Source organism: Iodobacter sp. BJB302, from assembly GCF_002735645.1.
GTDB lineage: Bacteria > Pseudomonadota > Gammaproteobacteria > Burkholderiales > Chitinibacteraceae > Iodobacter.
This window is the reverse complement of the sequence record NZ_PDZG01000003.1, coordinates 57672-115342: the sequence shown is the minus strand read 5'-3', so window position 1 is coordinate 115342 and position 57671 is coordinate 57672. Positions and strand designations below refer to the sequence as shown.

At 44.9% G+C, this 57671-nt stretch carries 49 protein-coding genes and 1 riboswitch (2 of these 50 cut by a window edge); of the genes, 19 read left to right on the top strand and 30 right to left on the bottom strand.

The features are described from left to right. The 4 genes from purL to CSQ88_RS01930 all read left to right on the top strand — a co-directional run. Nucleotides 1-1874: the 3' portion of a phosphoribosylformylglycinamidine synthase gene (gene purL, locus CSQ88_RS01945; protein WP_099396437.1), read on the top strand. The gene continues 2077 nt to the left of window position 1, outside the view; the window shows 1874 of its 3951 coding nt (coding positions 2078-3951); its start codon lies beyond the left edge, outside the window; it ends in the stop codon at nucleotides 1872-1874. Between the two features lie 129 nt (nucleotides 1875-2003). Then, nucleotides 2004-2558, top strand: coding sequence for a GNAT family N-acetyltransferase (locus tag CSQ88_RS01940; RefSeq protein WP_099396436.1), 555 nt, complete (start codon nucleotides 2004-2006; stop codon nucleotides 2556-2558). Beyond that, nucleotides 2548-3309, top strand: coding sequence for a YdcF family protein (locus CSQ88_RS01935; protein ID WP_099396435.1), 762 nt, complete (start codon nucleotides 2548-2550; stop codon nucleotides 3307-3309). The genes CSQ88_RS01940 and CSQ88_RS01935 overlap by 11 nt, the downstream gene beginning before the upstream one ends. A 169-nt stretch (nucleotides 3310-3478) precedes the next feature. Further along, complete coding sequence (locus CSQ88_RS01930; RefSeq protein WP_099396434.1) at nucleotides 3479-4750, top strand: O-acetylhomoserine aminocarboxypropyltransferase/cysteine synthase family protein; 1272 nt, start codon at nucleotides 3479-3481, stop codon at nucleotides 4748-4750. 81 nt (nucleotides 4751-4831) lie between these two features. Here the strand turns inward: CSQ88_RS01930 and CSQ88_RS01925 are convergent, their stop codons facing one another. The 3 genes from CSQ88_RS01925 to CSQ88_RS01915 all read right to left on the bottom strand — a co-directional run bounded on the left by CSQ88_RS01925 (nucleotide 4832) and on the right by CSQ88_RS01915 (nucleotide 9653). Then, nucleotides 4832-6007, bottom strand: a complete 1176-nt coding sequence (locus CSQ88_RS01925; protein WP_143449383.1) for a hypothetical protein — start codon at nucleotides 6005-6007, stop codon at nucleotides 4832-4834. A gap of 137 nt (nucleotides 6008-6144) precedes the next feature. Beyond that, nucleotides 6145-8022, bottom strand: a complete 1878-nt coding sequence (locus CSQ88_RS01920; protein ID WP_099396432.1) for a CHASE2 domain-containing protein — start codon at nucleotides 8020-8022, stop codon at nucleotides 6145-6147. A gap of 197 nt (nucleotides 8023-8219) precedes the next feature. Further along, entirely contained in the window at nucleotides 8220-9653 is a 1434-nt protein-coding gene (locus CSQ88_RS01915) for a FecR domain-containing protein (RefSeq protein ID WP_099396431.1), read from the bottom strand. A gap of 40 nt (nucleotides 9654-9693) precedes the next feature. Here CSQ88_RS01915 and CSQ88_RS01910 point away from each other — a divergent pair, with 40 nt between their 5' ends. The 8 genes from CSQ88_RS01910 to CSQ88_RS01870 all read left to right on the top strand — a co-directional run bounded on the left by CSQ88_RS01910 (nucleotide 9694) and on the right by CSQ88_RS01870 (nucleotide 20503). Further along, complete coding sequence (locus CSQ88_RS01910) at nucleotides 9694-10377, top strand: Crp/Fnr family transcriptional regulator (RefSeq protein WP_180273495.1); 684 nt, start codon at nucleotides 9694-9696, stop codon at nucleotides 10375-10377. A 344-nt stretch (nucleotides 10378-10721) separates the two neighbouring features. Then, nucleotides 10722-11948 carry a glycosyltransferase gene (locus CSQ88_RS01905; protein WP_099396429.1) on the top strand — a complete coding sequence of 409 codons (1227 nt, stop codon included), beginning with the start codon at nucleotides 10722-10724 and terminating at the stop codon, nucleotides 11946-11948. 46 nt (nucleotides 11949-11994) lie between these two features. Continuing rightward, nucleotides 11995-13128 carry a glycosyltransferase family 1 protein gene (locus tag CSQ88_RS01900; protein WP_099396428.1) on the top strand — a complete coding sequence of 378 codons (1134 nt, stop codon included), beginning with the start codon at nucleotides 11995-11997 and terminating at the stop codon, nucleotides 13126-13128. A gap of 348 nt (nucleotides 13129-13476) precedes the next feature. Next, nucleotides 13477-14217, top strand: a complete 741-nt coding sequence (locus CSQ88_RS01890; RefSeq protein WP_257212414.1) for an ABC transporter permease — start codon at nucleotides 13477-13479, stop codon at nucleotides 14215-14217. A 2-nt stretch (nucleotides 14218-14219) separates the two neighbouring features. Beyond that, nucleotides 14220-15407, top strand: a complete 1188-nt coding sequence (locus CSQ88_RS01885; RefSeq protein ID WP_099396425.1) for an ABC transporter ATP-binding protein — start codon at nucleotides 14220-14222, stop codon at nucleotides 15405-15407. Beyond that, nucleotides 15404-17005, top strand: a complete 1602-nt coding sequence (locus tag CSQ88_RS01880) for a methyltransferase domain-containing protein (RefSeq protein WP_099396424.1) — start codon at nucleotides 15404-15406, stop codon at nucleotides 17003-17005. The genes CSQ88_RS01885 and CSQ88_RS01880 overlap by 4 nt, the downstream gene beginning before the upstream one ends. Nucleotides 17006-17053: 48 nt before the next feature. After that, nucleotides 17054-18076 (top strand): glycosyltransferase family 4 protein, encoded by a 1023-nt coding sequence (locus CSQ88_RS01875; protein WP_099396423.1) that lies wholly within the window; start codon nucleotides 17054-17056, stop codon nucleotides 18074-18076. Beyond that, nucleotides 18077-20503 (top strand): glycosyltransferase family 4 protein, encoded by a 2427-nt coding sequence (locus tag CSQ88_RS01870; protein ID WP_099396422.1) that lies wholly within the window; start codon nucleotides 18077-18079, stop codon nucleotides 20501-20503. It abuts the gene before it with no gap. On the opposite strand, the gene CSQ88_RS01865 is transcribed toward CSQ88_RS01870, so the two are convergent. The 23 genes from CSQ88_RS01865 to CSQ88_RS01755 all read right to left on the bottom strand — a co-directional run bounded on the left by CSQ88_RS01865 (nucleotide 20500) and on the right by CSQ88_RS01755 (nucleotide 44467). Further along, nucleotides 20500-21597: a glycosyltransferase gene (locus tag CSQ88_RS01865; RefSeq protein ID WP_099396421.1), complete on the bottom strand. Its 1098-nt coding sequence runs from the start codon at nucleotides 21595-21597 to the stop codon at nucleotides 20500-20502. The genes CSQ88_RS01870 and CSQ88_RS01865 overlap by 4 nt on opposite strands. A gap of 33 nt (nucleotides 21598-21630) precedes the next feature. Next, the gene (locus CSQ88_RS01860; protein ID WP_099396420.1) at nucleotides 21631-22743 is read right to left on the bottom strand and encodes a glycosyltransferase; all 1113 of its coding nucleotides are present in this window, start codon (nucleotides 22741-22743) and stop codon (nucleotides 21631-21633) included. Between the two features lie 62 nt (nucleotides 22744-22805). Next, nucleotides 22806-23717 (bottom strand): glycosyltransferase family 2 protein, encoded by a 912-nt coding sequence (locus CSQ88_RS01855; RefSeq protein ID WP_099396419.1) that lies wholly within the window; start codon nucleotides 23715-23717, stop codon nucleotides 22806-22808. Then, the gene (locus CSQ88_RS01850; protein ID WP_099396418.1) at nucleotides 23714-24865 is read right to left on the bottom strand and encodes a hypothetical protein; all 1152 of its coding nucleotides are present in this window, start codon (nucleotides 24863-24865) and stop codon (nucleotides 23714-23716) included. Before CSQ88_RS01850 ends, CSQ88_RS01855 begins: the two co-directional genes overlap by 4 nt. A gap of 78 nt (nucleotides 24866-24943) precedes the next feature. Continuing rightward, nucleotides 24944-25882, bottom strand: coding sequence for a glycosyltransferase (locus CSQ88_RS01845; RefSeq protein ID WP_099396417.1), 939 nt, complete (start codon nucleotides 25880-25882; stop codon nucleotides 24944-24946). A 15-nt stretch (nucleotides 25883-25897) separates the two neighbouring features. After that, nucleotides 25898-27082, bottom strand: a complete 1185-nt coding sequence (locus CSQ88_RS01840; protein WP_099396416.1) for a TDP-N-acetylfucosamine:lipid II N-acetylfucosaminyltransferase — start codon at nucleotides 27080-27082, stop codon at nucleotides 25898-25900. Continuing rightward, nucleotides 27072-28568 carry an oligosaccharide flippase family protein gene (locus CSQ88_RS22665; protein ID WP_143449382.1) on the bottom strand — a complete coding sequence of 499 codons (1497 nt, stop codon included), beginning with the start codon at nucleotides 28566-28568 and terminating at the stop codon, nucleotides 27072-27074. The genes CSQ88_RS01840 and CSQ88_RS22665 overlap by 11 nt, the downstream gene beginning before the upstream one ends. A 143-nt stretch (nucleotides 28569-28711) precedes the next feature. After that, nucleotides 28712-29377, bottom strand: coding sequence for an acetyltransferase (locus tag CSQ88_RS01830; protein ID WP_099396414.1), 666 nt, complete (start codon nucleotides 29375-29377; stop codon nucleotides 28712-28714). Nucleotides 29378-29407: 30 nt separating this feature from the next. Continuing rightward, nucleotides 29408-30619 carry an acyl-CoA reductase gene (locus CSQ88_RS01825; RefSeq protein WP_180273494.1) on the bottom strand — a complete coding sequence of 404 codons (1212 nt, stop codon included), beginning with the start codon at nucleotides 30617-30619 and terminating at the stop codon, nucleotides 29408-29410. Between the two features lie 13 nt (nucleotides 30620-30632). Then, nucleotides 30633-31718, bottom strand: coding sequence for an acyl-protein synthetase (locus CSQ88_RS01820; RefSeq protein WP_099396412.1), 1086 nt, complete (start codon nucleotides 31716-31718; stop codon nucleotides 30633-30635). 8 nt (nucleotides 31719-31726) lie between these two features. Continuing rightward, a complete protein-coding gene (locus CSQ88_RS01815; RefSeq protein WP_099396411.1) occupies nucleotides 31727-33103 on the bottom strand; it encodes an AMP-binding protein in 1377 nt (458 codons plus the stop codon). After that, complete coding sequence (locus tag CSQ88_RS01810; RefSeq protein ID WP_099396410.1) at nucleotides 33100-33846, bottom strand: SDR family NAD(P)-dependent oxidoreductase; 747 nt, start codon at nucleotides 33844-33846, stop codon at nucleotides 33100-33102. The genes CSQ88_RS01815 and CSQ88_RS01810 overlap by 4 nt, the downstream gene beginning before the upstream one ends. A gap of 2 nt (nucleotides 33847-33848) precedes the next feature. Then, a complete protein-coding gene (locus CSQ88_RS01805; protein ID WP_099396409.1) occupies nucleotides 33849-34091 on the bottom strand; it encodes an acyl carrier protein in 243 nt (80 codons plus the stop codon). A 23-nt stretch (nucleotides 34092-34114) separates the two neighbouring features. Further along, a complete protein-coding gene (locus CSQ88_RS01800; RefSeq protein ID WP_099396408.1) occupies nucleotides 34115-35218 on the bottom strand; it encodes a DegT/DnrJ/EryC1/StrS aminotransferase family protein in 1104 nt (367 codons plus the stop codon). Nucleotides 35219-35220: 2 nt separating this feature from the next. Beyond that, nucleotides 35221-35769, bottom strand: a complete 549-nt coding sequence (gene rfbC / locus CSQ88_RS01795; RefSeq protein ID WP_099396407.1) for a dTDP-4-dehydrorhamnose 3,5-epimerase — start codon at nucleotides 35767-35769, stop codon at nucleotides 35221-35223. Nucleotides 35770-35903: 134 nt separating this feature from the next. Then, nucleotides 35904-36809 (bottom strand): glucose-1-phosphate thymidylyltransferase RfbA, encoded by a 906-nt coding sequence (rfbA, locus tag CSQ88_RS01790; RefSeq protein ID WP_099396406.1) that lies wholly within the window; start codon nucleotides 36807-36809, stop codon nucleotides 35904-35906. 97 nt (nucleotides 36810-36906) lie between these two features. Further along, nucleotides 36907-37842 carry a dTDP-4-dehydrorhamnose reductase gene (rfbD, locus tag CSQ88_RS01785; protein ID WP_099396405.1) on the bottom strand — a complete coding sequence of 312 codons (936 nt, stop codon included), beginning with the start codon at nucleotides 37840-37842 and terminating at the stop codon, nucleotides 36907-36909. Between the two features lie 60 nt (nucleotides 37843-37902). Further along, complete coding sequence (locus tag CSQ88_RS01780; RefSeq protein ID WP_099396404.1) at nucleotides 37903-38271, bottom strand: four helix bundle protein; 369 nt, start codon at nucleotides 38269-38271, stop codon at nucleotides 37903-37905. 133 nt (nucleotides 38272-38404) lie between these two features. Next, nucleotides 38405-39460: a dTDP-glucose 4,6-dehydratase gene (gene rfbB, locus CSQ88_RS01775; RefSeq protein ID WP_099396403.1), complete on the bottom strand. Its 1056-nt coding sequence runs from the start codon at nucleotides 39458-39460 to the stop codon at nucleotides 38405-38407. Beyond that, entirely contained in the window at nucleotides 39457-40656 is a 1200-nt protein-coding gene (locus CSQ88_RS01770) for a Wzz/FepE/Etk N-terminal domain-containing protein (protein WP_099396402.1), read from the bottom strand. Before CSQ88_RS01770 ends, rfbB begins: the two co-directional genes overlap by 4 nt. Nucleotides 40657-40726: 70 nt before the next feature. After that, nucleotides 40727-43135 (bottom strand): SLBB domain-containing protein, encoded by a 2409-nt coding sequence (locus tag CSQ88_RS01765; RefSeq protein WP_099396401.1) that lies wholly within the window; start codon nucleotides 43133-43135, stop codon nucleotides 40727-40729. 165 nt (nucleotides 43136-43300) lie between these two features. Continuing rightward, nucleotides 43301-43624, bottom strand: a complete 324-nt coding sequence (locus tag CSQ88_RS01760) for a rhodanese-like domain-containing protein (protein ID WP_099396400.1) — start codon at nucleotides 43622-43624, stop codon at nucleotides 43301-43303. Between the two features lie 189 nt (nucleotides 43625-43813). Then, the gene (locus CSQ88_RS01755) at nucleotides 43814-44467 is read right to left on the bottom strand and encodes a protein-L-isoaspartate O-methyltransferase (protein ID WP_099396399.1); all 654 of its coding nucleotides are present in this window, start codon (nucleotides 44465-44467) and stop codon (nucleotides 43814-43816) included. A 226-nt stretch (nucleotides 44468-44693) separates the two neighbouring features. Next, nucleotides 44694-44791, top strand: a riboswitch (TPP riboswitch). Between the two features lie 34 nt (nucleotides 44792-44825). Between CSQ88_RS01755 and thiC the strand changes: the two genes are divergently transcribed. The 3 genes from thiC (at nucleotide 44826) to CSQ88_RS01740 (ending at nucleotide 47814) form a co-directional block, all read left to right on the top strand. Beyond that, entirely contained in the window at nucleotides 44826-46751 is a 1926-nt protein-coding gene (gene thiC, locus CSQ88_RS01750) for a phosphomethylpyrimidine synthase ThiC (protein WP_099396398.1), read from the top strand. A gap of 153 nt (nucleotides 46752-46904) precedes the next feature. Then, nucleotides 46905-47372, top strand: coding sequence for a DMT family transporter (locus CSQ88_RS01745; protein ID WP_099396397.1), 468 nt, complete (start codon nucleotides 46905-46907; stop codon nucleotides 47370-47372). A 94-nt stretch (nucleotides 47373-47466) separates the two neighbouring features. Further along, complete coding sequence (locus CSQ88_RS01740) at nucleotides 47467-47814, top strand: DUF4870 domain-containing protein (RefSeq protein ID WP_099396396.1); 348 nt, start codon at nucleotides 47467-47469, stop codon at nucleotides 47812-47814. A gap of 195 nt (nucleotides 47815-48009) precedes the next feature. Here CSQ88_RS01740 and dnaJ read toward each other — a convergent pair whose 3' ends face one another. Next, nucleotides 48010-49137, bottom strand: a complete 1128-nt coding sequence (gene dnaJ / locus CSQ88_RS01735; protein WP_099396449.1) for a molecular chaperone DnaJ — start codon at nucleotides 49135-49137, stop codon at nucleotides 48010-48012. A gap of 177 nt (nucleotides 49138-49314) precedes the next feature. Here dnaJ and CSQ88_RS01730 point away from each other — a divergent pair, with 177 nt between their 5' ends. Further along, a complete protein-coding gene (locus CSQ88_RS01730) occupies nucleotides 49315-50946 on the top strand; it encodes a methyl-accepting chemotaxis protein (protein ID WP_099396395.1) in 1632 nt (543 codons plus the stop codon). A gap of 96 nt (nucleotides 50947-51042) precedes the next feature. On the opposite strand, the gene dnaK is transcribed toward CSQ88_RS01730, so the two are convergent. The 3 genes from dnaK to grpE (CSQ88_RS01715) form a co-directional block, all read right to left on the bottom strand. Next, the gene (gene dnaK, locus CSQ88_RS01725; RefSeq protein ID WP_099396394.1) at nucleotides 51043-52974 is read right to left on the bottom strand and encodes a molecular chaperone DnaK; all 1932 of its coding nucleotides are present in this window, start codon (nucleotides 52972-52974) and stop codon (nucleotides 51043-51045) included. Nucleotides 52975-53106: 132 nt separating this feature from the next. Further along, nucleotides 53107-53223, bottom strand: coding sequence for a nucleotide exchange factor GrpE (grpE, locus tag CSQ88_RS01720; protein ID WP_099396393.1), 117 nt, complete (start codon nucleotides 53221-53223; stop codon nucleotides 53107-53109). Beyond that, nucleotides 53223-53759 (bottom strand): nucleotide exchange factor GrpE, encoded by a 537-nt coding sequence (grpE, locus tag CSQ88_RS01715; protein WP_099396392.1) that lies wholly within the window; start codon nucleotides 53757-53759, stop codon nucleotides 53223-53225. Before grpE (CSQ88_RS01715) ends, grpE (CSQ88_RS01720) begins: the two co-directional genes overlap by 1 nt. Before the next feature lie 550 nt (nucleotides 53760-54309). On the opposite strand from grpE (CSQ88_RS01715), the gene aceA reads away from it, so the two are divergent. The 3 genes from aceA to CSQ88_RS01700 form a co-directional block, all read left to right on the top strand. After that, complete coding sequence (gene aceA, locus CSQ88_RS01710) at nucleotides 54310-55590, top strand: isocitrate lyase (RefSeq protein ID WP_099396391.1); 1281 nt, start codon at nucleotides 54310-54312, stop codon at nucleotides 55588-55590. 154 nt (nucleotides 55591-55744) lie between these two features. Then, nucleotides 55745-57331 (top strand): malate synthase A, encoded by a 1587-nt coding sequence (gene aceB / locus CSQ88_RS01705; RefSeq protein ID WP_099396390.1) that lies wholly within the window; start codon nucleotides 55745-55747, stop codon nucleotides 57329-57331. 296 nt (nucleotides 57332-57627) lie between these two features. Beyond that, nucleotides 57628-57671 carry the beginning of an adenosine deaminase gene (locus tag CSQ88_RS01700; protein WP_180273493.1) on the top strand. Its footprint extends 1414 nt past the window's final position, so the window shows 44 of its 1458 coding nt (coding positions 1-44); the start codon lies at nucleotides 57628-57630; its stop codon lies off the right edge, out of view.

The window sequence follows — 57671 nt, the reverse complement described above, 5'->3', positions numbered from 1 at the left end:
GCGAAGCCATGGCGATGGGTGAGCGCACCCCGCTGGCGCTGATTTCTGGCCCGGCTTCCGGCCGCATGGCCGTCGGTGAAGCGCTGACCAATATTGCGGCTGCACCGATTCGTCAGCTGTCTGATGTAAAACTGTCTGCAAACTGGATGGCACCTGCAGGCCATGCAGGTGAAGACGCTAATCTTTATGACACCGTGCAAGCTGTCGGCTTGGAGCTGTGCCGGGAGCTGGGCGTATCGATTCCGGTGGGTAAAGATTCATTATCAATGAAGACCGTCTGGGATGAGGCAGGCAAGGCAAAGCAAGTTGTGGCTCCGCTTTCCCTGGTGATTTCTGCCTTTGCACCGGTGACCGATGTACGCAAGACGCTGACCCCTGAGCTACAGACTGGTGTTGATTCCGATCTGATTCTGATCGACTTGGGCGATGGTAAATGCCGCCTTGGTGGCTCTGCACTGGCACAGGTTTATAAGCAGATTGGTAATAGCGCGCCGGACATCGTGAATGTGCCACACCTTAAATCCTTCTTTACTACGGTTCAGCAGCTCAATGAAGAAGGCAAATTGCTGGCCTACCACGACCGCTCTGATGGCGGCCTGTTTGCCACGATTGCTGAAATGATGTTTGCCAGCCATGTGGGCGTGACCTTGGAAGTAGACGAGCTGTGTATCGAGCGTCGTCGCCGTCAGCGTCAGCAAGATGAAATTACCGCTGAAGACGTAGTTCGTGATGCCAATGCCCGCGTGATGGGGGTGCTGTTTAACGAAGAGCTGGGTGCAGTCTTACAAGTGAAACGTACCGATACAGCCGCCGTGATTGCCGCATTTGCTAATGTGGATATTCGCTCTGAGCTGCATGTGATCGGTAGTACCAACCACGACGACAAGCTCAAAATCAAGGCGCGTAATCGCCTGGTTCTGGAAGAATCGCGTGTTGATCTGCATAAAGCATGGTCGGAAACCAGCTGGCGTATTCAGCGCCTGCGGGATAATCCGGCCGGTGCCGATGCAGAATACGCACGCCTTAGCGATAAGCAGGAAAAAGGCTTATTCGCCAAGCTGAGCTTTGATCAGAACGAAGATATTGCAGCGCCATTTATTGCCAGCGGCATTCGCCCCAAGATCGCCGTACTGCGTGAGCAAGGCGTGAACGGCCATGTAGAAATGGCCGCCGCATTTACCCGTGCAGGCTTTACGGCTGTAGACGTACACATGAGCGATGTGATTTCTGGCCGTGTGCAACTGGCAGGCTTCCAGGGCTTAGCCGCTTGCGGTGGCTTCAGCTACGGCGATGTACTGGGTGCGGGCGAAGGCTGGGCAAAATCGATTTTGTTTAATGCTGCAGCCCGCGCACAATTTGAAGCCTTCTTTGGCCGCTCAGATACCTTTGGTTTAGGGGTGTGTAACGGCTGCCAGATGATGGCGAATCTCTCCGGCATTATCCCCGGCGCTGCGCACTGGCCTAAATTCACCCGTAATCAGAGCGAGCAGTTTGAAGCACGCCTGGTGATGGCTGAGCTAACAAAATCCCCATCGCTGTTCTTCAGCGAAATGGCCGGCAGCCGTATGCCTGTGGTGGTATCGCATGGCGAAGGCTTTGCCAACTTCAGCCAGCAGGGCGATATCAGCAAGGCACTGGTGGCCATGCGTTATGTGGACAGCCATGGTAAAACCACCGAAGCCTACCCGGCTAATCCAAACGGCAGCCCGCAGGGGATTGCTGGTGTCACCACCGCTGATGGCCGCTTCAGCATCATGATGCCGCACCCGGAACGCGTATTCCGCACCGTGCAAAACTCATGGCACCCAAGCGATTGGGCGGAAGACGGCGCATGGATGCGCATGTTCCGTAATGCTCGTCAATTTGTTGGCTGATCGCTGCACAGCCCAAGTAAAAACCGGCCTGTGAAGGCCGGTTTTTTTATGGAAAAATAAGGGCTGACAAAACGCTATGCAACGCTTACGGCGTTTCACGCCCTACAAAACTCATTTCAAAAAGTGCCCATGCCCAAAATCATCGAACTCTCCACCGAGCGCCTGCGCTTACGCCAATGGCGGGCGTCGGATACTGAAACTTTTGCTCAAATGAGCAGCGACCCACGGGTGATGGAATATCTGCTGGGCCCTGTCGATGCAGCGGCCAGCCTAGTGCTGCAAAAGCGGATTGCAGATCTCATTACAGAAAGGGGATGGGGGTTTTGGGCGCTGGAGCTGAAAGAAACGCAGCAATTTATTGGCTTTACCGGCCTGCATATTCCGATTCCTGAGCTGCCGTTTTCACCCTGTGTAGAAATAGGCTGGCGGCTGGCTTTTGATTATTGGGGCAAGGGTTATGCTGGTGAGGCGGCAAGGGCCGCTTTAGACTTTGGCTTTAATGCTCTGCAACTGGATGAGATTGTGTCCTTCACCGCCCTGCCTAATCTGCGCTCACAGAGCCTGATGCAAAAGCTGGGTATGCAGCGAGATCCCCAAACCTTTATGCACCCCAAAGTGGCAGAGGGCCATCCTTTGCAAGAACACTGTCTTTATCGCTTGAGTAAGCCTCAAAATGCAAAATAAATGGCTGGCACGATTACAAATACTCACCGGCAGCATTTTACTGATCGATGCTCTGATTCTGTTTGGCACGGCTAAATTTAATGTTGGCACGGTTCTGCCTGCCATCCTGGGCCTTGGTTTATTAAGCTACAGCCTGAAGCACACCAGCTGGCAGCGCTGGCTGGCCGCTAAGCGCTACCGGCTGCGGTTATGGCCCTGGTTTAAATTATTGGCAGCGCTATGGCTGATCTCTTTACTGGCTTTTTTCTGCACACTGGCCATACCAGACCGCATCCAAAACCCGCCCTCAACACTGATTGTGCTGGGCTCTGGCCTCGATGGAACCCAACCCAGCCCCATGCTGCGTGCCCGCCTGGATACCGCCCTGATTTATGCGGCGCAATATCCCAAGGCTCAGATTGTGGTTTCTGGCGGCCAGGGTTTCAGCGAGGAAATCAGTGAAGCCGATGCCATGCAGCGCTATCTGCTGGCCCACGGCATTGCTCAGCAGCGCATCATGCAGGAAAACCAGAGCACCAGCACAGAAGAAAACCTGCTGTTCAGCTATCGCCTGCTCAAAGAAAAAGCAGCCGGGCCAGTGCTCATTATCACCAATGATTTTCACACTTTACGCGCATCCAAAATTGCCAGAAAACAAGGGTTTCCCATTGTAGATTTTGCATCGGCCCCCACCCCGCTGGCCATCCGCTATAACGCATGGCTGCGCGAGTACTTTGCTTTTGCAAGCTCCTGGTTGTTGGGTGAGCTTTAAAATTAATTACAAATAATCCATGAAAAATTGACAGCAACGTTAATATTTAAAGCGTAAGCTCGCTATCTATAGCTTAATTTAGTCTAAAGAAAATAATAAAAATTGATTTTTGGTCTAAATAAAAATGCTACAGTTTCCAAGGCACTTTCCACCCCCTCGGAGGCTTTGCATGAAATTTGATACGCTTGCTCTACACGCTGGTTATGAAATTGATCCCACCACCAAGTCGATGGCGGTGCCTATTTATCAAACCACCAGCTACGCTTTTGACGATACCCAGCATGGTGCGGATCTATTTGATTTAAAAGTTAAAGGCAATATCTATACACGGATCATGAACCCGACATCCGATGTATTAGAGCAACGTATCGCAGCACTGGAAGGCGGCGTTGGCGCGCTGGCGCTGGCCTCAGGCTTGGCCGCTATTACATACGCCATCATGACCATTGCCGAGGCGGGCGACAATATTATCGCCACCACCGCCCTCTATGGCGGCACTTACAATCTACTCGCCCATACCTTGCCGCAATATGGCATTAGTGTGCAGTTTGTTGACGCCAATGATCCGCAAGCGGCCGCCGCGCTGATTAATGAGCGCACCAAGGCCATCTATTGCGAATCCATTGGTAACCCGCTGGGTAATGTGGTGGATTTCGCCGCTTTTGCCGCAGTGGCCCATGCAGGCGGCGTGCCGCTGATTGTGGATAACACCGTACCCACGCCATATCTCACCCGCCCCTTTGAGCATGGCGCAGATATTGTGGTGCATTCGCTGACCAAATATATCGGCGGCCACGGCAACAGCATTGGCGGCATGATTGTGGATAGTGGTAAATTTCCTTGGGCGGATCACAAACAACGCTTTAACCGCCTGAATGAGCCAGAAGTCAGCTATCACGGCGTGATTTACACCGAAGCATTCGGCCCCGCCGCCTTTATCGGCCGCGCCCGTACCGTGCCACTCAGGAATATGGGCGCGGCGATTTCGCCCTTTAATAGCTTTTTGATTCTGCAAGGCTTAGAAACACTGGCGCTGCGCATGGACAGGCATGTAGAAAACGCCCTGAAAGTGGCGCAATTCCTGCGGGGTCATAGCAAGGTGCAGTGGGTTAATTACACAGGCCTGCCCGATCATCCATCACATGCTTTGGTGCAAAAATACTTTGGCGGCAAGGCATCGGGCCTCTTGACCTTTGGCGTCAAAGGCGGTGCAGCGGCCGGAGCGCGCTTCCAGGATGCGCTGAAACTGATTACCCGCCTCGTGAATATCGGCGACGCCAAATCTCTGGCTTGCCACCCAGCCAGTACCACTCACCGCCAGCTGACGCCTGATGAATTAGCAAAAGCCGGGGTGAGCGAAGATATGGTGAGATTGTCGATTGGCATCGAGCATATCGACGATATTCTGGATGACCTGGAGCAGGCGCTGGCGGCGGCATAGCAGGAACGGGTCTCAGCCCATCTGCAGAAGCGAGTGAAACCCTGAAATAATGTTAAATAAATTAAAGGGTTTCACCCGCTTTTAAAAATCCTGCTTATAAGACAAAGAAATCATTTTCTTTTGCCATGAAAACAGCGGCAATCTGTCGTTTTGCTCCTGATACTGGTATTCCAGCCGCCATTTGCCCAGCCACAGGCTCTGCCACTGATAGGCAAAAGCCGCCTGGCTTTGCACACTTTGCCTTGCCTGGTTGTATTCCAGCAGCGGGCTGTAGCCATCCTGATCATGGGCTATTCTGGCGCGCAGCTGCAGCTCTAAGCTATGCGGGCCAAAGGGATAAACCAGCCTGCTGCTCAGCTCGCCGCTGTATTGATTTCCCCCCGGGCGCTGCGGAGAAAACTCAAACCCCAGCTGGGCACGATTATCCAGCCAGAGCCACCGCCACTGGCTGATATGCTGACCGCGCCATTCACTATGCAGGCTTTGATAGCGCGGATCGATATCCACAAATTGCGCACGTAAACGTAATAGAGACTCAAGGCGGCCAAGCGATGGCAGGCCACGGTATTCAAGCAAAATGCTGCTCTGATAAGGCTCGCTCTGCAGCCAGAATTGCTGCACGCCCACCCCCCAGTCACTGCGGGCCTGCGGCTGCCAGAATCCGCCAAACCAGCGCATGCTCTGACCGCTTTGCGGCCAGCTTTGCACGCCTCCGGCATGCAATGCCCATTGGCTCCCTCCGGGCGGAGTAGCCATGGCCTGTGCTTCAATCCCGGCCAGCCAGCCAGATCTGGGCAGGCTGCTTTGATCCACTTCCAGATTAAAAACCCCATCTGGCAATGTCACTTCCAGCCAACGCTTGGAGCTGCCCTGGTCTAAATTGCTGTCACTGGCGATCCAGCTTTGCAGCTGCCCCTGCCACTGTGTTTTTTCAGTGCAACCTTGTTCTGTTTTTTGCCTGATCAGATCACTGATGGCCTGCGGCAATACCGGCAAAGCGCGTAATTGCTGCTGTAAAGCCCCTGCCCGGCTAAAGTCTTCCAGCTGACAATAGGCCAGCATTAAATCAACTTTCGCCCCCTGATGATTGGGGTTGAGCTGCAGCACTTCTTCCAACAGCCAGCTCGCTTCCTGCCACTGCAGCTGTGCAATATCATCAATAGCCTGCTGGTACAGCTCATCACCCGCCTGGGCATGGGCCACTGGCAGATAAGCCGCTTGCAAAAAGGCAATCAACACACAGGGAAAGAGTCGCATACCTTGATTGTATATGCTCAGAATCACAAATCTAGAAATTTGCTTGCTTGATTCCGCTTATAGCAACAAGATGATTTGTAAGTAAATGATTACATATATGAAACAGCAAGTTAGTCTGCTGTAGGCTGCATGAAAAACTAAGGCAGGCGATAAACCTGCTGCACACCCCTGCGCCCTTTTAGCGATACCGAGCCGTAGAGCTGCAAGGGTGAATACAGCAGCTGCCGCTCGGTATCCTCCCCTACCAGTATTTTTTCATTATGCAGACTGGCCAGATTTTGCAAACGGGCACTTACATTCACGGCGTCGCCAATCGCGGTATAAGTGCTGCGAAACGGTGTGCCCATATCGCCCACCACCACAAGGCCTGTCTGAATCCCAATATGCACTTTAATCTGCTTATCCGGTGCTGCACTTTGATTATGCTTATCCACCGCCTGCTGCATCGCCATTGCGGCATTCAGCGCCCGGCTCGCATGGTCTTCCTGCACAACAGGGGCGCCCCAGAATGCAAACAAGGCGTCCCCCATATATTTATCCAAAGTGCCCTGCTGATCTAATACGGCCTGAGTCAGCAGCATCAGGGCATGGCGGGTGTAATGTGCCAGCTCTTCAGGCGGCAGCCTTTCGGCAATCCCCGTATAGCCTTGCAGATCAGCAAAGAGGCAGGTGATTTCAGCCCGGTGGGGCAACATAATCGCCTGACTGTTATTGCCAATCAGCTGATCAATAATTGCGGGGGGCACATACTGATGAAAAGCCAGATAAAGCTGGCGTCTGCCCAGCTGGGCATACCACCACTCCAGACCCCCTTCTAAAATCAGGAGCACCACGCCCCCCAGCAGTGGCGCCAGAGTGTTAGCCCCCACCTCCTGCCGGGTATTGCCCAGCCACAGCAACCAGGCCATCAGTACAAAAAATCCCCATGCAAGGCGTAAAGCATTATTTCGCCTGTGCAGCAAAACAACGCCCAGTAATAACACAGCCCAAACCGCCATAATGGCCACAAAACCAATCGCCACGACGGGCTTATTCTGCTCCAGCTGATCCAGCGCCTTGGACAACCATTGCGCATGCAGCAACATACCCGGTGTGCGCCCCCCCAGGATTGTCGCCACATAATCCCCAAGGCCCAAAGCACTTGACCCCACAATCACCAGCCTGTTCTGCAGCAGCGCCACATCGGCCTTTCCTGCCAGAATATCGCTGGCAGGTATCGCAATATAAGCCTCTGTACGGCGCAGAAAAGGAATCGCCGCCATTCCATCCTCAGCCACAATTTGCTGGCCCGATAAGCCTTCCAGCCATTCAATTTTGCCTTTGCTGGCCTGCAGTGGCCCCTGTTGCCCCAGCCAGCAACGCAATAAAACGGGTGCAAATGCTGGATAAAGCTTTGCCTGATACTTCACCAGCATGCTCTGATGCCGCACCACACCATCCGGATCTGCAGTAATCGCAATATGCCCGACACAAGGCGCTTGCGCGGCAAGCTTAGGATGATTCGCCAAAAAACCAAAAGCCTGGGTGGCAGGAATATCAGCCCATGGCATAGCCGCACTCAGCTGCCCAACCTGCATACTCTGGCTGCGATCAAACCCAAAAGTCTGCGCTAAAGTCAGCTGGCCTGAAGCCGCCAATTGTGCGATTTGCTGATCGCCAAATAAATCACTGCTTTCAGGGAAAATCATATCAAGGCCAATATGTGCCACCTTGTAATGCTGATCTAATTGCTGCAGTAATTGCGCCATTTGCTGCCTGGACCATGGCCAGCGCCCATATTGAGCAAGCGAAGCCTCATCAATATCCACCAGCACAATTCGCTTTTCCGGATAAGCAGTTAATCTTTGTTTTATTAGCTGATCGTGCAGACGATCTAAAAGATCAAAGGGAAAAGGATAAGCATGGCCGCGCGGCATCGCCACCCAAATAACCAGAAAAGTGCTGAGCAAAAAAAATAAAACCCGGCCCAGCCAGATTAAATGAATCTTTTGCCAAATCGATTTGAGAATGATCATGCAGCGCCGATAAAACAGTCGTTAAAATACGGACGGGGCAATGTATAAAAGGAGTAAAACAAGAAACCACGTTTAAGCGGCTAATACCCAATTCTTATTATTAATTGAAAAAACAACATGAACACAATGAAAAAAGCATGGACAGGCTGAAAAAAACAGCCTGTCATTTCATAAAAAACAGATCAAATTTGAATCATTTACTTTTTACGCAGCCAATAAGTCCCGCCGCTCAATACTTCATTATTACCTGTGGGAAGATAATAAACATAAGCAGCCTCTGCCGCATCTTTACCAGAAACAATACCACGCAGCTGCGCCTCGCTCACCGCACCATTAATAAAAAGCCCATTAGACTCAATAGCTCCTTTTACATTAAGTGGTATATCTCTGCCGGCGGCACTTAACAATAAATGAGTATTAAAACTTTGCGCTGCAAAATTGATTTGTAATGAAGACTCTTTTGCCGTAGTAGCAGAAACAGCATTGCTAAGCGTATTTACAATAATGCCATCATGTTTTGCCATTTGAAAATTAACGGCGCCCAGCTCAGGCCCATAACGGACATCACTTTTATCACGGGACATCACATAGTAAATCCCAGCGCTGACAACTTCCTGCCCTTCTTTATACACATCACTGAAATTAGCCGTGGCCGGAAGGCTGGCCAGTGCCTGCCAGCGCCCCCAGTGAATTGTGGGCACGATCACGGCGGGCGGTAAAGGCTCTGTAGGAACCACAACCACTGGTGGAACAACAGGCACCTCAGGCAAAGGGGCAGGCGTGGGTGAAGGCGGTGTTTCAACAGGCTTGATCACGCCAGGTTTGGTGGCTAAAGAGCCATCAATAACGCTATTACTATTGGCAACCACCCTGGCATTACTTAAATCAGCCGTATTTATCTGAGTTTGCTCGGCACCCAGCCCGGCCACTTTAGGCGCATCTTTGGGCGCTTCTTTTGATACGTCCTTAGGTAATTCATTCAGTAACTCTTTTTGCAGCACGGGAGATGAGTCTTTTTGCACCGGCACCGCTTGGCCACGAATCACTTCCAGCATATGGGCTGTTGAGGCAAATAACTCACGAGAATTCGCCCCCTGGCATGGCCCGCCCATTTCTACGCTGCAAACTGTAGAAAAAGGCTCAATCACCACACCACCTTTTTGCACCGCCACCTGCGTGGCATGGTCATCCGTAAACACCACAAAATCTGTACCACGTAAGCCAATGGCCGCAACAGGTGTATTTAAGCGATATTTACCTTTATCTTTTTGTACTTCCTGCCCGGTAACAGAGCGCATCAGCCCTGATTTAAGCTGCAGCTTAAACTGAGATCCTTGGCTGCCCGCATGGTATTTCTCGATAAACAAAACACTATTGGGCCGAACAGCAATAAAACCTTTATCAAAGGTGCGTAAATACACGCTGGTTTGCTCTGCGGTATGCAGCTCGTCACCTTCGCGCAGCGCATCGCCCTTAGCAATCACGCTCACCTGGCCATCACGGTGCAGAAGCGGTTGTCCAATAATTGCAACAACTGTCCCCATATTTGCCGATTCTTGTGCTAGAACACTATGCGGTGCCAGCAAAAAAGCAGCCAAAACAAAAATATATTGATCGATTCGCTTCAGCATGATTTTCCCTCCTCAGGCCAATCATCATCGGGAAATGCTTATGACACGTCATCCCATTTATTCTTTAGAGTTTTTCTCTGGAATTCCGGAAAGTATTTTAGCGTCCATCGCATCCGACTCTCAGCTTAGGACAGCAGTACGCAACCAGCAAGTGATAACCAAAGGCTCGCTGGGTGATGAACTGTTCTTTTTGATCAAAGGCCGGCTGCAAGTTATTGATGTAACCGAAGATGGCAGAGAGCTGTGCATCTATATCATTAACGAAGGCGAATACTTTGGTGAGCTTGCCGTGATTGATGGTGGCTCGCGCTCTACCAGCGTGGTCTCTATTGGCGATGCCGAGCTGATGGTAATGAGCCGTCATACTGCACTGCAGCTGATCTATTCCCACCCCATTCTGGCCGAACGTTTAATGAAAAAACTGGCCTATCTTGTCCGGCTTTCATCGCAAAACCGCGCCATGCTCAGCATTCAAAATCCCTATCAGCGGATTTGTACGGTGCTCACCACACTGATACGCACACTGCCGGGCAATTTAAAAATTATTGAGCTTCCGCCTCAGCAATCACTTGCCGGCATGACCAATTGCAGCAGGGAAACCGTTTCCAGAGCAATTGGCCAGCTGCTGAATGCCGGTATTGCAGAAAAAGACAGAAAAACGCTGATTGTGCGTGAGCCAGAGCGCTTACAACACATTGTGCAGGGCAAAATCACCACAGAATAATCCGGCAAGCCCGGCCAATAAGCGCCAAATGCTGATTATTAACTATCCGCCATAAAAACCTTATAAAACAAATACTAAGCAAAATAAAAATTTAAGAAAAATAAACAAAGACGCAGAAAAAAACAGAAAACGCAGAAAGCAACTGCGGAAATTTTCTTGTAATTATTAAATTCAATTACTAGTATAAAAAAACAAAATATTCTGCCACGCCAACAAGCGGCCAACACAACAAGACCCAGCCATGAGCCATCATTTGTAAGAAACCACCCCTTCTGCATGCCCATTCAAAAAAAGAATACAAATAGCAGCTTTAATAAAATAACAACCTTATAAGAGCTATATTTATGAAGATAATTCATCTTGGAAAATTCTACCCCCCTGAGTACGGCGGAATAGAAACTGTTACCTTTGACTTAGTTGAAGGCTTGAACAACCAAGGTGTTAAAACAGATGTACTGTGTAGCAATAAGGGAACAGAAACAAAAGTTGATTTAATTAACTCTGGCTATCAGGTGATCAGAGCAGGTACATTGGCGGTTATTAATTCAACATCCATCTCGCTAAAGCTGATCAGCGAGTTAAATAAATGCATCCATCAATACGATGCAATACATATCCATTTACCCAATCCGATGGCTAACCTAGCTATTTGGCTGATCAGGCCGGATTGTAAGGTTTACCTGCATTGGCATAGCGATATTGTTAAACAAAAACATATGCTAAAGCTTTATGCACCATGGCTACGCTGGCTGATAAAACGCGCAGATGGCATTGTTGCAACATCACAACAATATGCTGATTCATCTAAATGGCTTTCCCCCAATATGGAAAAAGTATCCATTATCCCGATTGGCGTTGCAGACAGAATTAAAAATATATCCTCCGCTTTAGTGCATAAAATACGGTCAGAGCATAAAAACAAAAAAATCGTTTTATCTATTGGCCGCTCTGCAGCATACAAAGGAATAAGCTATCTAATAGAAGCATGTAAATATACCAACGATGATATTGTGGTTTTAATTGGCGGTCCAGGCGTAGAGACATTCAGTGATCTGATTAAAAAACTGGGCTTAGAATATAAAATAAAAATATTAGGCACAATCGCCGATCAACAATTAGCTTCATATTATGCAGCTTGCGATATATTCTGCCTGCCCTCTGTTTACCGCTCCGAAGCCTATGGCATCGTGCAGGTTGAAGCAATGAGCTTTTCTAAGCCCGTTGTTTCCTGCGACATTTCAGGTTCAGGCGTTTCATGGGTCAATGAGCACGAAAAATCAGGCCTGCTTGTACCCCCGTCAGACCCGGTGGCACTAGCAAATGCAATTAATAAATTATGTGGAGACGATGTACTGAGAAACAAAATGGCACTTTATGCACGGCATCGGTTTGAACAAGAGCTTACGGCTGAAAAAATGGTAAAAAAAACAATCCGTATGTATACAGAAAAAATGCCTGTATTCGAAAAAAATAAACCGGCTATATTTGGAGCAGAACGGATTGAAGCCCTGTTTAATAATGAACCCGCGCTGAGCGCCAGGCAAATACAGCAAAAAGAAAGCGCAAATTAAATCATTATCCATCTGAATCGAACATCATCTATATATAAAGATAAAAATGGACAAGATGAATATCCTGTTTTCCGCACAAGGAATGATTCCCCCGTTAACGGGGATAGGCCGCTATGCAACCAGTTTATCCAGAGCAATGCAGCAGTTTGACACAGATATTGATCTTGATTATTACCAGTTTGGCCGTGTAAGTAAGAAAACCAACAATGAATTTTTGCTTTCAAAAATAAGAAATATGGTTAATCGCTTCCCCGCGCTTAAATCTTATCTTAGAAAAAAATATCACGCCAATCGCGGCGCGCACACCATTAAAGCAAAAAACTATATTTATCATGAGCCCAATTATATTCCCACCGTGCTGCAATACCCCTATCTGGTTACGGTGCATGATTTATCCCATATTATTAACCCGGAATGGCATCCCATTGAAAGAGTCCGCTTTTTAAGCGAGCATTTACCGCTCACTTTAGAAAAAGCAGATGCTATTTTTGTTGTTTCAAAATCAGTAAAAAAAGAGCTGATACAATGGATGCCGGAAGTCAGTCATAAATTGCATATTACCTATAACGGCGTAGACCACAGCAAATTTTCTACTGAATCATATAATAAAAGCATTCTGGATAAATATCATTTACCCAGTAAAGATTATTTTTTATTTTTGGGCACAATCGAGCCAAGAAAGAAAATAGAAGATTTACTTTCCGCATATCAAATGCTGGTACAAAATAAAAAAACATCGCTCCCGTTAATTATTGTCGGAGGCGTAGGCTGGAAATGTGAAGAAATCTTAGACCGGATAAAACACAGCAAAAATGTACGCTGGCTGCAATATGTCCCGGAAAAAGATCTGCCTGCTCTATTGGCAGGGGCACGGTGTATGGTTTATCCATCTGCTTATGAAGGATTTGGTTTACCCGTATTAGAAGCCATGAGTACAGGCACACCCGTCATTACAACGGCAGGAGGTGCTATTGGTGAAATTGGTGGCTCAGCCCCTTTCTATTTTAATAATGGCGATATAGAGGGTCTCGCCGAGCATATGACCAACCTTGCCTTATCACCCGAATGCGCCTGTGATCATATTACTGAAGGATTAATCCGATCAAATTACTTTACATGGGACAGATGTGCATCCAGAACATTAAGCACTTACAGGGATGTATGGGCCAGTCATTATTAATCTCTTTGCTAATTGCAAGTACTGTTCTGCTTATTATTGCAGGGTCTTTTTATAACCTCCAGAAATACATTCCCATACAGAATGATAAAGTTATTCACTTTCTTGCCTATTTTATTCTTAGCTCTTTATTAACCCCCTATATCAGCAACATGAATATATTTATTTTATTATTTTTTATGGGAGGGAGTATCGAAGTCATTCAGCCATTAGCAGGCAGAAAATGTTGCGTTTATGATCAATTAGCCAATACCTCAGGGATTATTTCTTCCATCCTGTTAATCCATCTTTGGGGAGTTTTTTTTGGAAATTATTAGAAGGATTTTTGCAGGCCGCTGGCTTTTGCATGCCATGGTCAGCCGCGAAATTAAATCAAGATACAGTGGATCTGTACTTGGTATATTTTGGCTATTTTTTGCCCCCATTTTAATGATCCTTACCTACAGTCTGGTTTTCGCAGATTTAATGAAATCAAGATTGCCGGGTGTTAATAGTCATTACGCTTATACCATGTACCTGACCAGCGGCATGCTGGTGTGGCAATACTTTGCAGAAATCGTGGGCAGAGGCAAATTATTTCTTGTAGAAAATGCGGGTTTACTCAGAAAAAACAATATATCAAAAATTATTCCACTTATTTCAGTCGTCACGATTGCGTTGGTCAATAGCCTGGTTTTAGCGGGTTTTTATTTTATATTTCTAATCACTTTAAACTTATTTAGCTTTCAAATATTGGTCGTATATTTATTACAAATATTGGTTATTACTCTGTTTTCATTCAGTATTGCTGGCTTACTGGCGCTTGCCCATGCTTATGTCAGAGATGTTGGGCAATTTGTAGATGCCTTTATGCAGATTTTATTTTGGGCAACACCCATTGTTTACGCGCCACAGATATTGCCCCAGTGGGCGGCTCAATATATTTACCTGAACCCCGTTTATTGGGTATCCCAGCTGGGCCAGCAAGTTGTGCTGGATTGGCCGCTTGCCTGGAATTGGTTACTCAATGCCCTGCTTTTATCTATTGCGCTATTTTTAATTTTTTATATTTTTTATGCTAAAAATATTCAAAAAATAATGGATGACCTGTAATCATGGCGCTGATTAAAGTAGAAAATCTGTCCAAGTGTTTTCGAATTTACTCTTCGCGCAGTCAAAAGCTGGCTGCTTTATTTGGTATGGATAGCCATTGCCTGCAGAAATGGGCGCTGAATAACATCTCTTTTTCAATTGAACCCGGCGAGTCTGTCGCCATTGTTGGCCGAAATGGCTCAGGAAAAAGCACGCTATTAAAGCTGATCTGCCAGACATTGCGCCCGACCGAAGGTGAGATAACAGTTAATGGCCGGATTGGTGCACTTTTAGAGCTTGGCATTGGCTTTCATGAAGAATTAAGCGGCAGAGAAAACGTTTATATTTCAGGCCAATTACTTGGCATGAGCCGGCATGAAATAGATGACAGGATTGAAGAAATTATTAATTTCTCTGAGCTGAGAGAATATATCGACGTGCAATTAAAAAAGTATTCCAGCGGAATGCAAATGCGGCTGGCCTTTAGCGTGGCAACGGCCATCAGGCCAGAAATATTAATTGTAGATGAAGCCCTGTCAGTAGGAGACGCCTATTTTCAGCATAAATGCTTTGACAGAATAAAAGACTTTCAAGCACAGGGCACATCATTACTTTTTGTTTCCCATGATCCGCTTGCCGTTAAAACATTATGCGACAGAGCTATCTTAATTGATCAGGGCATCATGCTTTCGGATGATCACCCCGCTGCTATTCTGGATTACTATAATGCGCTGATTGCTAATACCGCTAATAATAAAATAAGCCTGCATGAAGGCGTGCGCTCTGGCAGTGGCGAAGCCAAATTAATAGCCGTTGAAGTATTTAATCAAAATGAACCCGCCCAGGTTGTACTGTCTGGCAGCCCGGTAAAAATCATTGTCAGCTATAAAGTATTAGAAAAAATAAACGATCTGACCATTGGCTTTTTAATTAAAGACCGGGTCGGGAATGAAGTATTCGGATCAAACACCTATTTATTACAAAAAACCCCGCCATTTGTACAGGGCGGCCAATATCAGGTAGTCTTTGAATTGCCAGATTTCAGGCTTGCTGCGGGCAGCTATAATATTAGTGTGGCATTGCACTCCTCTTACCATCATTTATCTGATAACTATGATTGGTGGGATCATGCTGCCACAATTACAGTCATTTCTGAGCATGTATTTGCAGGTGTTGTCCGGCTTGATACCCAATACTGTGAGTTAATATGAAAACATTAGACGATATTATTGCCTGTGTTCAATCTTATGCTCTGAATCAGGCCGCAGCACCTGTTGTTTATAAAATAGAGCCCACAGCAGCATCCAGTCAGCTGCTCTGGCTTCCGCAGTCATTCAGAGAGCTTATCTCTATTCGTAATCCCAATTTATTTATTTTTTTCTCGTATCAGGCTATTTTAGGCCGGGCCCCTGATCAGGATGGCGCAGGTCATTATCATGAATTACTTTCATCAGGCCGCTTAAGCCTTAGAAAATTTGCTTTGCAAATGTTATCCAGCACCGAATCAGTACATTCAAATTCTTCAATTAAAATAAATAAAATAGACCGCTACTTTATTGCATTAGAAAATAAAATATTATCCATATGGAGTGGCAGGCGAGGTGCAGGTTTAATTGGCCGTATTCATGATACGTTTATTAGATTAAGCAGCATAAATTCAAAGCACATTCAACAAAACGCATTTCTTGCAAAACAAAGCTATGATTTTGAAACGCGGCAGGAAGTTATTTTATCCACATTAAAAACCCAGCAGATTAACCTGAGCCAGCAACTGGCAATAAGCAGCGATGATATCAGGGCCCATAGCAGCCAACAGCTTGAGCAGCGATTTGCTCATTATTCAGATTTTATTAATCAGCAGCTTTTCACAATCAGCCATGAACTGGCAGAAAAAATTGATTATATTCATCAGCAGCAGGAAAAAAACACATATCTCATTCAAGAAGCATTGGACCGAAATACTGAACTTGCCCAAAAATCATTAGCTGATAGTGCTGAAAAAATTGCAATCATAGCCAATACAAACAGCAGCAATAGCCAGGCCATGCTTTATATACAAGAAAAAATGCTGCAGCATTTAAAAAGCAGTAATGCAGCAGATATACCTGCCACAGCTCAAATGATTAGCCCCCACACACTGGCAGCAGACCCCGCCATTGATGCATATTATCTGGCATTTGAATCAAAATTCAGAGGACCAGAAGATGAAATTAAAGTAAAGCTGGAAAAATATATTCCCTATGTAGAGCCTTTTCTTAAAGCCAGCCAGGCCCCCCTATTAGATATTGGTATGGGCAGAGGGGAGTGGATTAATCTGATCAGTCATAAAGGCTTAAAAGCACAGGGAGTGGATCAGAGCGACGAAATGATACGCCATTGCCGGGATATGGGGCTGAGCGTAGTTCATGCTGATGCACTGGATTATTTATGCAGCCTGCCGGAGCAATCATTAGGGGCAATTAGTTCATTTCATGTGGTTGAACATCTGCCTTTTGATATTTTATTTAAGCTGATAAAAGAGTCATATCGTGCACTGCTGCCCGGTGGTCTTTTGATTTTAGAAACACCTAACCCAGAAAATGTATTGGTAGGCAGCCATACCTTCTACCATGACTTCAGCCATAAAAACCCTGTTACCCCTACCAGCCTGCAATTTCTGGCTGAATATCATGGTTTTAAAGATTGTGAAATTTTAAGATTAAACCCTTATCCTGAATCGGCCAAAGTACCTGGCCATGATTTATTAACAGAACGTGTTAACGGGCATCTTTGTGGCCCCCAGGATTACGCTCTGATTGCAAAACGATAAGCAAGTGACAGAGTGCCAACACATTAAACCAGCCGCAAGGAGTATTCAATGCGCGTAATGCTTGCTGCAAATATAACCCCGTTTTTGCATGGCGGTGCTGATTACCATATCCAAGGCACAGCAAATGCATTAGCTGCAGCAGGCTGCCATGTAGAAATACTCAGGCTGCCTTTTACCTTTACACCAGAACAATCCATTCTGGATTTAATGCAATGGTGCAAAAAATTAGATTTAAATCAGCCCAATGGCTATCGGATTGACCGGCTGATCAGCCTGCAATTTCCATGTTATGGCATACAGCATAATAAGCACACCGCCTGGATTATGCATCAGCACAGGGCCGTGTATGAGTTATATGAAGAAAACAAAACCGCTTCAGCGCATTTTAAATATGCAGTCGGGCAGTTTGATCAGGAATCATTAAAACAATGCCATCAGCTTTTTGCTAATTCCAAACGCGTGGCAGAGCGGCTTTATCAATATAATGATTTAAATGCCAGCGCACTTTACCATCCGCCTCCTGCATATCAGGCTTTTCATCCAGCTGAAAATCTGGGCTATATTTTTTGCCCCAGCCGGATTGAAACACTAAAGCGCCAAGATTTATTAATCAAAGCACTTGCACTGGCTCCCAAATCTTTACCCATTGTAATTGCAGGTGCTGGCGGGCAATCAGAATCGTTAAAACAATTAATTAATCAGCTGGGTTTAAATGAAAAAGTGAGAATGCTGGGGGCAATCAGTGAAGCACAAAAAATAGCCTATTACGCCCACTGTAGCGCTGTTTTCTTTGCACCATTTGATGAAGACTATGGCTATATCACCCACGAGGCCATGCTCTCCGGCAAGCCGGTTATCAGCTGCACAGATTCAGGCGGCCCTTTAGAATTTATTGAGCATGAGCATACAGGCTGGATTATTCCGCCCTCGCCAGAAAGCATTGCCACAGTATTAAACTGGATCAGCCAATATCCCAATAAAGCAGAAGCAATGGGCAAGGCAGCAAAAGCAGCATGGCCCAAATTTGGAATAAGCTGGGATAAGGTAGTCAGCCAATTATTGGAGACCTAATTGAAAGTTGCGATTATTGCACCCAGCGGAGTACCCTTTATTTGGGGCGGCGCAGAAAACATCTGGAAAGGCCTGTGGCTAACATTAAATCAGCAGGAAAACATGACGGCAGAGCTGATTAAATTGCCCAGCCCGGAGCATGATTTTTGGGCCATTATTCAAAGTTATCAGAACTTTGCTGAGCTGGATCTCAATCATTTTGATTTAGTCATCAGCACTAAATACCCGGCATGGATGGTTTCCCATCCCCGGCATATTCTGTTTATGCAGCATACACTGCGCGGCTTATACGATACTTATCCCACACATTTAACAAAAAATATTGACCATTTAGCACAAAAATTGCCTGCCCTATACCGCCTGCTAAGTATAAAAAAACCAGGCAGAACCCATCTTGCCGAATGCTTTGCAGAATTAAAACGTATTAAAGAATTGCAAATACTAAGCCAGCAAGATATTGCTCTGCCCGGCCCGCTATTACGTGCGATTATTCATTTTTTTGATGCTGTCGCCTTAGCTCCAGAGCAAATTCTTCGTTATACAGCGATTGCCCATGAAGTTGCTAATCGCAAAGAATATTTTCCTGAAGGCATTAAACCTGATGTACTTTACCATCCAAGCTCATTGCCCCAGGCTGGCGTTATAGGCAATGTACACATCCCTCCGGCCATTTTTACCGCCAGCCGCCTTGATGCACCCAAGCGAATTGATCTGCTGATTAAAGCCTATTGCAAATCAGGAGTTAAAACGCCTTTAAGAATTGCAGGCACAGGCCCACAAAGCAATGAATTACAAAAACTGATTCCCCCCGATGCTGCAATAACCCTGCTTGGGCATATATCCGAGCAGCAATTAGCACAAGAATATGCCAATGCACTTTTTGTGCCTTTTATTCCCGAGCACGAAGACTTTGGCCTGATTAGCTATGAGGCCATGATTGCAGGCAAAGCGGTATTAAGCTGCACAGATAGCGGAGGCGCAACAGAATTAATCAGGCATATGGAAAACGGCCTGATTATAAAACCAGATTGTGATGAGATAGCAAAAGCAATTAAACAACTCTGCGATAATCCATCACTTAGCTATCAGCTTGGCCAGCAAGCATATAACACGGTAAAAGATATAAACTGGCCTGCATTAGTAAAAGAGCTTCTAAATAAAAACGCACAATATCTGCCCAGAATACTGGTGCTGAATACCTACCCCATCTACCCCGTTGTCAGTGGCGGGCAGGCACGGCTTTATCATCTGTATTCAGAGCTATCAATGCTTGGCTATTCGGTAGAAATACTTAACTTAGACTTCAATACCAAAGTCATTAAAAATAGAAACTTAAATGAGAACTTTGTTGAAGTCTTAATACCGGTAGGCGATGAATTTAGAAAAAAATTAAGCACAGAAGAAAAAAGATTAAATATATCCTGCGTTGATTGGCTGGCAGCCGCACATCCTGAGTTATTACCAGAATGGCAAGCCGAGATTAAACGCCGCGCCCCATGGGCCAGCCTGGTGATCTGCAGCCATCCTTATGCATATCCGGCAATGATACAGGCTGGCGTGAAGCAATGGCTCTATGAAGCACATAATGTAGAAGCCGACCTTAAAGCGCAAATATATCAGCAGCACCCTAATGAAGCGCAAAAAATCAAAGAATTAGAATCCCAATGCGCCATGGGCGCACAGCATATTATTTGCTGCAGCAATGAAGACAGCCTGCGTATGCAAGCCCTGTATCAAATCCCTGATCATCAGTTCAGCATCATTGCCAATGGCGCTGACACCCAAAATATTAAGTACCTGGATCAGGCTGGCCGCAAAGAAATACGCATACAAATGGGGCTGGAACCCACAAATAATATATCGCTCTTTATGGGCAGCAATCACGGCCCCAATATAGAAGCAGCAGAACAAATCCTGATCGCAGCAGAGCAAAATTTATCACTGCAATATATTATTCTGGGCAGCGTAGCAGATGCTTTTAAGAAAAAAAACATCCCGGAAAATGTACGATTTTTAGGTGTAGTCAGCCAGGCAGAAAAACAACTCTGGCTTAAAATTGCCTCGATTGCATTAAACCCAATGCTAAATGGATCCGGATCAAACTTAAAACTAATTGAATATGCAGCAGCCGGCCTGCCAATTATCAGTACAGAATTTGGCGTGAGGGGAACGAGATTTGAGGCGGGGGTGCATTATTTTAATGCAAAAAATCTTACTGGCACAATAAAAAACACGCTAAAACTATCAGAGAGCCAATTAGATCAAATAACAAGAAAAACTGCAGGATATATAAAAAATGAACTATGCTGGCAAAGTTTGGCAGAAAAATACCACAAAGAAATTAAAAATGGCATGCACAAGGTAAAAAACAAAGAGGAAAGCATCTTGCCTTCCTCCCCTCTTCCAATATCAAGCTTGCTATACTAGCTGTCTTTGTTAATGACCATCCATTGTGGAATTTTAAAATTAACAATCATTTTATACAGCAAAATATAACTGGCAATAAACAACAAAACAAAACCTAATAATATATATGGGCTTTCCCAAAAAACAACGGCTGGAATAGCTGCAAAAGATGATAACGCCCATAAATAAGGTGCAGTTAACGCATTGCGCTGAACTTTATAACGCGCCACATCTTCACCTAATTGCAAACGCACTACGCGCCTGTAAATCAGCGTATGCAAATGAATGCCATCCGGCAGGCCAGGTGAAACACCCTTCACAAATTTACGACGATAAATAGTAAATAGCGTTTCAAATACCGGATAAATACAGAGCAAAAATGGAAACCAGATAGAAACATTAGGATGCCGCGCCATTAACAAGACCGACAACTCTGCAATCATAAAGCCTACAAAATAAGCCCCGCCATCCCCCAAAAAGATTAAACCCCGTGGGTAATTCCAGAGCAAAAACCCCAAACAAGCACCAATCATGCCCATATTGGCAATCACTAAAAACCAGTCATTTAAAGCAAAAGAAACATAGCCCAGACCAGCAAAAATCATCATCGCCACAACTGCAGATAAGCCATTAAAACCATCAATAATATTAAAAGCATTTGCCACGCCCGCCACTGCAAACATGGTAAAAAACAATGAAACAACAGTAAACTGCATAATCAGATCAATATAAGGCACATCTAAACGAACAATTCCCGCGCCCAATAGAAAATACCCTAATAATGCCGCCTGCATGGTTAAGCCCAGCCGCATTAACACCCCTACCTTTTTAGTCAAATCCTCAATTAATCCACCTAAAAAAGCAGGTAAACTAGCCACAATCAACAAAGCAAAAGAATTAAACCACTGCGTCTCTTTAATCGCCCCCGCCAATAAAACCGCCAGCATCCCCATCATGATAGAAAGCCCACCAATCCGCGGCACAGAATGCGCATGAAACTTCTGCACCCCGCCTAAATCATGATCACCGGAGATATGGCTGTGCAAGTGATCAAAACGGATCACAAGCATGGTGACAATGACAGAGGCGAGGAATGCCAATACAAGATAAAGCATACATTTGCCTATAAATTAACTTTGATAGAAAAATCAAACAATTTCATTGTAAAGTTCAATTGTTAAGTCGACCATTTTGTCAGATGTAAAATTTTCCAAATAACGATTTCGAGCATTAAGAGATAAGTTTTTTATCAAAGACTTATCACTTACTATTTTAATGATAGCAGTCGCTAATGCTTCAGGGTCCATAATGGCGACGTTAAATCCAGTTTCACCATCAACATTTACCCATGGTGCGCCTGACCCTTCAATATTAGTAGTAATACATGGAAGTGAAAATGCCATAGCTTCAAGTAATACAACACCAAAAGATTCCGCTTTAGTAATTGAGCTCAAACAAAAAACATCTGCAATTTGAAAATAGAAACTCAAATCAGTACTAAAGTGGGGAATTTCACCTAATAGTACAACCTTCTCAGTCAATTTATTATCAGTAATAATTTTACTTAAATCGTCATACAGAGGCCCAATACCACCAATCAAAATCACAAAATCATTTGGTAAATATTTAGCAGCTTCAACAAGATATTTAAATCCCTTTTGAAAGGTTAGTCGCCCAAGTCCAAAAACTATTTTTTTTCCCTCATATGGATTGGGCTTGATAATAGTAGTAGCAGGCAATGGGTCAGAGATCCCAATTGGAATAACATGTGTTTTATTTAGATATGGAGCTAGCCATACAGATGAGTTCATATAAACTGGTGATGTTGCAATAATTGCGTCAGCACGTCCCAATAACCAATTTTGCAAAGGTAAATACAATTTCAGTAATTTTTTTTGCTTAACAATATCATTGTGCCAGTGAATAACTATTTTACACTTTGGGCGAACGAACCAAATAGCTAAACTAGCCATAGGATCAGGTAAATGGACGTGCAATATATCATACTGAGAAATAGACTTTGCCAGCATCGAAATCATAGAAGGTGATATAGATGTTGAAAACAACTTTCCCCAAGAACTAGATCTTGATATCTGATAACCAAGAGTAGCAGTAAGAGAAGTAGATTTTCTAATAGTATTAGAACATAAGACATCTGTTTTAATACCGTGAATATTCAAGCCTTCAGTAATATTAAACATAACCGATTCGATACCTCCAACAACTGGAGGGTAAAATTTTCCAAATTGTAAAACTTTCACGCTGCATCACCCCTAGGTAAATAATCCACAAAATATAATAAGATACATTTTTTAATAAATGATCACTTATTAAAAGGACCAAACCTACCTAATATTCCATCAACTAAACCTTTATACCAGTATTGTATAAAAGTCATTTTTTCAGACGTTTGTAATAATCCGATAAAAAAACGAATAAAATTAAATATAAGCTCCCTAATTTTGTATCCCAATGGTACATAATTTTTCCTTAACATCATGAAACTATTTCTAATCAAATAATATCGACGTATAGAACTATGAACCGATATTGTACGACCCAATACTGAAATTCGCTTATCTCCAACGGTATGAGCCATTCTCGCATTTTTTGTAATAAAAACTGATAAACCCATTGATTTAGCGCGTAAACACCATTCAACATCAATGTAATCAACAAATAGTTCTTCACACATTAAACCAATTTTGTCTAGAACATCCATCCGAATCATGCAGCCAGAGGCAATAATAAAAGTAGCCTCTAGATAATCTTCTTTTTCAAAACTAACACGTTTAATGAAAGGGCCTCGGTAAACCGTGGCAGGATAATCAATGCCTGTTGTCGGGTCATAAAAAGAGGGACCAATGGCCGCAACAGCAACTCCTTGTGCCAATAGCGTTTTCTCACATTCAAGCAGGCCATTAATAAAATTATTTTCAAGCAGACTATCTTGATCAAACAAAACAATGTGCGATGCATGTTTTTCTTTAGCTTTATTTATCCCAATATTTTGAGCAGCAGCAAGCCCAACATTCTGGGTTAATTTTATAAATTCAATTTTATTTAAAGAATCAAATCTATTTATCGAACTTCCAATTAAATGTGAGTTACTTGAACCATTATCAATGATGAATATATAGTCTAATTGAAAAATAGATGATTCTAGTTGCTGCATGAGAAGATCAACATCAGGGTTGTATGTTATTACAACGCCATAAACAAAATTATTTTTCATTCGCAACCTTTAGGCAATTTTGTTAGTCCAAGAATAATTGCCGCACAAGAAAAAGCAATCCACATATCAACCCCCATAAGGTATTGCTCAGCAAAAATTATGAATATAAGAGGGTAATATGAAAAAACCCTTAAAAATAAAAAACCATTTCCTGTAAATGCATTAATAATTCCATGAGTAACACCAACTACCGCCCCAAATACAACAACACCATAAGTATTATTCCACATATGCCAAGTAGCCAAACCCGTATAGACATTACCTAGCCACTCACCTGTTTTGACCCAACCATCAGCAAGGGTAACATCTGCTGCCATTAGCTTACTACTTGCAAGAACATTAAATTTATTCAATGTAATAGCGACAACATCACCTCTCAGTATAAAATCACCATCCAATATGCTTTGAAAGGCTGCAAGACCACCAAGAGTATATCCAAGTAGGGTAAAACACAACGATCCAAACAATGACCTATCAGAGCCACCAGCAATTTTGCCTTGCAACAAATGAACAATTGAGAACAATAAAAAACCAGCAGATACAAAAATAAATACTTTTTTATAATTCAATCTAAAATCTTTTTTATAAAATCCAGAAACATACAACATACTAAGTACTATAAAAATTTTTGATGTAGAAACCACTGCCAGCAACCATAATATGGTTGCAAAGTATTTAGATTTTTTTTTATCATAAAAAGACGCATATAAATATGCCGCTGCACACAAAGGAAATGAAATACCAACCCGTAAAGAAAGCCCATCTTCTAACAATGCAGCTCTAAAAATTTTCATGCTTCCAACATCATACAAATAAGTAAAAAACAAAAATAAACTATAAAATGATGTAATAAAACATAATGAATATAAAACATTAACAGAAAAATATTTTTTAAACGTAAAAATATCAAAAATACAAAAAACTTTAAAAGTCGCTAAATATGTAATCACAAGCGTGATGAAAAACAAAATAAAAATATAATCAAACCTAGGGGAGAAACTAACAAAAACACTGTCATTAACCCAGTAAAGCAAAAGAACTAAAAACCATTGCAGTGAAATTAACTTCAAAAAGGATGTGTTAACTTTACTATGAAAGTAAATACCATATAGTAGCAAACACACTGATAATGATGGAATAGCTTGCATTATACCGCCCTAAGGTAACTCAGCATAATATCTACTGGAAAGCACCTTATTTTCAATAAATTTTATCGACATAAAAAATTACCGCCCACGGGAATATAGAAAAATTAATTCTTTCTTAAGAAAGAATTTATTCATTATCAATTTAGCCCCTTTTTTTGCCGCGATAAAGAACGACACCACCAGCATAAAATAATTAAGATGGCTTCTAAATTTTGAATACCACTCTTGAACAATACTAATTTTATGACACTTAATAGAACTAAGAATTACCTCTGAAAGAATAGAAGCTAAAATTCTATTTTTGCCCTTAACATTTCCCACAGATAAAATTGAGTCAGTATATAAAATTCTAATTTTATTCGGAACAGTTCTAACTAAAGAATATAATGACCCCAACCTATAGCAAGAATTTACTTCATTCACAAAACCAATATCACCTAGCATGGCAAAGCCAAGATGTATTCGATAGTCAATATATTCTGAAGGCATATCCAAAACGACCTTCGCATCATTCAATCGATATAATAAAGTACTATGGTGCAAGAAATTACCACACTCCAGCAAATAATTTAAATCAAAAATCTCAGGTATTTTATTATTGAAAAAACCAAAATGAGCTTTCTTCTCTGTTACTACTAAAGAATTATTGAATACTGCCTTAATAGTCTCTTTGCATTTTAAAACTTTAATTTGTGCTGACAGCTTCCCAGGAAGCCAATAATCATCACCATCTAAATGAGCAACAAACTCACCGCTTGCTTGCTGAACCAAGAATTTTATATTATTCCCTGAGCCAATATTTTTTTCATGCCTGAAGTAAGTAATCCGCCCTGGATACTTAAGAAGTATCCCTCTAATAACTTGTTCAGTAGCATCAGTAGAGCAGTCATCGCCCACAAGAATTTCAATATCACCATCAATATCTTGCGACAGCACACTCATTAAACAGTCTGAAATATAATTTTCATGGTTATAAACAAAAATGCATACACTAACTTTGTATTGATAATTATTCATTTTATTCCATGATATTTAAATTGTACTTAATGTTGTCTTTTCTAGTAACTCAACCAAGCTGCTTACATTTTCTTTTACTTTTTCTTCGCCCCAAAAACTTTTTAAAACAGTTCTGTTTTGCTCAATTTCTCTGAAAGTCAACCGTGAAAACATGCATGCAGACAACTCTCGATTTAAGTCAAAAACATGTGCACTTTTTTGTTTAAAAAACTTATACACCACATTGTTACTCTGAAGAAAAACTTTAGCTCCTGAATATAACGCAGTACCAATATTGCCCAATGCCTGCTGGTTTCTTTGATTCATAATTACGACAGAACACGTAGCAATAATTTTATTGTATTCTGACAGAGGTATAAAATCGAGCAAGGGAACAAAGTTATTTCCAAAATACTTCATACCAAGTTTTACTACCTCATCCCTATAATTAAAATCACCATAGCTAAGAGGCACAATTATTTTTCTATCACCCAAATCCAAACTACTTAGCAAGCGAAACACTTCTGCATGATTATTACTGACCATAGCAGAATTACCAACAAGAATATTATCTTCTAAGATTGCAGCAGGCCCTGTAGCAAAAGCTTGCTCATAGCTTCCATAATTCAATTGTACATACTTTGCTTTAAATCTGTCCCGTCCCAGAGCTAACACAAGTAAGTCATATTCTTGTGGAATTGGAGCAGAAAAGTAATTAATTCTTGGTAAAATTTTATCCAGTGTATTATCTGGTACAAACCTATTTTTGAGTTTTCTATAAAACAATCCCGGTTGTAACATTAATGAGAAAATAAATTTAACTCTCATTAATTTATTTTTCCTTAGCAATTTATTCGTTTCTTGCGTGATGAAATATCTGTCATCACCAACTAAAAACCTAACATAATCCCCGCCCCAACCACTCCAAACTATCACAGTATTAGCTGCAGCATTCTGCACGAGTTTAGCCCCGAGTGGAGTCATATTGTGAATAATTATACATGTACACCATGCCATATCCTCAATAAACTCAAGCGAATGAACATAACTATCATCAATAATACGATCAGCTTTAATCAAACCATCCGAACTAGCCCCGCCTAAACCGTCTTTAATCATGATGTATTTATTTGTACATTTTTCATTACGATTAAAAACATCCATAATAAAAGGCACGAATACCCGATTATCATGGATCAAATGTAGAATTTTAACGGCCATATTTATTTCTCAGTAAATTTACAATTTTCCAACTAATTTTTGGTGTCACAAGAATGCATGCAAATGTTGTGGCCATTGAAACAAATACCAGCCAAGAAAAAAGCACATATCTATTATCAGATATCAAATTAATACTTGATAATCCATATAATGTAATTGCTCCTGCAGCCCAAATTTTAAGTATATTCAGAGGCCAGGACCATACCAAAGAAGTTGCATATTTTTTATGAACGAAAGGAATCCATACAAACATAAAGACTAAATTGCAAATAAGCCACGCCAAACCCGTACCTACCGCCCCATACGTTGGGGCAACAAAATACAATAGAGGCAACCATACAATGGTTAGTAAAATATTACCTTTAATATGTAAACTTAAGTTTCCAAGCGCAAACTGAAAAAGAAATGGAAGCGCAGCCATTCCCATTACACCACTACTTAGCGCATACCATAACAATATTGGAGCAACATTTTGTGCGGTATTGGAATTACCAGTCCAAGCAAATATAAGAGTTTCTGAAAAAATGGCAATTGTCCCTGCAATTGCGCACATTAAAATTGCTGATAACTGAGACATTAATATATAGAATTTTTTAAATTCATCTTTTGATTTTTTTTCAATGAGAATAATAAATCTAGGCTGAATAGCCTGCTGTAAAGGTGCGCTAACCATACTAATAGCACCTGTTACTGTTAGTGCAAGTGTAAGATATCCAAAATCCTGTAAATTAATATAATGAGAAAGTAACAATCTATCTGTCTGTGATAACACGACCCAAAGTACAGCAACAAATGCCAATGAACCAGCATTCGAAGAAATACTTTTTAGAGATTCCCACTGTGGAAGAAGTTTTATTGGACTTGAAGGTATTGCTTTGTATAAAAAAAACCGAAACAATATACATTCAAAAACAGAAACTATTAGCTGGTAAATAAAAAAAGCATAGGGAGTCGGAGAGATGTAATGCAAGACAAAAAACACCCCTATAGACCTTGCAGTTGCTGCAATAGCTGTTAAATTATTCAATAAAATTTGATTTTCTAACCCCATCAGCCCACCTCGATATAAAGTAATAAACCATCGAGTTCCGGCAATCATCCCCATTATAATAATACAGGATACAACTTGATTAACACTTATCGTATGCACATTCAACCAAGAATTTGCAATCCATGAACTACATCGATAAATAGCAACTGTGACAAAAAATGAAATTATTAAAAAAACCCATTCTAAACAACGTAATAAGTTAAGAATGGATAGGGCACTTACACTTCCTGCTCTAAACCTTGATAATTCACGCGATAATGCAGGTGACAACCCCATATCAAGAAGTTGAAACCATGCAAGGAGCATAGCAAAAAAACCAACTAAACCATATGCCTCTGCCCCAAGATACTTTATATAAAAAGGGACCATAATAATCCCAATTGCTGATACATATATCTGAGACAAATAACCTGTGATTAAATTATGCTTTAACATTAAAAATCCGATTTCATTACAACTAAATAACTACACATAATTTAGCAAACTTTTTATAAAAGAGAACTATTTATAATCTAAAAACAATCCATTAATGTCTTTTAATTATATATTCTTTATTAAGAAACCAATTTATTAATAAACTACACCCTTATATTAAGCACTTTATAATCACCACGAGATGTGATCATTTTTTTATTTTCTGTATTGCTCCTCACTCCTGTATTTGTATCAACAATACAATCATCACCAATAGAAACTCTCGGATAAATTGTGGCTCTTGTTCCCAAGAAACACGCGGAGCCTATTTTTGCATCTCCGTTTAATGCAGCATAAGGTGATAAAACTGAATAGGCACCAACAAAGGCACCATGCCCTACACTGCAATGTACATTCAATACAGAGCCTTTATCTAAAATTGCATTACGGTTAACAATACTAAAAGGGCAAACAACCACACCACGATTTAACTTTGCAGCTGGTGACAAAACTGCTGATGAGTGATAATAAGCAGGGGTTTTTACTTGGTTGGCCCAAAGCTTCTCTAAAACAATTCGTCTGCCCTTTGCACTTCCAAGTGCCACAATCACAATCTGCCCTGGCTCAGGCTTAAAATCACCAATAGTGCCTAAACAAGGCAAATCAATACCCTCGGGGATTTTTCCTCCAGGTGTATCATCAATAAAACCTGCAATAGCAGGCCCACCATTTTTTATTTCTTCATTGATATAATCAAATATCTCTAAGCCAAACCCTCCTGCTCCTGCGATCACTACTGAAAAAATTGGGTCTTCGCTAATAAATGGCATTCTGATTCTTCTTTTAAATAATATATAATTTTATGAAATTGTAATTTCACGCAAAAATACCCGCGTAAGATCAAAGCCATCCCAAACGGTAGCAAAATTTAAGGCTTGCCCAAATGGGACAATTCTATCAATACCAACTAATGGTGCTTCAAGTACAAAACCTCTCATTTCATCTTTAGTCCAGCCACAATAGCTAACCGTCTGGATTGTACGAGATAAGAGTCCTTTTATTTCAGCAAGCGACGACAACTGACTCTCAAAAAATAGCCCTGCCCCACAGTGGTAATTAATATGTAAAGCTGGGGTATCCAGCCAAACTCTTACCAAATTATTTGCAGTTCCAGTATCAATTCTTACGCTACTATCAATTGCAAGACTATCAGCAGCCATTCGCTTATTTACATAATCAGCATCAGAAAATCGTGTCTGTTTTTTAGCAAGTAAAGCATCGAGCCGTGACCAAAAATCTTTAGCTGCTTTCTGAACAAACTCTACTTCGCCAACCCACAACACCAGCCGTGGAGATGAGCAGCCCATTTGATCAAACCAATACGCATCATTCCAAAACTCGTTTACTTCCGCATCACGCTTCCCTTCATTATGGGTCAGCCAACGTTCAGCATGAATAAGTGCAATTGAATACTTATTTGAAAATGCAATATCCATTGCTGCAGCGGGAATAGGTATTGCTCTAATCTGCTCCACAGTGCTATTTCCGCCCCAAATAACCCTTACATCACAAACAGCGCTAAAATCAGCTGTAATCAAATTATCGGCAGGGTAGCGTACTAATAAGGTGCGCTTAGCAATATCCTGATGTTTTAAATTTTCCAGTAAATCTGATATTAAATCAGTAAGCACTATCGCTTGTTCAGTGCGTTTGCTGGATAAGCGAACAATATTCCGACAGCCACTGAGCATAGCCAAAAACCATGAGTAAACAAATATTGTGTCTACATTTGATGGTGCAACGTGAAATACAGTACCTCTCGGTACATACAATCTGTCGCCAATTTCTTTGTAAAAGCTTTCTGCCAGGCGAGTTAGATTCGCTTTACGCATCCAAAATGCAAGAGCCATTAATTCGGGGTGCTTCCGCGCGGAAGCAGATTGCATAATTGATGATGAGAGCGCATCAATAAAATCTAAGGTCTGTTGTGCAAATGGCTTTAATGGCGCCACTACACTCAGATCATCCAGAGAAGGGGATGCAGAAACTAAATTTTCATATTGTTGTTTCATATTCGTTTTGTGCTTATTGTTGAGTATGTGTATCACTGCATCCGCGCACTTCTGCTTTTGCGATGCGTCCATGGACACGGAAAGAATTTCCCTTTCGGCCACATGGACAGTCATCAATTCCTATCATTTCGCCAACATCCTCAGTAAGTAAACTATGCCCTGGATAGCTCGTTGGCAGGACTGAGACAACTTGAATTAGCCCTGCTTGTCCAATAGGTAATACAGACCAGTTATGCGCATCTCTTATGAGTACATCAGCAAATACAGGGGCATGTAAACGCCCGTGCTCACACTCCATAAAAATAGATCCGACCTGCTCCACCATTCCATAGAAATTATGTACCGAATGAATACCGAACTGTTGAGCTAAAGTCTGCTTAAACATTTCATTACTTACCGCTTCATCTTGCAGTTTTTTCCAGCCACCACTGTGAATTAATACTGCATCTTCGAATACAGGTCTTAAAGGATCATCTTTTAGTGCTTCACAAAAATACTTCCACACCATAAAAGTAAAGCCGAAAATAAAAATACGTTTGCCTTTATGTTTTTCTGCAAATGCTCGTATTAGCTCCAAATCAGGAGCCATGCTGTCATCTTTCAAAGCATAAGTATGATCACGGCCAAAAGTTGATAGCCCCAATATTCCCGCGCCTCTGGCAGAAAAAGTTTGGCGATTTCGAATCACACCAGGGTGATCCAAAATTAACATTGGAAGACGATCTTTCCCCAAAAAATCTTGAATAATTTTCACTAAAGCTTTCGTTTGTGCAGCAGATGTCTGGCGGTCTAAAACTATTCTTGAAACTTTTTGCGAAGTGGTACCAGATGATGTTAATACTTTAAATACATCTTCTTTTACTACAGAAGCTAACTCATAATCTTTAAATAGGCGAACAGGCAAAAATGGAATTTGCTCCAGCTTTTCTATCGCATTTAAACCGAATTGGTGCGCACTTAAAATTCTTTTATACTCTTCACAATGATTTTTATGGTGTTCAGTTAGCCCACAAAGAGCCTGCGTGAGTAGCTCTGATTTTTTAGCCTGTGGTAAACCATATACAGGCAAATCAAAATAACTATGTAAATTATTAAGCATATTAGCGTTCATTTTTGTAACTTAAGTTGTTCAAGCAAATCAGCATATCTGACCTTCCCTGCTGATGACAAAGGAAAATCATCAACTTTAAATAAATGAATAGCCGATGGATGAAAGTGATATCGCTGAGCAATACTAGTCTTTAAATCTAATAAGTTACAATTACTCCGCACTGCAATCATAAGTCCATCATCTTCACCGGTAACTACAACATCATAACCTTCAGAATGCAACTGAGCTTCAACTTCATCCAAACCGATACGATTACCAAAAACTTTAATAAATCTTTTTAACCTGCCAGCAATAAAGTAGTAGCCATCTTCGTCACGCCAAGCTAAATCACCTGTAGCTAAAAATCCATTCTGCGTATCAGGCTCAGAAAGCGAATAAATGTCAGTAGCATAGCCCATCATTACATTTTCACCGCAATAGCAAAGCTCACCCTTAACATGGCTATTGTCAATTACATTCCCAGCTTCATCAATCAATGACAAGACACCTCCCGGAATTGCAATTCCAATAGAAGATTTTTTTTCACCTAATAATTCAAATGGCACAAAAGAAATACGTGCAGTTGCTTCTGTTTGGCCATACATCACGAAAAATCGACGCCCTGTATTAACAGCATAATGATTAAACCATTCAACCAGATCTGGGGATAAACGCCCTCCAGCCTGAGTGAAATGAGTTAACGACGGTAAATCCATACGTTCAAAACGTAATTGCTTTAACATTTTATATGTCGCAGGAACCCCGGAAAAACTGGTCGCGGCATGTTCTTTAAAAAAGCACCAAAAATGCTTAGATGTTACTGGCTCACCAGTAACAAGCAGCGTTGCGCCAACCACTAAGTGGCTATTTATTACAGATAGCCCATATGAATAGTGTATAGGTAATACTGTAATTGGGCGTTCATCAGCAGTAATTCCAAGATACTCGGCAATCGATACTGCATTTGAATGCAAATTTTGATTTGAAAGCTTTACTAATTTTTGTGAACCAGTACTGCCAGATGTAGATAATAGCAATGCTACATCCGGATGCACGTCAATTGATTTCACTTCCGGCCGAACAAGCCAGTGGTGACCTAAACAAATATAAGTAATCCCATAGTGGGAATATAGTGCTTCTTTTAGCGAAACATCTAACTTTCCATCTACTAGCAATGCAGGAATCCCTGCACGCAAAGCCCCCAAATACGCTGCAATTTTAACCAGCGAATTATCACACTCAATAGCAACCAGAGCAGGAGCAACAGGTGCAGAGTTACTCGTAAATATCGAATCTGACAGCGCCGCTAATTCGGTATAACTTAATTTTTCTCCCTGATCAGAAACGAGTGCAATCCGATCCCCAAAATGCTCCAACTCTGTCGCAAAATTCAAATCAACATTCCTCCATCAACTCCAATCGTTTGCCCAGTTACATATGAGGCAAGATCTGACGCTAAGAAAAGGGCAACTTGCGCGACCTCTTCAGCAGATCCAATACGCCCCATTGCAATAGAATCCAATCTTTCCTGATATTTACTTTCACCAATTGAGCGAGCCATATCAGTATCAATAAACCCAGGAGCGATTGCATTTACCCGTATATTTTGAGCAGCAAGTTCTTTAGATAAAGATTTTGTAACACCAATCACTGCAGATTTACTAGCCGCGTACACCGTTTGCCCTATGTTTCCATTAGTGCCAATAATAGATGCAAGATTAATTATGCTCCCCCTTTTGTTGCGGGCCATTAAACGACTTGCATATTGAGCACAATAAATAACACCGAATGTATTTGTTTCAAAAGTGTGCTGCAATTGTGATGGAGTAACCATCCCAATTAGTGCATCGTCCAAAATACCTGCATTAGATACTAAAATATCCAGTCGCTTAGTTTGTTTGAAAATTTGTTGAAAAGCATTGCGCACGCTATCCGCATTTGTAACATCCATTTCAATAACACTAACTTTAGCTTCTGGAAAGGAAACTAATATCTTATCCTTTGCTAAAGTGAGGGCGTTCATATTACGCCCCGTCATAAAAACATGAGCACCTTGCATCGCAAATAAATAACTTACAGCAAAGCCTATGCCTTTAGCTGCACCTGTAACAAGCGCAATATTATTTTGTAATAGCATAATTAATCAAACACAACGTGGTATTTAGCCAATATTTCTTTCGCTTTTGCAAAAGAGCTCATATCGATAATGTCATCCGTATCCAGCATCACATCAAAAATATTTTCCAGTTCTGCAACGAGAACCATATGAGCAATAGAATCCCATTCTGGAATAGAGTTATAAGCCAGTTCATCTTTAATCGTGTCAACATCAATATTTAGCGATTTAGCAAATGCCTGCCGTATTTTTTTTGAGTTATCCATCACAAATTACCTTAGAAATTAAATTATTTTAAAAAAGAAACAATGCGTTCTACATCTGCGGATAAAAGCTCCGTAAATATTGGTAGACATAGCACTTTATCGGCCATTTCCTTAGCGACAGGCAGAGATCCAGGTGCAGCCGAAGGCATGCCTCTATACATGGGCATGTCACTAATCAGAGGGAAGAAGTATCTACGTGAAAGAATGTCATTTTCTTTCAGCTTTAAGTAAAGCTCGTCTCGTGTCAATGGGTAGCTTTCCTCAATCAAAACAGGAAAATAAGAGTAATTATTTTCTGTTTGCATAACGGTATCAGGAATTGTTATTCCAACTATGTTGGCCAATGATTCACGATATTGATTATCAATATTTTTACGTTTGGCTATTGCCGTGTCAATATATTTCAATTGCAGCATACCAAATGCAGCTTGAAACTCACTCATCTTGCCATTAATTCCGGGAGCGGTAACGGTCACTTCATCAGCAAAGCCAAAATTTTTCAAATAATCGATTCGTTGCTTTGTCTTTGCATCTGGAGAAATAATCGCCCCCCCCTCAAAAGTATTAAATACTTTAGTGGCATGAAAGCTTAGCACAGATAAATCCCCATGACGTAAAACACTCTGGCCTTGATAATTCACACCAAAAGCATGTGCCGCATCATAAATAACTCTTAACCCATAATTGTCCGCTATTTTTTGAATAGCTTTTACATCACATGGATTCCCATAACAATGAACAGGCATAATTGCCGTTGTTTGCGGTGTAATTGCCGCCTCAATTTTTTTAGGGTCTAAATTAAAAGTTTGCTGATCTATATCTACAAACACAGGCTTTAAATCATTCCAAAGCAACGAATGAGCCGTCGCGACAAAAGAGTAAGGAGTTGTAATAACTTCCCCTGTAATTTTTAAAGCCTGAAGAGCTGTAACAAGAGCAATTGTTCCGTTGGTAAACAATGAAATATGTTCAACACCCAAATAATCACAAAGCGCAGATTCCAACTGTTGATGAAATGGGCCATTATTTGTCAGCCACTTGTTATCCCATATTTGTTCCAAGTATGGAATAAATTCTTCCAATGGAGGTAAAAATGGTTGTGTTACTGAAATTATTTTATTAGACATGATTAATCACTCAAATTTAGTAATTTTAAAAAACCATTACCCAGTTCATCTTTTTTTGAAAGTTGGAGATTATCAACTTTAGGCCATTCTATATTCAAATACTCATCACACCATAAAATTGAGCGCTCGAATTCTGGAAACCAATAATCAGTAGTTTTATATAAAAACTCTGCCACATCAGAAACAACTACAAAACCATGGGCAAAGCCTTCTGGTATCCATAACTGGCGTTTGTTCTCCGCACTCAGTGTAACGCCCACCCATTTACCAAAAGTAAGCGAGGATTTACGGATATCTACCGCTACATCGTACACTTCACCTACGGTGCAGCGCACCAGTTTGCCCTGAGGGTGTTGAATTTGATAGTGCAGGCCGCGCAATACACCTTTTGCAGAGCGGGAATGGTTATCCTGCACAAATTCAACTTTGCGGTCAATGGCGGCCTCAAATTTGGCGTGGTTAAAGCTTTCATAAAAGAAACCGCGCTCGTCTCCGAAGACTTGCGGCTCAATTATTTTCACATCGGCAATTTCGGTATCTATGATTTTCATATTGCACTTTTCAAGCCAAAGATGGGCGTAGCCCCTTTCGGCTGTTATTCCTATGTAAGAATGATTTTTTTATCGGTCAAAAAGCGATAAGAACAAGTAGCAGGCCAGTAAAGCACGCTTGCTACAAAAAATCATCAGAATGTTTTGTCTTTTAGCATGTTCAATAAGTACTGGCCATAAGCGTTTTTCTTTAAGGGCTGGGCTAATTTTTCTATTTGAGCGGCATCAATCCAGCCAGAGCGGTAGGCGATTTCTTCTGGGCAGCAAACTTTTAAACCCTGGCGCGATTCAATGGTCTGAATAAACTGGCTGGCTTCCAGTAACGATTCATGGGTGCCGGTATCCAGCCATGCGTAGCCACGACCCATGGTTTGTACGTCCAGTTCGCCCATGGCTAAGTAAGCTGCGTTCACATCGGTGATTTCCAGCTCCCCCCGAGGGGATGGTTTAATCGCCTTCGCAATTTCTACTACACGGTTGTCGTAGAAATAAAGGCCCGTAACGGCATAGTTTGATTTGGGCTTTGCAGGTTTTTCTTCCAGGCTTACAGCTTTGCCCTGCTCGTCAAACTCTACTACACCGTAGCGCTCTGGGTCAGTAACACGGTAGGCAAATACGCTGGCACCGCTGGTTTTGGCCGATGCATCTTGCAGTAAGCCGGCAAAATCGTGGCCGTAATAGATATTGTCACCCAGCACCAGGGCGCAATTATCTTTTCCAATAAATTCTTCGCCAATGATAAAAGCTTGGGCAAGGCCATCTGGTGAGGCTTGCACAGCGTATTGCAGCTGAACACCCCACTGGCTGCCATCGCCAAGCAATTGCTCAAAGCGCGGGGTGTCTTGCGGGGTAGATATAATCAAAATCTCTTTAATACCCGCCAGCAGCAGGGTACAGAGTGGGTAGTAGATCATTGGCTTATCGTAGATAGGCAACAACTGCTTACTGACGGCCAGCGTGGCAGGGTAAAGACGTGTACCACTGCCACCTGCCAGGATAATGCCTTTACGGCTTGATTCGGAAGAATTAGAAATTGTCATCTTGATCTCGCTTATCTTTTTCTGGCGGCTTGTACTCGCCAAAGAGTCCGTTGCTTCACATTTTAAAGGCCTGCGTTTTGCAGACGTCGCAGCTGAATTATTTATTGCTCAGCAGAGTCATGACCTGCGTAACGCCCTTTTGCCAATCCGGCATACAAAGCCCAAATGCGGCTTGCAGCTTTTCTGTACTTAGCTGCGAATTTGCCGGTCTTACTGCGGGCAGGGGGTAGGCGCTAGTCGGTATAGGCAGAATTTGTGCGGCTTTAATTGCCACGCCCGCAGATTTTGCCAGCTCAACTACACTCTGCGCATAACCATGCCACGTGGTGCTTCCACCTGCGACCAGATGATAGGTGCCATATAAATCACAGGATTTTGATTCGGCAACTGATTCGGTCTGTAAAACCTGGCGAATCGCATGCGCAGTTACATCGGCTAATAAGCTGGCCGCAGTTGGTGCACCGTGTTGATCTGCGATGATTTTTAGCTCTTCACGCTCGCCAGCGAGGCGCAGGATGGTTTTTAAAAAATTACCGCCATGCGCGCCAAACACCCAGCTGGTTCTGAAAATCAGATGCCGTGGGTTCGCTGCCGCTATTGCCAGCTCACCAGCCAGCTTGGTCTTGCCATACACAGACTGCGGGTTGGGCGTGTCGGTTTCGCTATACCAACCGTCTTTTGTGCCATCAAAAACATAATCGGTGGAGTAATGCACCAGCAGTGCGCCTATCTTGGCAGCTTCATCTGCCAATACTTGCGGAGCGATAGTATTGATGGCGTGCGCCAGCTCATGCTCGCTTTCAGCCTTATCTACAGCGGTATGCGCTGCTGGGTTCACAATCACATGCGGCTGTGTTCTGGCAACCAGCGCACGGATCGCATCCGGATCGCTTAAATCACAGTCTTCACGATCAACCGCAATCACAGAGCCAAGCACGGCAAGACTGCGCTGCAGCTCGAACCCCAGCTGGCCATTTTTGCCGGTAAGCAAAATGCGGAGAGTGGGGAGTGGGGAGTGGGGAGTCAAGTTCATATACATTACGTTTATTGTCATTGAGATTGATGCTTACAATTTTTATTCATGTCGTTGCCATCACTCATCATCGTGTACTTTCTTAGCAATTTTTCTATGTAAACCGCTGAGTAATTTTCCAACTTTATCTACTTGCCCAAATAAACAACAATCCGCTTGCACATAAGCAAGCATTGCCGAAATTTCGACTTGCGTATCAAGCTCACTTAAAGAACCACGGGCTATATTGAGAAAGCGTAGATATTCTCTGGAAGTTCCACGCGCCACACCTTCGGCAATATTTGAAGGAATGGAGACAGCAGCTCGCCGCATCTGACTACTCAAGCCATATACCTCTTCACGAGAAAATTGAGCCGTCATTTGATACACCATCTTCACCAACAACATCGACTGCTGCCAAGTTTCCAACGATTTATGCGGTTTATCCATATCGAAGCTCCAAAGAGACTAATGCTGGGAGTGGGGAGTTTATAAATTTTCCGCCGAAGCAAAACACCTCCACAAGCCCCCTCCCAATCAGCTCATCCCCCACTCCCCACTCACTAATCCCTACTCCCCGCCCTTACGCATACTGCTGTTCAATCCAGTTTTGATAAGCGCCGGATGTTACATTCTGCACCCAATCCTGATGAGTCAGATACCAATCAACCGTTTTAGCAATACCGGTTTCAAAAGTCTCCGCAGGCTTCCAGCCCAGCTCTCGCTCCAGCTTACCCGCATCAATGGCATAGCGCTTATCGTGGCCAGGGCGGTCTGTTACATAGGTGATTTGCTCAGCATAAGCCTTGCCATCGCTGCGTGGCTGACGCTCATCCAGCATCTGGCAAATAGTGTGCACTACATCCAGATTTGGCTTTTCATTCCAGCCGCCCACATTGTAAGTTTCACCAACCACACCAGCTTCCAATACGCGGCGGATAGCGCTGCAATGATCTTTTACGTACAGCCAGTCACGGATTTGCTGGCCATCGCCATAAATAGGCAGGGCTTTGCCAGCGAGGGCATTCAGGATTACCAGCGGTATCAGTTTTTCCGGGAAATGATAAGGGCCGTAATTATTCGAGCAATTGGTGGTTAATACCGGCAGGCCATAGGTATGGTGCCATGCGCGGACCAGATGATCAGATGCGGCTTTCGATGCGGAATAGGGGCTGTTAGGCTCGTAAGTCTTGGTTTCAGTAAAGGCAGGATCATCACTGGCTAAAGAACCATAAACTTCATCTGTCGATACATGCAAAAAGCGAAATGCTGCTTTGGCTTCAGCTGCTAAATCAGTCCAATAGCCGCGCACGCTTTCCAGCAAATTAAACGTGCCGACCACATTGGTCTGGATAAATTCACCAGGCCCGCTGATTGATCGGTCCACATGCGATTCGGCGGCAAAATTGATCACGGCGCGTGGCTGATATTTAGCCAGCAATTCAGAAATCACTGCTTTATCGCCAATATCTGCGCGCACAAAAATATGCCGGGCATCGTTTTTTAATGAGGCCAGCGTATCCAAATTACCAGCGTAGGTCAGCTTATCCACATTAATAACCGGCTCATCAGACTGGGCCAGCCAATCCAATACAAAATTACCGCCAATAAAACCTGCACCACCCGTAACTAAAATCATGCTACACCCTTCCATGTATTCTTTAATAAATCCAGACGTTGTTTTTGCTCCGGATTTGTACCCATTTTATTAAATGCTTCTAAAATAAAGCTCGCCAGAATAGCCAGGAAGAATCCTGCAAATAAGGCCAATAAAATCAAGATGGCACGCTTAGGCTTAGCTTTTCTTTCCGGCGCAATAGCACTGTCTAATACCTGAATATTGGCACCATCTTTGGCTTCGTCTAATTTAGCAATTTCATACTGCTTAGACATCAGCTCAAATAATGTTTCCTGATATTTCACGTCGCGCATTCTGCGGATGTAATCGAGACCAATTCCCGGCGCTTTGCTCCTGGCTATGAGCACATCTTCGTTTTCTTCCCCGCCCTTACTCATATCCGTCAGCTGAGTTTGCAAACTATCCAGCTCTGCCTTGGCTCTTTGTAATTCCGGGTTATTTTCAGTGGCAAAATTACGCATGGCATTCAGCTGCACCTGCTTAGCCGATACTTTGGCACGCAAACTGGCTAAGGCTTCAATCGCAACCTTGCCCTGCTCATTCAGCTGCAACACGCCGGTTTTTTCTTGTAGCTGTTTTAAAGCGACTTCGGCTTCAGCCAGATCTTTTTTAGCCGTTACAATCTGCGCTTCAAAAAACTGACGGCGCTGCGCCGCTTCTGTTACGGCCAAAACCTTGCTTAAATTGCGCAGCTCCACAACATAAGCATTAGCAATTGCAGCCGCAAGTTTTGGATCTTTATCTTCTACCGTAATCGAAATCAAGCCATCTTTACTCGCCACAATTTTGCTGTTATTTTCCAGAGTAAGTAATGCATCGCCCTTGGTTTTTGCCTCATAAACAGATTGTAATTTGAACTGTTCAAGTAGTTTTTCTTCCAAACGGCGGCTTTGCATCATGGCGATATAGATATCATTCGGGCTTTTCATTCCCAAAGCAGCACCTGCGCCCCCCGCCAGTCCACCTAATTGTGCCAGCATGGCAGATGCAGAGGATTGCTGCTGCTGCGGCGGCAAAATAGTAGTTTTTGCTTCAAAGATGGGCGTAGCGACTAAGCCATACACTAAAGCTAAAATACCAAATACAAGAGGCAGGCCAAAAATCAGCTTTTTGTGCCTGGCCAGTACTATTAATAAATCAACCAGGCTGATTTCATCATCCTGATCGTTTTCCTGGGTCATTACTTTGTTTTCCATTGCGCTCAATTATCTTGTTGTTTAATCAAAGTTAAAAAACGCACAGGGCCTGTGCCCCATGCGCTCTTCATTAATTACCCAATACTTTAATCCCAGCTAAACCAGTACCAAAGTTGGCCAGAATTTGCGTCCAATCCAGCGCATTCTTCACAAAACCAGTACGATCAAACTTCTCAGGCACAACAATCACATCGCCAGGCAAAGACGCCACGCTATTAAAAGAGCGGGAAATCCAGCCAAACTGCTTGGCACTGACAACCGAGCCATCTGCACGCACTACAAAAATACTATCGCTGTCTGCACTTTCTGTAGGCCCGCCTGCCAGCGCAAGGTAATCGCCCACGCTGCGGTTTTTGCTGAATATAAAGGCATTATTACGGCTGAATACCGAGCCCATTACCGCAACAGTAGCAGAGCGGGAAGGAATAAAGACGCGATCACCATCTTCCAGCGCCACTTCAGGGATATCTTCCAGTTTGCGGCTTTCCGGGCTTAAGCCCAGCACCACGCGGCCATCTGCCTTGGTCGTACGGATTTTCTGCGCCAGCAGTTTTTGCTGCTCGGCCTGAATATTTGCAGCTTGCACGCCCTGGCCATTCAATGCATTTTGCGCCTGTTGCCCAGCCGATGTCTGAGCATTGCGCTCTACATAGTCAGCTAAACGCTCTAACTCGTCCTGCTGCTTTTTACGTACTTCATCACGCGAGAACTCTGCACCATACAGATAGGCACTGGAGGTTAAACCGCCGATGCGATCAATCAGGGTAGTCAGCGTTTCGCCTTCGCTCACCTGATAAATACCTGGCGTTGCTACCTCTCCCTCGATATGCACAAAGCGTGATTTTTGCTGGGTAGATACGCGGATATCGGTTTTAGAAAACACATGAATCACATCGCCCTTAGCCAGAAGCTTATCCTGCGATGCATCGCGCTTTAAAATAACCGCGCCCAAATTAAACGGTACAAGCGTTGTTGTGCTGTCCAGCTCATTGGTGCGCTCAATCGCTGCGTAATTCCAGTTAATTTCCTGCTGATTACTATGTAAAGCCCCCAGCAGGGTGCGATCCACTTTACGCTGTGGCTTTTGCTGATTGACTGAGCTTTGCTGGCTGAGCAGGAACTGCTGATCTTCCTCTTCCTGCAAATCCTTACTGCTTGCGGTTTTATCCTGATATTTGTTTTCCCAGAAGCGCGGTGCAATCAGCATCTCTTTGCTGGTGATTAAATCACTCACCTTCATGCCTTCAAACCAGGGCATACGCACCGACTGCGCTACATTGCCGCGCAGGGAAACCATATTGTCAATTTTCTGGCTGAGGCCATAAAGCTGCACCACATCACCGCCGCGCACAGCAAACCCAGCTGCCTTGGCCAGTTCTACTGATTCCACCTTGCGGGATTTTTGCGCAACCACACGCTCAACCGATACCTTGCCATCTTGCGCAAAATTACCTGCGCCCCCGGCCCAGTTAATTAAATCTTGTAAGTTTTCGCTTGGCTTCACTTCATAAATAGCCGGTACTTTTACGCTGCCAGAAATAGCCGCCTGCCCGCCCACTGGTGGCACATACACCACATCACCGCCTTGCAACATCAGATCATGGCTTTTATCGCCTTTCAGCAGCAAATCGTATAAATCGAATTCATTCACCACTTTGCCAGCGCGCTTCACCTGAATTTTACGCAAGGAGCCGTTAGCAGAAGGCCCGCCCGCGGCAAACAGGGCATTGACCACGGTAGAAAGCGATCCCAGACTATAACTGCCAGGGTTTTGCGCAAAACCCACCACAAAAACCTGTACGCTTTTCAGCTGGCCCATCGTAACAGCCAGATCAAAATTTCGATAAACCTTGCCCACTTCACGGCTTAAATGCTGCTTAAGTGCGCCAAAAGGAATGCCTACCACGCTGACATTGCCCACACGGGGAATAAACACCGCGCCAGAGCGATCTACTTTGAGCTGCAAATCCGCATCCAGCTGCCCCCACAGGCGTACAGAGAAATTATCCCCCACGCCAATCAGGTAATCAGCCGACACCGGTGCGGCTTCAAAAGGCGAGTAAGCAGCCTGCTGCATCTGAAAAATTTGCTGGCCAAAAATTGGCAGCGGCAAATTGGCACTGCTGCAGAGGTATTTCTGGAAATCATTCAGCGGCAGTGCGGGTGTTTTATATTTACTATTTTTATCCAAAGTGAGCTTGCCACTCACATCATCACAGCTCACCGGCGCCATTGGCATTTGTGGGATGAAATTTCTGCTCTGTTGGTTTTGCTGCCCCTGCTGATTCTGCGGCATACCCTGCTGAGGGTAGCCCAGGGTAGTCCCCTGGCCTGACAATGCACTTTGATTCATTAATGCAGACGGGTCATCCGGCATTGTTTGGCAATCACCAGAACCAGATAAACAGGCAGCAGACCACGCAGGGCCGGCTAAAAGCAGCGAAAGTGAAATAACAGCGGAGCTTCTGGATAATTTCATGGTTAGTAATGTCTTATGAAAGGCAAGGGGTGCGGACAAACAAGCGGGGAGACTATAACAACTCAAGCTACTCTATGGAAGCCATTGAGACTTAAAAACAATTCATATGACATATATCAAATTGTTTTTACGTCTTTATTCTCACTCTGTTTCAGGTAAGGCTTATTAATATTTTGCCATTGCTAAATCAACTTCCTCTGCCCAGCGCGCAATTCCGCCATTTAAATTAATGACATTGGCAAAGCCCTGGCGCTCCAGAAAGGAAGCTACCTGATAGCTGCGCATACCATGATGGCAAATCACCACAATCGTTGCGTCTTCATCTAATTCCGCAAAGCGGTGGGGAATGGTATTAATGGGAATAAGCTGGCTATTTGCAATATTGCAAATCTCATACTCACCCGTTTCACGCACATCAAGCAAAATGGGGCTCTCACGCTCTGCGTCGTTCAGCCATTGAGATAATTCAATCGGATTAATCTGTTGCATTAGAAGCCCTGATAGCAAAATAAGAAAATCATTATCCCAAGCACACAGAGCCGCAGCCGGGCTTAAATCGCAGGGAAAAGCATCTGGTCTATGCCTTTCTCTGCGATTTTATGATGTAAGCAAAGGCTTTTTAGCGCCCTCAGTCAGGGGAGCAAAAAACAGGCTGGGCTTATGGCGGTTATGGCGTTTTTAAAATGCAAACGTGGTTTTTTCAACTGCATTTTTTAAGCGTGGCAAATTGTATTCAAACAATTTTGTGGTTCCAAAGCTGCCCTTGTCCACACAGCTCACCAGCGTAGCCGACATAATCGGCAATTCGCCCACCACCGCAATCAAACGTCCGCCCACAGCCAGCTGATCTTTCAGGCTGGCTGGCACTTCAGCCAAAGAGCCGGTCACAATAATGGCATTAAACGGGCCTTGCGCCTGGGCTGCAGCAAGTGCATCACCCTGCGTTACCGTTACGTTTTTAATCCCGGCCGCCGCGAGATTAGCGCGGGCAGTCTCCGCCAGCGCAGCATCAATTTCTACGCCATAAACATGTGCCACTAAGCCTGCAGCCAAGGCCATCAGGTAACCTGTACCTGCGCCAACCACCAGCACTTTATCGCTCGGCTGAGGATCAATATCCTGCAGCAGCTTGGCTTCCATTTTTGGCGCCAGCATTTGTGCGCCATTGGCCAGAGGCAGCTCGATGTCTACAAAAGCCAGCTCTTTTTTATCTGCGGGCACAAATTCTTCGCGCTTAACCGCCAACACACGGTTAAGCACCTTTTGATCCAGCACATCCCATGGGCGGATTTGCTGTTCTACCAATAAATAACGCGCGTTTTCCCAATCCATTTTTATTACCTCAAAGCGAGCTGGGAGTAAGCCCAGCGTTTGAAAATTTTGGCAATTATCCCACAGACTAGGCCCAGTGTGGTTATAGCGTGAGTTTGGGGAGGTGGGAGCCGTTAGTGACCGGCACTCCCTACTCCCTACTCCCAACTAAACATTGATGCAAATCATCCTCATTGCATCTTAAATTTGCTGTTTTCCTGATTTTTCGATACCGTCTAGGCTGATTTTTTATCGCTAGGGGTTCTGCGCCAATCGCGCGGATGAGAGATACCCTCTGAACCTGATTCGGTTAATACCGGCGTAGGGAAGCGAGCTAGATACTTCGTTTAGCTCACCCGCGCCTTTCCGTGAGTAGAGCATGAACGCAAAAGCCCAATTTTTAGCATCCACCGCCGTCGTTGACGACGCAGCCATCCAGCCACTCCCCAATTCACGCAAAATTTATGTCACTGGCTCACGCGCCGATATCCGCGTGCCTATGCGTGAAATTAGCCAAGCTGATACCCCACTTCAAATGAGCATCAGCGGCGCGACAGAAAAAAACCCGCCTATCTTTGTTTACGACTGCTCCGGCCCTTACTCCGACCCACAGGCAAAAATTGATGTGCGTAAAGGCCTTGAAGCGATTCGCAGCACATGGATTAGCGAGCGGGATGACACAGAGCTGCTCAGCCAGCTCACCAGCGAATATGGCCGTATGCGAGAAGCCGATGCCAAACTGGATGAATTACGCTTTGAGCTAAAACGTCAGCCACGCAAAGCCAAAGCAGGCTGCAACGTCAGCCAGATGCATTACGCCCGTAAAGGCATTATCACGCCAGAAATGGAATACGTTGCAATCCGCGAAAACATGAACCGTGCGGTCTATCTGCAAAGCCTGCGGGACAGCAGCCCAACCGGCGAAAAAATGCTGGCCATGATGAATCGCCAGCATAAGGGCCAAAACTACGGCGCCGTGATGCCGGATGAAATCACACCTGAATTTGTACGCAGCGAAATCGCCTGTGGCCGCGCCATTATTCCGAACAACATCAACCACCCAGAATCCGAGCCGATGATTATTGGCCGTAATTTCCTGGTTAAGATTAATGGCAATATCGGCAACTCCGCCGTCAGCTCCAGCATCAGCGAAGAAGTAGAAAAAATGACATGGGGCATTCGCTGGGGTGCAGACACCATCATGGATCTGTCCACCGGCAAGAATATCCACGAAACCCGAGAGTGGATTTTACGCAACAGCCCGGTACCAATCGGCACCGTGCCTATCTATCAGGCACTAGAAAAAGTAAACGGCAAGGCTGAAGACCTGACATGGGAAATCTTCAAAGACACGCTGATCGAGCAAGCCGAGCAAGGCGTGGATTACTTCACCATCCACGCAGGTGTATTGCTGCGCTATGTGCCTATGACCGCAGGCCGCATGACCGGCATTGTCAGCCGTGGCGGCTCGATTATGGCCAAATGGTGTCTGGCGCATCATAAAGAAAACTTCCTTTACACCCACTTTGCCGACATCTGCGAAATCATGAAAGCCTACGATGTGGCCTTCAGCCTGGGCGATGGCCTGCGCCCTGGCTCAATCTGGGATGCCAATGATGAAGCGCAGCTGGGCGAGCTGAAAACACTGGGTGAGCTCACCCAGATTGCCTGGCAGCACGATGTACAAGTGATGATCGAAGGCCCGGGCCATGTGCCTATGCAATTGATCAAAGAAAATATGGATAAGGAACTGGAGTGGTGCCATGAAGCGCCGTTCTACACCCTCGGGCCGCTGACCACCGATATCGCCCCCGGCTACGATCACATCACCTCGGCCATTGGCGCGGCGCAAATTGGCTGGTACGGCACCGCCATGCTTTGCTATGTAACGCCTAAAGAGCACTTAGGCCTGCCTAATAAAGACGATGTAAAAGAAGGCATCATTACGTATAAGCTGGCAGCCCACGCAGCGGATCTGGCCAAGGGCCACCCCGGCGCGCAGATTCGCGACAACGCGCTCTCCAAAGCCCGCTTTGAATTCCGCTGGGAAGACCAGTTTAATCTGGGTCTGGACCCCGATCGCGCCCGCTCTTTCCACGACGAAACCATGCCTAAAGACAGCGGCAAAGTGGCGCACTTCTGCTCCATGTGCGGCCCGCACTTCTGCTCGATGAAAATCACTCAGGATGTGCGCGAGTTTGCAGCCCAGCAAGGCGTGGCCGAATCAGAGGCAAATCAGATCGGCATGCAAACCAAGTCGATTGAATTTATTAAGAAAGGTGCCGAGGTTTATCACAAGGCTTAATTAAAAGAGCATAGGGAGTGGAGAACAGGGGAGTGGGGAGTCGGAAAATCAAACCCGCCACGCCCCTACTCCCCACTGTCGACTCTCGACTCCCCGCCTCACCCCAAAAAAACATGCTAATCTCACCCGCCTTACTCCTTACTCACAATTCCCATGCAGCTTCCTTACTTCCTACTCGCCCTCATCATTGGCCTGATCGTGCCACTGCAGTCTGCCGTTAATAATCAGCTCAAGGGTGTAATTGGTGGCAGTACGCTGCTGGCGGCTTTGTTGTCTTTTTCGATTGGCACACTGACCCTGGCTTTGATTGCTTTACTCAGCGGGCAAAAATGGGCGGGGCTGGCTAATTTGGGAAATGCATCGTGGTGGATGCTGACCGGCGGGATAATGGGGGCGCTGTTTGTTTTTGGTACCACCTTGCTAGCGCCCAAAATTGGCGTGGCGGCGATGGTGTCTTTAATTATCAGCGGCCAGATTATTGCTTCGCTCTTATTCGATCGTTTTGGCATTTTGGGCTTGCCGGTGCGGGAGATTGGCGGCCTGCGGATTTTGGGTGCGGTCCTGATTGCAGCAGGGGTATTACTGGTTAATTTTGGGCCGATGCTCACAAAGCGCATGTAAAAATTACGCCTTAACGACAACGTCATACGAGATTATTGCTCTTATCTTATAAAGCCACCTAGAATGGGCATCCCCTTTACGCGAGAGAACCAAGATGGATGAAAGCCAATTCCCTGTAAAAACCAGCAATTCGGATTCCAACACCATTGCGATCCTCACCTGGATTGGCACCATTTTCTTTGGTTTTATCCCTGCGCTGGTGGTTTACCTGATTAAAAAAGAAGACCCTTATGTGCAGGATCACGCCAAGGAAGCGCTCAACTGGTCGATCACCGTTATGATTGGCTATGCCATTTCATGGGTACTGATGCTGATTCTGGTTGGCTTTCTGACTGCATTTGCACTGGGCATCGCTAATCTGGTGTTTTGTATTATTGCGGCAGTCAGTGCCAGCAGGGGCGACACTTACCGCCTGCCTTTTGCGATTCGTCTGATTAAATAAATAAACCTGAATCCTGAACCACAGACAACACTGAGCACACCCGGAGCAATAATCCGTTTTTCCTCAGTCTTGGATGTGTTTTGCGGGGCGCTGTTTAATACCGCAGATAAAAAAAGAGCGATGGCTTAGCCATCGCTCTTTTTTTGCCGATACAAGCAAGCGCTTACTCCTGATCAGAGCAAGGCCCGCCTGGGCTTATGAGGCGAAAAAGTCTTTTACTTTATCCATAAACGATTTAGCACGTGGGTTGTGCTTGTCTGAATCGCCCTGGCTGATTTCTTCAAACTCTTTCAACAGCTCTTTCTGACGCGAAGTCAGCTTAACTGGCGTTTCCAGAATCACATGGCACATTAAATCGCCGGTGATCGCGCTGCGTACACCTTTAATCCCCTTGCTGCGCAGGCGGAATTGCTGGCCGCTTTGCGTTTCTGGTGGAATAGTAATGCGTGCTTTGCCATCCAGGGTCGGGATTTCAATCTCGCCGCCCAGTGCCGCTACGGTAAAGCTGATTGGCATTTCGCAGTGCAGATCATTGCCATCGCGCTGGAATACCGAGTGCGCTTTAACATGAATCACCACATACAGATCACCTGAAGGGCCGCCATTCACACCGGCTTCGCCCTCGCCGCTTAAGCGGATACGATCGCCTTCGTCCACACCAGAAGGAATCTTCACTGCCAGCGTTTTATGCGTGTTCACGCGGCCCGTGCCGTTACAAGGGCGGCATGGATCAGGGATATATTTGCCGCTGCCGTGGCAGGTTGGGCAAGTTTGTTGCAGGCTGAAGAAGCCTTGTGAAACGCGAACCTGGCCGTGGCCGCCGCAGGTGTGGCAAGTCTTAGCCTGCGTGCCTGCTTTGGCTCCGCTGCCATGGCAGCTGCTGCATTCTTCGTGCGATGGAATCTTGATCTGGCGCTCTACACCCCGCGCGGCTTCTTCAAGGCTGATTTCCAGGTTGTAACGCAAATCAGCGCCACGGTAGACGTTGGAACGCCCGCCACGGCCACCGCCACCTGCCGCGCCAAAGATATCGCCAAAGATGTCAGAGAAGGCGTCACCAAAGCCTGCACCGCCGCCACCGCCCATACCTGATTGCTGATCAAGGCCAGCATGACCATATTGATCATAAGCAGCGCGTTTTTGCGCATCAGATAAGACTTCGTAGGCTTCTTTGCCTTCCTTGAATTTTTCTTCCGCATCTTTGCTATCCGGATTACGGTCCGGATGATATTTCATTGCCAGTTTGCGATACGCTTTTTTAATTTCGTCATCACCCGCATCGCGGTTCACACCCAGCGTGTCGTAAAAATCTTTTTTAGCCATCTTTTTAATCCTGCACAGGAGGCCGCGCCCCACGAATTCATCAACGGATTGCACATTGGGGCGAAGCATTCAATCTACAAGCCCCCCGCTCTTCTTTATGAGATTTCACTTGTACAGAGGCCTTTATCACTCTATGAATAAATCAGTTCTCTTACACCCGCTTTGAAAAGGCATGTCATGAATATCCTGAATCAATTTTCAATAGGCGGCAGATTGCTTGCTGGTTTCTTATCCTGTGCGCTGATTACCTTAATCCTAGGCGTACTTGGCTTTCATAGTGCAGCATCCATGCAAGAACTTACCGCAGATATGCACGACAATCAGCTTGTACCGATTATGGATTTAGCCAATGCCAATATGCAGGCGATTTATCATCACCGGGGCTTATATGCTTTTGTGGGAGAGCCTGATGATAATAAAATGGCCAAACTTGCAGAAGGGATGAAAGCCAATGAAAGTAAGCTAAAAGAATTACTGGATAAATACAGAGCCACCTCTTTAACCCCGCCGGAAGTTGAGCTGCTCAAAAAAGTAGATGATCTGTGGCCCCGCTATATAGAAGCCACCAAACCCGCAATGGCAGCAGGAAAAGCCAATGATTTCAAGCTTGGCGCAGAGCTGATGTCCACCTCGGTTGCAGCCGCATTTCAACCCTATGACGACGCATTAAGCGCCTTGGTTGATCTGAATAAAAAAATATCCGATGAGTCCATGGCAGTCAGCACGCAAGAGCTGGCCGCAACCAAAACTAAATCCACCATCCTTACTTTGATTGCTGTGGTGCTTGCGGTGGCCTTAGGCATTATCTTAACCAGAAGCATCACCACGCCCATCAGCCATGTACGCTCGTCTTTAGAAAGAATCCGTGAAGGCAATTTAAGCGAGCACATTGATGTAGAAGGCAAAGACGAGCTGGCGGCCATGCAGGCCGATCTGTTAAAAATGCAAGCCGATCTAAAAGCCACCATTCAAAGCATCAATAACAACTGTACCGAGCTGGTCAGCATGTCTGATCTGCTGGCTAGTGCCTCGCAGCAAGTGGCCATCAGCTCGCAAACCCAATCCGAATCTGCATCCTCATCGGCTGCCGGTGTGGAAGAGCTAACGGTGAGCATAGACAGCGTTTCGGCCAGCGCCAGCGAAGCCAATCAGCAGGCTCATGATGCAGGGCTGCTGGCTAATTCCGGTAGCGAAGAAGTCAAAAAATCGAATTCACTGATTGATAATGTTTTAGAAAACGTCAACAGCACCGGCACACAGATTGCCAGCCTGGAGCAAAGCTCTACCCATATTGGCAATATCGCCACCGTAATTAAAGACGTGGCCGATCAAACCAATCTGCTGGCCTTAAACGCCGCCATCGAAGCCGCCCGGGCAGGAGAACAAGGCCGTGGTTTTGCCGTAGTAGCCGATGAAGTGCGTAAACTGGCTGAGCGCACCACCAGCTCGGCACAAGAAATCACCGGCATGATCCAGACCATCCAGCAAGGCACACGTGCCGCAGTCAACGGCATGCAATCGAGCCAGCAAAGCGTAAGCCAGGTTTCTACGGCTTCAGAGCGCACCAATGAAGTGATGGAGCAGATCAAAGCGGGCTCTTTTAAAGTACAAACCTCCATCAAAGATATTGCTTCAGCGCTTTCGCAACAACGCTCTGTCAGCACCGAGCTGGCACAGAATGTAGAGCGGATTGCACAAATGGCCGAAGAAAACCGTGCCGCAGTAGAAGAAGTCGCCAATTCTTCGAATAACTTAGTTCAGGTAGCCAACGACCTAAAACAATCCATAAGCCGGTTTAAGCTGACTTGAATCCTGATTAGAAAAAAGATCTGCAGCGTTTTACATTCACAGACACAAAAAAACAGGCCCGCATCAGCGGGCCTGTTTTATTTAAATAAGCGTGGCTTATTTATCTTTTACTTCTGTGAATTCAGCATCAACGACATTGCCGTCATCTTTCTTAGCATCAGCTTCAGCACCTGCGGCCGCGCCTGCTGCTGCACCTTCAGGTTGCTGAGCGTACATTTGCTCGGCTAATTTGTGCGATGCTTCAGTCAGCGTTGCTGTTGCAGCTTCAATTTTTTCTTTATCGTCTGCGTGGTCTTTCAGCACCAGCTCAACTTCGGCCATAGCGGCTTCGATCTTCGCTTTTTCGTCTGCGCCAATCTTGTCGCCAAATTCAGCCAGTGATTTTTTCACTGAGTGAACCATGCCGTCAGCCTGGTTGCGTGCGCCTACCAGTTCAGACAATTTCTTGTCTTCTTCGGCATTCATTTCTGCATCGCGAACCATTGCTTCGATTTCAGCTTCAGACAAACCGCTGGAAGCCTGGATGGTAATGCGTGCTTCTTTACCGCTGGCCTTGTCTTTAGCGCCTACGTGCAAGATACCGTTCGCATCGATATCAAATGTTACTTCAACTTGTGGCACGCCACGCGGAGCAGCCGGGATATCACCCAGGTTAAACTGACCAAGGCTCTTATTTGCCGAAGCGCGTTCACGCTCACCTTGCAGCACGTGGATGGTTACGGCTGTCTGGTTGTCTTCTGCTGTAGAGAATACTTGCGATGCCTTGGTAGGAATCGTGGTGTTTTTCTTGATCAGCTTAGTCAGAATGCCGCCCATAGTTTCAATACCCAGGGACAACGGTGTTACGTCCAGCAGCAATACGTCAGTACGATCACCCGACAATACCGAACCTTGCAATGCAGCACCTACAGCAACCGCTTCATCCGGATTCACATCACGGCGGGCTTCTTTACCGAAGAAGTCTTTAACTTTATCTTGCACCATTGGCATACGGGTCTGACCGCCAACCAGGATGATGTCATCGATATCAGTAATTTTCAGGCCAGCGTCTTGCAGGGCAATACGGCAAGGCTCAATAGTGCGTGCAACTAAGTCTTCTACCAGGCTTTCATACTTAGCGCGGGTAATTTTTTGCGTTAAGTGCTTAGGACCTGTTGCATCCATTGTGACGTATGGCAGGTTGATTTCAGTTTGTGTGGTGGAAGACAACTCGATCTTCGCTTTTTCTGCCGCTTCTTTCAGGCGTTGCAGCGCCATCACATCCTGCTTCAGATTGATACCAGTGTCTTTTTTGAATTCGTCGATGATGTAATCGATGATGCGCTGGTCGAAGTCTTCACCACCAAGGAATGTATCGCCGTTGGTTGCCAGTACTTCAAATTGCTTATCGCCATCTACATCGGCAATTTCAATGATAGAAACGTCGAATGTACCGCCACCCAAGTCGTATACAACGATCTTGCTGTCGCCTTTTTCTTTCTTATCCATACCAAAGGCCAGCGCAGCTGCAGTTGGCTCATTGATAATGCGTTTTACGTCCAGACCAGCAATACGGCCAGCGTCTTTAGTAGCCTGACGTTGTGCGTCGTTAAAGTAAGCCGGAACAGTCACAACGGCTTCGGTTACTTCTTCGCCGAGGTAATCTTCAGCGGTTTTTTTCATTTTGCGCAATACTTCTGCGGAGATTTGCGGTGGCGCCATTTTTTTGTCGCGAACCGAGATCCATGCGTCGCCGTTGTCGGCTTTAACGATGGAGAAAGGCATCAGGTCGATGTCTTTTTGTACTTCTTTATCTTCAAACTTGCGGCCGATCAGGCGCTTTACCGCGTACAAAGTATTTTTTGGGTTTGTTACAGCCTGGCGCTTAGCCGGCGCACCAACCAGAATCTCACCATCTTCCTGGTAAGCAATAATGGAAGGCGTTGTACGTGTACCTTCTGCATTTTCGATCACCTTAGGCTGACCGTTTTCAAATACGGCCACGCAAGAATTTGTTGTACCTAAGTCAATACCAATCATCTTTGCCATTTTTAGTTTTTCCTTGTCTGCTCACTGCCCTGAGGCAGCGGTAAATTAACAACCATGTTCACAAAGTGGGGATGCGCTGAGCATTTTCAAGAGGACTTCTTTTAAATCCTCCACCACCTCAAAACGTATTTTTTACTTTGCTGCTGCAACCATCACCATCGCCGGGCGAATCACGCGGCCAGCCAGCTCGTAGCCTTTTTGCATGACTTGCACGACTGTATTGGCTTCTGCGACTGCCAGTTGCACCATTACTTCGCTGCTGCAACCATCACCATTGCCGGGCGAATCACGCGGCCAGCCAGCTCGTAGCCTTTTTGCATGACTTGCACGACGGTGTTGGCCTCTGCATCGCTAGGTACCATTGAAATAGCCTGGTGCTTATGCGGATCCAGTTTATCGCCCATCGGGTTGATTTCTGTGAGCTGCGATTTTTCAAATGCCGCAGTCAGCTGTCTTAAAGTGAGCTCAACACCGTTTTTCAGTGCTTCAACTTCACCAGTCTGATCAGCCAGCGCCATTTCCAGTGAATCTTTTACTGCCAACAGCTCAATCGCAAATTTCTCAACCGCAAATTTGCGGGCTTTGTCGACTTCTTCAAGAGAGCGGCGGCGATTATTTTCAGCCTCAGCCTTGGCATAGAGCACGTCTTGACGGGCTTTTTCAATATCTGCAGTTGCAGCGGCCAATTGCGCTTCCAGCGAATTTTCAGTGCTTTCGACAACAGCTTCATCAGCCCCGGCGGCGACATCTAAATTGGTCTGCTCTTGTACGTTTTCGTTACTCATCAGGAACTCCAGTCAAAACTTATTTCAAACATGCAAGGGCAGATGGGGTTATCGCCGTGCATTTCAAGTGCATCGCAACAAGCCGCAGCCAAACTTCTGCAGGCTAAACCCAGCCCAAGCCAGTGCCGGCTGTTTTTTTAGTTAAAAACCAAGCAACTTAATCCGCATTCAGGCGTCTGCCCTTAGCAGATGTATCAATAAATACAATTTTTTTTATAGATTTTTTCTTAAAGTAAGCCGCATAACTGGCGATGTAGCTGACAGAAAAAAATTTATAAAAAACTACATTTTTTAATCGAAATGATACTTTATGCCATTAAAACAGTCGTTTAAAGCAATAAAAACACAGCAAGCATTTATCTTCATTTTCAAGTACTTAATTACCATCGGTTGACTAAATACTTACTAGAAAAAAAGTACATGAAAGCCCCAATATGTAGTCGATTATTACTGACTACAATCGAATGGTGCACTGCAAAATAACTCTGCAACACGGCCATAAAATGCTTTACTTAAACATGCAGCCCATCACCCTTCAGGGAGTATTGTTATGAGTACAAAGGAACAAAAGATCGCCGCCATCCAGCAAGACTGGGACACTAATCCACGCTGGAAAGGCATCACCCGACCTTATACCGCTGCAGACGTTGAACGCCTGCGTGGCAATGTGCAAGTCGAGCACACATTAGCCCGCCGTGGCGCAGAAAAGCTGTGGTCCTTAGTTAACGAAACACCCTATGTGCATGCTTTAGGCGCCCTAACCGGCAACCAAGCGATGCAACAAGTTAAAGCAGGCCTGAAAGCCATCTACCTTTCAGGCTGGCAAGTTGCCGCCGATGCAAACATCGCAGGTGAAATGTACCCGGACCAATCGCTTTACCCAGCGAACTCGGTTCCACTGGTGGTGCGCCGCATCAATAACGCGCTAACCCGCGCCGACCAGATCAATCACGCCGAAGGCGACGACAGCATCGATTTCTTTGCGCCCATCGTAGCCGATGCTGAAGCAGGCTTTGGCGGCGTACTGAACGCGCACGAGCTGATGAAATCCATGATCGAAGCCGGTGCTGCCGGTGTTCACTTTGAAGACCAGCTGGCCTCGGTTAAAAAATGCGGCCATATGGGCGGCAAAGTATTAGTACCAACGCGTGAAGCGGTAGAAAAACTGGTTGCCGCGCGTTTTGCTGCCGACATCATGGGCGTGCCAACACTGATCGTAGCGCGTACCGATGCCGAAGCCGCTGATTTGCTGACCTCCGATGTGGATGCCAACGACAAGCCATTCTGCACTGGCGAGCGCACACCTGAAGGCTTCTACAAAACTACACCGGGCCTTGAGCAAGCAATCAGCCGTGGTCTTGCCTACGCGCCGTATGCTGATTTGGTATGGTGTGAAACCGGCAAGCCGGATCTGGAATACGCACGCAAATTTGCATCGGCAATTCATGCTCAGTTCCCAGGTAAATTGCTGGCTTATAACTGCTCGCCATCGTTTAACTGGAAGAAAAACCTGGATGACGCAACCATCGCTACCTTCCAAGCGGAGCTGGGCAAGATGGGTTACAAATTCCAGTTTATTACCCTGGCGGGTTTCCACGCGCTGAACTACGGCATGTTTAACCTTGCCCACGGCTACGCCCGCCGCGGCATGAGTGCCTTTGTTGAGCTGCAGGAAGCCGAATTTGCAGCTGCAGACCGTGGCTTTACTGCGGTGAAACATCAGCGTGAAGTGGGTACAGGCTACTTTGATTCGGTTACGCAGGTAATCCAGCAAGGCCAGTCTTCCACCACCGCGCTGAAAGGCTCAACCGAAGAAGAACAGTTCCACTAAGACTCAAAACCCAAGTCTTAAAACACGGAGATAAGGAGAACACGGAGAACCACGGAGAAAACATCTATCCTTGGTTTTCTCCGTGAAACTCTGTGTCCTCCGTGCCCTCTGTGTTTCAAGGTTTGGGTTTCCCCCTAATGCTAAGGGATAAACCATGACAACCACGCTTGCAGGTATTCGGGTTCTCGGCCATATCAGCCCTGCTTTTGCCCCTATTCTTACCCCCGATGCACTGGCTTTTTTAGCCGAGCTGCATCGCAGCTTCGAGCCACGCCGCCGTGAGCTGATGGCTGCCCGCATTGAGCGCCAGGCACGGCTGGATGCCGGTGAAGTGCCTGATTTTCTGCCCGACACCCAGCATATCCGCGATGGCAACTGGAGCATTGCGCCCCTGCCCGCCGATTTACTCGACCGCCGCACCGAAATCACCGGCCCGGTAGAGCGCAAAATGATGATTAATGCGCTCAATTCCGGTGCTAAATCGTTTATGGCCGATTTTGAAGATTCCAATACGCCAACATGGGAAAACCAGATCGAAGGCCAGATCAATGTAAAAGACGCCTATCGCAAAGAGCTGTCTTTTACCTCGCCCGAGGGCAAGCAATACACATTAAATGATGAAATTGCCACGCTGATTCTGCGCCCGCGTGGCTGGCATTTGATGGAAAAACACGTTGAAGTCGACGGCGAAATCATCGCGGGTTCCTTATTTGATTTTGGACTCGCCGTATTTCACAACCTGAAATACCGCCTCAGCCAGGGCACATCGTGTTATTTCTATCTGCCCAAAATGGAGTCGCATTTAGAAGCCCGCCTCTGGAACGATGTCTTTACCTGGGCCGAAGCAGAGCTTACCGCACCGCACGGCTGCATCAAGGGCACAGTACTGATTGAAACCATTCTGGCCGCTTTTGAAATGGACGAAATCCTTTACGAGCTGAAGGAGCACTCCGCAGGCCTGAATGCCGGGCGCTGGGATTACATCTTCAGCTGCATTAAGAAATTCCGCGTTAATACAGATTTTTGCCTCGCCAATCGCAGCCTGATCACCATGACCGTGCCGTTTATGCGCGCTTATTCCCTGCTGCTGATTAAAACCTGCCATCACCGCAATGCACCGGCCATGGGCGGCATGAGCGCGGTGATTCCAATCAAGAACGACGAAGCGGCCAATGAAAAAGCCATGCAGCAAGTTCGCGCGGATAAAGAACGGGATGCGGCGGATGGCTACGATGGCGGCTGGGTGGCTCACCCTGGCTTAGTTGCCATTGCACAGGCGGCATGGGATGCGGTTCTTGGCGGGAAGCCCAATCAAATCAGCAAGCAACGCCCGGATGTCAGCGTGGCAGGCAGCGATTTACTGAACTTCCAACCTGAAGCGCCAATTACCGAAGCCGGTTTACGCGGCAATATCAGCGTGGGCGTGCAGTATCTGGCCGCATGGATTTCTGGCCTGGGCTGCGTGCCGATTCATAATCTGATGGAAGACGCCGCCACCGCCGAAATCAGCCGCTCGCAAATCTGGCAATGGATCAGATCCCCCAAGGGCGTACTGGACGATGGCCGCAAAGTCAGTAAGGAGCTGTTCCGCCAGTGGCTGCCAGAAGAAGTTGCCAAAATCCACACGACCGGCCGCTTTAGCAGCACGCTGGACGAGGCCGCACTGATGTTTGATGAGCTGACCACCAGCGAGGACTTTGTCGAATTCCTGACTTTACCAGGCTACGACAGGCTGAAATAAGAGTCAGTATTTTATAAAGAACCCGCTTCAAAGGGTGTGCAGGCCGCTGCGCACCTTTACTCCCCCTGTTTAATCAAACATATTCTTCTTTTATTGCTTATTCGCAAAGATCAAAAAACAATTTACGCATTAAATAGATAATTGCCATTTTTACAGCATTAATTTATTGCTGCTAATTTATATATGCCATTAAGCAACGCCCCAATTTTAAAAAATGCAAGCGTTCTAACACCTTATTCATCTATTCTTTTATTGCAGCCTATAATTCGGCATTACACTCATAAAAGATGATAAAGATGAAAACCAAACTACTTGCACTCTGTCTGCTTGCCATCGGGAC

Excerpts from the sequence above, each read along its gene's own strand:
- CSQ88_RS01730 (WP_099396395.1), top strand. The coding sequence starts at position 49,315 with ATGAATATCCTGAATCAATTTTCAATAGGCGGCAGATTGCTTGCTGGT.
- CSQ88_RS01935 (WP_099396435.1), top strand. The coding sequence starts at position 2,548 with ATGCAAAATAAATGGCTGGCACGATTACAAATACTCACCGGCAGCATT.
- CSQ88_RS01940 (WP_099396436.1), top strand. The coding sequence starts at position 2,004 with ATGCCCAAAATCATCGAACTCTCCACCGAGCGCCTGCGCTTACGCCAA.
- CSQ88_RS01805 (WP_099396409.1), bottom strand. The coding sequence starts at position 34,091 with ATGGATAACTCAAAAAAAATACGGCAGGCATTTGCTAAATCGCTAAAT.
- CSQ88_RS01845 (WP_099396417.1), bottom strand. The coding sequence starts at position 25,882 with ATGAATAATTATCAATACAAAGTTAGTGTATGCATTTTTGTTTATAAC.
- CSQ88_RS01825 (WP_180273494.1), bottom strand. The coding sequence starts at position 30,619 with ATGAAACAACAATATGAAAATTTAGTTTCTGCATCCCCTTCTCTGGAT.
- CSQ88_RS01875 (WP_099396423.1), top strand. The coding sequence starts at position 17,054 with ATGCGCGTAATGCTTGCTGCAAATATAACCCCGTTTTTGCATGGCGGT.
- CSQ88_RS01800 (WP_099396408.1), bottom strand. The coding sequence starts at position 35,218 with ATGTCTAATAAAATAATTTCAGTAACACAACCATTTTTACCTCCATTG.
- CSQ88_RS01760 (WP_099396400.1), bottom strand. The coding sequence starts at position 43,624 with ATGCAACAGATTAATCCGATTGAATTATCTCAATGGCTGAACGACGCA.
- CSQ88_RS01900 (WP_099396428.1), top strand. The coding sequence starts at position 11,995 with ATGGACAAGATGAATATCCTGTTTTCCGCACAAGGAATGATTCCCCCG.
- CSQ88_RS01780 (WP_099396404.1), bottom strand. The coding sequence starts at position 38,271 with ATGGATAAACCGCATAAATCGTTGGAAACTTGGCAGCAGTCGATGTTG.
- CSQ88_RS01905 (WP_099396429.1), top strand. The coding sequence starts at position 10,722 with ATGAAGATAATTCATCTTGGAAAATTCTACCCCCCTGAGTACGGCGGA.
- CSQ88_RS01850 (WP_099396418.1), bottom strand. The coding sequence starts at position 24,865 with ATGCAAGCTATTCCATCATTATCAGTGTGTTTGCTACTATATGGTATT.
- CSQ88_RS01885 (WP_099396425.1), top strand. The coding sequence starts at position 14,220 with ATGGCGCTGATTAAAGTAGAAAATCTGTCCAAGTGTTTTCGAATTTAC.
- CSQ88_RS22665 (WP_143449382.1), bottom strand. The coding sequence starts at position 28,568 with ATGTTAAAGCATAATTTAATCACAGGTTATTTGTCTCAGATATATGTA.
- CSQ88_RS01745 (WP_099396397.1), top strand. The coding sequence starts at position 46,905 with ATGCAGCTTCCTTACTTCCTACTCGCCCTCATCATTGGCCTGATCGTG.
- grpE (WP_099396393.1), bottom strand. The coding sequence starts at position 53,223 with ATGGTGCAACTGGCAGTCGCAGAAGCCAATACAGTCGTGCAAGTCATG.
- CSQ88_RS01770 (WP_099396402.1), bottom strand. The coding sequence starts at position 40,656 with ATGGAAAACAAAGTAATGACCCAGGAAAACGATCAGGATGATGAAATC.
- rfbC (WP_099396407.1), bottom strand. The coding sequence starts at position 35,769 with ATGAAAATCATAGATACCGAAATTGCCGATGTGAAAATAATTGAGCCG.
- CSQ88_RS01840 (WP_099396416.1), bottom strand. The coding sequence starts at position 27,082 with ATGGCCGTTAAAATTCTACATTTGATCCATGATAATCGGGTATTCGTG.
- CSQ88_RS01830 (WP_099396414.1), bottom strand. The coding sequence starts at position 29,377 with ATGCCATTTATTAGCGAAGACCCAATTTTTTCAGTAGTGATCGCAGGA.
- CSQ88_RS01910 (WP_180273495.1), top strand. The coding sequence starts at position 9,694 with ATGACACGTCATCCCATTTATTCTTTAGAGTTTTTCTCTGGAATTCCG.
- aceB (WP_099396390.1), top strand. The coding sequence starts at position 55,745 with ATGACAACCACGCTTGCAGGTATTCGGGTTCTCGGCCATATCAGCCCT.
- CSQ88_RS01740 (WP_099396396.1), top strand. The coding sequence starts at position 47,467 with ATGGATGAAAGCCAATTCCCTGTAAAAACCAGCAATTCGGATTCCAAC.
- dnaJ (WP_099396449.1), bottom strand. The coding sequence starts at position 49,137 with ATGGCTAAAAAAGATTTTTACGACACGCTGGGTGTGAACCGCGATGCG.
- CSQ88_RS01890 (WP_257212414.1), top strand. The coding sequence starts at position 13,477 with ATGGTCAGCCGCGAAATTAAATCAAGATACAGTGGATCTGTACTTGGT.
- dnaK (WP_099396394.1), bottom strand. The coding sequence starts at position 52,974 with ATGGCAAAGATGATTGGTATTGACTTAGGTACAACAAATTCTTGCGTG.
- rfbB (WP_099396403.1), bottom strand. The coding sequence starts at position 39,460 with ATGATTTTAGTTACGGGTGGTGCAGGTTTTATTGGCGGTAATTTTGTA.
- CSQ88_RS01820 (WP_099396412.1), bottom strand. The coding sequence starts at position 31,718 with ATGCTTAATAATTTACATAGTTATTTTGATTTGCCTGTATATGGTTTA.
- CSQ88_RS01865 (WP_099396421.1), bottom strand. The coding sequence starts at position 21,597 with ATGCTTTATCTTGTATTGGCATTCCTCGCCTCTGTCATTGTCACCATG.
- CSQ88_RS01915 (WP_099396431.1), bottom strand. The coding sequence starts at position 9,653 with ATGCTGAAGCGAATCGATCAATATATTTTTGTTTTGGCTGCTTTTTTG.
- CSQ88_RS01930 (WP_099396434.1), top strand. The coding sequence starts at position 3,479 with ATGAAATTTGATACGCTTGCTCTACACGCTGGTTATGAAATTGATCCC.
- CSQ88_RS01855 (WP_099396419.1), bottom strand. The coding sequence starts at position 23,717 with ATGAAAAATAATTTTGTTTATGGCGTTGTAATAACATACAACCCTGAT.
- aceA (WP_099396391.1), top strand. The coding sequence starts at position 54,310 with ATGAGTACAAAGGAACAAAAGATCGCCGCCATCCAGCAAGACTGGGAC.
- CSQ88_RS01925 (WP_143449383.1), bottom strand. The coding sequence starts at position 6,007 with ATGCGACTCTTTCCCTGTGTGTTGATTGCCTTTTTGCAAGCGGCTTAT.
- CSQ88_RS01765 (WP_099396401.1), bottom strand. The coding sequence starts at position 43,135 with ATGAAATTATCCAGAAGCTCCGCTGTTATTTCACTTTCGCTGCTTTTA.
- CSQ88_RS01810 (WP_099396410.1), bottom strand. The coding sequence starts at position 33,846 with ATGCTATTACAAAATAATATTGCGCTTGTTACAGGTGCAGCTAAAGGC.
- CSQ88_RS01880 (WP_099396424.1), top strand. The coding sequence starts at position 15,404 with ATGAAAACATTAGACGATATTATTGCCTGTGTTCAATCTTATGCTCTG.
- rfbA (WP_099396406.1), bottom strand. The coding sequence starts at position 36,809 with ATGACAATTTCTAATTCTTCCGAATCAAGCCGTAAAGGCATTATCCTG.
- CSQ88_RS01755 (WP_099396399.1), bottom strand. The coding sequence starts at position 44,467 with ATGGATTGGGAAAACGCGCGTTATTTATTGGTAGAACAGCAAATCCGC.
- CSQ88_RS01920 (WP_099396432.1), bottom strand. The coding sequence starts at position 8,022 with ATGATCATTCTCAAATCGATTTGGCAAAAGATTCATTTAATCTGGCTG.
- thiC (WP_099396398.1), top strand. The coding sequence starts at position 44,826 with ATGAACGCAAAAGCCCAATTTTTAGCATCCACCGCCGTCGTTGACGAC.
- rfbD (WP_099396405.1), bottom strand. The coding sequence starts at position 37,842 with ATGAACTTGACTCCCCACTCCCCACTCCCCACTCTCCGCATTTTGCTT.
- grpE (WP_099396392.1), bottom strand. The coding sequence starts at position 53,759 with ATGAGTAACGAAAACGTACAAGAGCAGACCAATTTAGATGTCGCCGCC.